Origin of the sequence: Streptomyces sp. NPDC049040 (genome assembly GCF_043197715.1) — a bacterium.
Lineage (GTDB): Bacteria > Actinomycetota > Actinomycetes > Streptomycetales > Streptomycetaceae > Actinacidiphila.
Genome location: NZ_JBICTO010000003.1, coordinates 69,829 through 126,642, shown reverse-complemented (window position 1 = coordinate 126,642; position 56,814 = coordinate 69,829). Strand labels below are relative to the sequence as shown.

50 protein-coding genes (1 of these 50 only partly in view) are annotated in these 56,814 nt (G+C 73.2%); 33 read left to right on the top strand and 17 right to left on the bottom strand.

Going from position 1 to position 56,814, the window contains the following annotated elements:
• The 5 genes from ACGFMP_RS09880 to acs all read left to right on the top strand — a co-directional run.
• A protein-coding gene (locus ACGFMP_RS09880) for a LytR/AlgR family response regulator transcription factor (RefSeq protein WP_393671516.1) crosses the window boundary here: on the top strand, positions 1-162 show its end. The gene continues 597 nt to the left of window position 1, outside the view; only the last 162 of its 759 coding nucleotides appear in the window; its start codon lies off the left edge, out of view; its stop codon occupies positions 160-162.
• Positions 163-263: 101 nt separating this feature from the next.
• Positions 264-785 (top strand): hypothetical protein, encoded by a 522-nt coding sequence (locus ACGFMP_RS09875; RefSeq protein WP_393671514.1) that lies wholly within the window; start codon positions 264-266, stop codon positions 783-785.
• A complete protein-coding gene (locus tag ACGFMP_RS09870; RefSeq protein WP_393671513.1) occupies positions 782-2,542 on the top strand; it encodes a cation acetate symporter in 1,761 nt (586 codons plus the stop codon). Before ACGFMP_RS09875 ends, ACGFMP_RS09870 begins: the two co-directional genes overlap by 4 nt.
• 146 nt (positions 2,543-2,688) lie before the next feature.
• Positions 2,689-3,321, top strand: a complete 633-nt coding sequence (locus ACGFMP_RS09865; protein WP_393671512.1) for an acetate uptake transporter — start codon at positions 2,689-2,691, stop codon at positions 3,319-3,321.
• Positions 3,318-5,273, top strand: coding sequence for an acetate--CoA ligase (gene acs, locus ACGFMP_RS09860; RefSeq protein ID WP_393671511.1), 1,956 nt, complete (start codon positions 3,318-3,320; stop codon positions 5,271-5,273). The genes ACGFMP_RS09865 and acs overlap by 4 nt, the downstream gene beginning before the upstream one ends.
• Before the next feature lie 143 nt (positions 5,274-5,416).
• On the opposite strand, the gene ACGFMP_RS09855 is transcribed toward acs, so the two are convergent.
• Complete coding sequence (locus tag ACGFMP_RS09855; protein WP_393671510.1) at positions 5,417-6,643, bottom strand: cellulose-binding domain-containing protein; 1,227 nt, start codon at positions 6,641-6,643, stop codon at positions 5,417-5,419.
• 88 nt (positions 6,644-6,731) lie between these two features.
• Entirely contained in the window at positions 6,732-7,646 is a 915-nt protein-coding gene (locus tag ACGFMP_RS09850; protein ID WP_393671509.1) for a helix-turn-helix transcriptional regulator, read from the bottom strand.
• Between the two features lie 211 nt (positions 7,647-7,857).
• On the opposite strand from ACGFMP_RS09850, the gene ACGFMP_RS09845 reads away from it, so the two are divergent.
• Positions 7,858-8,817: an SDR family NAD(P)-dependent oxidoreductase gene (locus ACGFMP_RS09845; RefSeq protein WP_393671508.1), complete on the top strand. Its 960-nt coding sequence runs from the start codon at positions 7,858-7,860 to the stop codon at positions 8,815-8,817.
• A gap of 76 nt (positions 8,818-8,893) precedes the next feature.
• Here ACGFMP_RS09845 and ACGFMP_RS09840 read toward each other — a convergent pair whose 3' ends face one another.
• The 4 genes from ACGFMP_RS09840 to ACGFMP_RS09825 form a co-directional block, all read right to left on the bottom strand.
• Positions 8,894-9,811 (bottom strand): carbohydrate ABC transporter permease, encoded by a 918-nt coding sequence (locus ACGFMP_RS09840; RefSeq protein WP_393671506.1) that lies wholly within the window; start codon positions 9,809-9,811, stop codon positions 8,894-8,896.
• Complete coding sequence (locus ACGFMP_RS09835) at positions 9,808-10,821, bottom strand: carbohydrate ABC transporter permease (RefSeq protein WP_393671505.1); 1,014 nt, start codon at positions 10,819-10,821, stop codon at positions 9,808-9,810. The genes ACGFMP_RS09840 and ACGFMP_RS09835 overlap by 4 nt, the downstream gene beginning before the upstream one ends.
• Complete coding sequence (locus tag ACGFMP_RS09830) at positions 10,818-12,170, bottom strand: ABC transporter substrate-binding protein (RefSeq protein WP_393672124.1); 1,353 nt, start codon at positions 12,168-12,170, stop codon at positions 10,818-10,820. The genes ACGFMP_RS09835 and ACGFMP_RS09830 overlap by 4 nt, the downstream gene beginning before the upstream one ends.
• Before the next feature lie 405 nt (positions 12,171-12,575).
• A complete protein-coding gene (locus tag ACGFMP_RS09825) occupies positions 12,576-13,043 on the bottom strand; it encodes a hypothetical protein (RefSeq protein WP_393671504.1) in 468 nt (155 codons plus the stop codon).
• Between the two features lie 482 nt (positions 13,044-13,525).
• Between ACGFMP_RS09825 and ACGFMP_RS09820 the strand changes: the two genes are divergently transcribed.
• A complete protein-coding gene (locus ACGFMP_RS09820; RefSeq protein ID WP_393671503.1) occupies positions 13,526-14,527 on the top strand; it encodes a beta-ketoacyl-ACP synthase III in 1,002 nt (333 codons plus the stop codon).
• A gap of 77 nt (positions 14,528-14,604) precedes the next feature.
• On the opposite strand, the gene ACGFMP_RS09815 is transcribed toward ACGFMP_RS09820, so the two are convergent.
• The 3 genes from ACGFMP_RS09815 to ACGFMP_RS09805 form a co-directional block, all read right to left on the bottom strand.
• Positions 14,605-14,892, bottom strand: coding sequence for a hypothetical protein (locus tag ACGFMP_RS09815; protein ID WP_393671502.1), 288 nt, complete (start codon positions 14,890-14,892; stop codon positions 14,605-14,607).
• Between the two features lie 148 nt (positions 14,893-15,040).
• Positions 15,041-16,045, bottom strand: a complete 1,005-nt coding sequence (locus tag ACGFMP_RS09810) for a phosphotransferase family protein (protein WP_393671501.1) — start codon at positions 16,043-16,045, stop codon at positions 15,041-15,043.
• Positions 16,046-16,072: 27 nt separating this feature from the next.
• Positions 16,073-16,858, bottom strand: a complete 786-nt coding sequence (locus tag ACGFMP_RS09805) for a hypothetical protein (protein ID WP_393671499.1) — start codon at positions 16,856-16,858, stop codon at positions 16,073-16,075.
• Between the two features lie 248 nt (positions 16,859-17,106).
• Here ACGFMP_RS09805 and ACGFMP_RS09800 point away from each other — a divergent pair, with 248 nt between their 5' ends.
• Complete coding sequence (locus ACGFMP_RS09800) at positions 17,107-18,363, top strand: phosphodiester glycosidase family protein (RefSeq protein ID WP_393671498.1); 1,257 nt, start codon at positions 17,107-17,109, stop codon at positions 18,361-18,363.
• Positions 18,364-18,476: 113 nt separating this feature from the next.
• On the opposite strand, the gene ACGFMP_RS09795 is transcribed toward ACGFMP_RS09800, so the two are convergent.
• Positions 18,477-19,364, bottom strand: a complete 888-nt coding sequence (locus ACGFMP_RS09795; RefSeq protein ID WP_393671497.1) for a LysR family transcriptional regulator — start codon at positions 19,362-19,364, stop codon at positions 18,477-18,479.
• Positions 19,365-19,463: 99 nt separating this feature from the next.
• Between ACGFMP_RS09795 and ACGFMP_RS09790 the strand changes: the two genes are divergently transcribed.
• The 5 genes from ACGFMP_RS09790 (at position 19,464) to ACGFMP_RS09770 (ending at position 23,296) form a co-directional block, all read left to right on the top strand.
• Positions 19,464-19,973, top strand: coding sequence for a nuclear transport factor 2 family protein (locus tag ACGFMP_RS09790; protein WP_393671496.1), 510 nt, complete (start codon positions 19,464-19,466; stop codon positions 19,971-19,973).
• An 83-nt stretch (positions 19,974-20,056) separates the two neighbouring features.
• Positions 20,057-20,806 carry an SDR family NAD(P)-dependent oxidoreductase gene (locus tag ACGFMP_RS09785; RefSeq protein WP_393671495.1) on the top strand — a complete coding sequence of 250 codons (750 nt, stop codon included), beginning with the start codon at positions 20,057-20,059 and terminating at the stop codon, positions 20,804-20,806.
• Between the two features lie 60 nt (positions 20,807-20,866).
• The gene (locus ACGFMP_RS09780; RefSeq protein WP_393671494.1) at positions 20,867-21,283 is read left to right on the top strand and encodes an RNA-binding S4 domain-containing protein; all 417 of its coding nucleotides are present in this window, start codon (positions 20,867-20,869) and stop codon (positions 21,281-21,283) included.
• Positions 21,284-21,286: 3 nt separating this feature from the next.
• Complete coding sequence (sigJ, locus tag ACGFMP_RS09775; protein ID WP_393671493.1) at positions 21,287-22,240, top strand: RNA polymerase sigma factor SigJ; 954 nt, start codon at positions 21,287-21,289, stop codon at positions 22,238-22,240.
• 204 nt (positions 22,241-22,444) lie between these two features.
• Entirely contained in the window at positions 22,445-23,296 is an 852-nt protein-coding gene (locus ACGFMP_RS09770; protein WP_393671492.1) for a putative RNA methyltransferase, read from the top strand.
• A gap of 76 nt (positions 23,297-23,372) precedes the next feature.
• Here ACGFMP_RS09770 and ACGFMP_RS09765 read toward each other — a convergent pair whose 3' ends face one another.
• Positions 23,373-23,762: a VOC family protein gene (locus ACGFMP_RS09765; protein WP_393671491.1), complete on the bottom strand. Its 390-nt coding sequence runs from the start codon at positions 23,760-23,762 to the stop codon at positions 23,373-23,375.
• Positions 23,763-23,851: 89 nt separating this feature from the next.
• Here ACGFMP_RS09765 and ACGFMP_RS09760 point away from each other — a divergent pair, with 89 nt between their 5' ends.
• The 3 genes from ACGFMP_RS09760 to ACGFMP_RS09750 all read left to right on the top strand — a co-directional run bounded on the left by ACGFMP_RS09760 (position 23,852) and on the right by ACGFMP_RS09750 (position 25,995).
• On the top strand, positions 23,852-24,286 hold the full coding sequence (locus ACGFMP_RS09760) for a MarR family winged helix-turn-helix transcriptional regulator (RefSeq protein ID WP_393671490.1): 435 nt from the start codon (positions 23,852-23,854) through the stop codon (positions 24,284-24,286).
• A 132-nt stretch (positions 24,287-24,418) separates the two neighbouring features.
• A complete protein-coding gene (locus tag ACGFMP_RS09755) occupies positions 24,419-25,285 on the top strand; it encodes a metallophosphoesterase family protein (protein ID WP_393671489.1) in 867 nt (288 codons plus the stop codon).
• The gene (locus tag ACGFMP_RS09750; RefSeq protein ID WP_393671488.1) at positions 25,282-25,995 is read left to right on the top strand and encodes a 4'-phosphopantetheinyl transferase; all 714 of its coding nucleotides are present in this window, start codon (positions 25,282-25,284) and stop codon (positions 25,993-25,995) included. Before ACGFMP_RS09755 ends, ACGFMP_RS09750 begins: the two co-directional genes overlap by 4 nt.
• Before the next feature lie 176 nt (positions 25,996-26,171).
• On the opposite strand, the gene ACGFMP_RS09745 is transcribed toward ACGFMP_RS09750, so the two are convergent.
• From ACGFMP_RS09745 to ACGFMP_RS09735, 3 genes are all read right to left on the bottom strand, one after another.
• Entirely contained in the window at positions 26,172-27,026 is an 855-nt protein-coding gene (locus ACGFMP_RS09745) for an SMP-30/gluconolactonase/LRE family protein (RefSeq protein WP_393671487.1), read from the bottom strand.
• Between the two features lie 80 nt (positions 27,027-27,106).
• On the bottom strand, positions 27,107-28,159 hold the full coding sequence (locus ACGFMP_RS09740) for a LacI family DNA-binding transcriptional regulator (RefSeq protein ID WP_393671486.1): 1,053 nt from the start codon (positions 28,157-28,159) through the stop codon (positions 27,107-27,109).
• 131 nt (positions 28,160-28,290) lie between these two features.
• On the bottom strand, positions 28,291-31,371 hold the full coding sequence (locus ACGFMP_RS09735) for a discoidin domain-containing protein (RefSeq protein WP_393671485.1): 3,081 nt from the start codon (positions 31,369-31,371) through the stop codon (positions 28,291-28,293).
• Positions 31,372-31,790: 419 nt separating this feature from the next.
• On the opposite strand from ACGFMP_RS09735, the gene ACGFMP_RS09730 reads away from it, so the two are divergent.
• The 17 genes from ACGFMP_RS09730 to ACGFMP_RS09650 all read left to right on the top strand — a co-directional run bounded on the left by ACGFMP_RS09730 (position 31,791) and on the right by ACGFMP_RS09650 (position 54,448).
• Positions 31,791-34,409: a glycoside hydrolase family 3 C-terminal domain-containing protein gene (locus ACGFMP_RS09730; protein ID WP_393671484.1), complete on the top strand. Its 2,619-nt coding sequence runs from the start codon at positions 31,791-31,793 to the stop codon at positions 34,407-34,409.
• 424 nt (positions 34,410-34,833) lie between these two features.
• Complete coding sequence (locus ACGFMP_RS09725; protein ID WP_393671483.1) at positions 34,834-35,343, top strand: hypothetical protein; 510 nt, start codon at positions 34,834-34,836, stop codon at positions 35,341-35,343.
• Positions 35,313-36,731 carry a hypothetical protein gene (locus ACGFMP_RS09720; protein WP_393671482.1) on the top strand — a complete coding sequence of 473 codons (1,419 nt, stop codon included), beginning with the start codon at positions 35,313-35,315 and terminating at the stop codon, positions 36,729-36,731. The genes ACGFMP_RS09725 and ACGFMP_RS09720 overlap by 31 nt, the downstream gene beginning before the upstream one ends.
• Complete coding sequence (locus tag ACGFMP_RS09715) at positions 36,728-38,383, top strand: VWA domain-containing protein (protein WP_393671481.1); 1,656 nt, start codon at positions 36,728-36,730, stop codon at positions 38,381-38,383. Before ACGFMP_RS09720 ends, ACGFMP_RS09715 begins: the two co-directional genes overlap by 4 nt.
• 12 nt (positions 38,384-38,395) lie before the next feature.
• The gene (locus ACGFMP_RS09710) at positions 38,396-39,517 is read left to right on the top strand and encodes an AAA family ATPase (RefSeq protein WP_393671480.1); all 1,122 of its coding nucleotides are present in this window, start codon (positions 38,396-38,398) and stop codon (positions 39,515-39,517) included.
• Positions 39,518-39,522: 5 nt separating this feature from the next.
• The gene (locus ACGFMP_RS09705; protein WP_393671479.1) at positions 39,523-42,366 is read left to right on the top strand and encodes a hypothetical protein; all 2,844 of its coding nucleotides are present in this window, start codon (positions 39,523-39,525) and stop codon (positions 42,364-42,366) included.
• 272 nt (positions 42,367-42,638) lie between these two features.
• Positions 42,639-43,793: an ROK family protein gene (locus ACGFMP_RS09700; protein ID WP_393671478.1), complete on the top strand. Its 1,155-nt coding sequence runs from the start codon at positions 42,639-42,641 to the stop codon at positions 43,791-43,793.
• 180 nt (positions 43,794-43,973) lie between these two features.
• Positions 43,974-44,513 (top strand): GNAT family N-acetyltransferase, encoded by a 540-nt coding sequence (locus ACGFMP_RS09695; RefSeq protein WP_393671477.1) that lies wholly within the window; start codon positions 43,974-43,976, stop codon positions 44,511-44,513.
• A 478-nt stretch (positions 44,514-44,991) separates the two neighbouring features.
• On the top strand, positions 44,992-46,428 hold the full coding sequence (locus ACGFMP_RS09690; protein ID WP_393671475.1) for an aldehyde dehydrogenase family protein: 1,437 nt from the start codon (positions 44,992-44,994) through the stop codon (positions 46,426-46,428).
• Between the two features lie 10 nt (positions 46,429-46,438).
• Entirely contained in the window at positions 46,439-47,773 is a 1,335-nt protein-coding gene (locus tag ACGFMP_RS09685; protein WP_393671473.1) for an ABC transporter substrate-binding protein, read from the top strand.
• On the top strand, positions 47,773-48,669 hold the full coding sequence (locus tag ACGFMP_RS09680; protein WP_393671472.1) for a carbohydrate ABC transporter permease: 897 nt from the start codon (positions 47,773-47,775) through the stop codon (positions 48,667-48,669). Before ACGFMP_RS09685 ends, ACGFMP_RS09680 begins: the two co-directional genes overlap by 1 nt.
• Before the next feature lie 2 nt (positions 48,670-48,671).
• Positions 48,672-49,565: a carbohydrate ABC transporter permease gene (locus ACGFMP_RS09675; protein ID WP_393672122.1), complete on the top strand. Its 894-nt coding sequence runs from the start codon at positions 48,672-48,674 to the stop codon at positions 49,563-49,565.
• 200 nt (positions 49,566-49,765) lie between these two features.
• Positions 49,766-50,965, top strand: a complete 1,200-nt coding sequence (locus ACGFMP_RS09670) for a glycoside hydrolase family 6 protein (RefSeq protein WP_393671471.1) — start codon at positions 49,766-49,768, stop codon at positions 50,963-50,965.
• A gap of 365 nt (positions 50,966-51,330) precedes the next feature.
• Positions 51,331-52,005 (top strand): RNA polymerase sigma factor, encoded by a 675-nt coding sequence (locus tag ACGFMP_RS09665; RefSeq protein WP_393672121.1) that lies wholly within the window; start codon positions 51,331-51,333, stop codon positions 52,003-52,005.
• A gap of 1 nt (position 52,006) precedes the next feature.
• Positions 52,007-52,750 carry a hypothetical protein gene (locus tag ACGFMP_RS09660; RefSeq protein WP_393671469.1) on the top strand — a complete coding sequence of 248 codons (744 nt, stop codon included), beginning with the start codon at positions 52,007-52,009 and terminating at the stop codon, positions 52,748-52,750.
• Between the two features lie 58 nt (positions 52,751-52,808).
• Complete coding sequence (locus tag ACGFMP_RS09655; RefSeq protein ID WP_393671468.1) at positions 52,809-53,411, top strand: hypothetical protein; 603 nt, start codon at positions 52,809-52,811, stop codon at positions 53,409-53,411.
• An 86-nt stretch (positions 53,412-53,497) separates the two neighbouring features.
• Positions 53,498-54,448 carry a carbohydrate kinase family protein gene (locus ACGFMP_RS09650; protein ID WP_393671467.1) on the top strand — a complete coding sequence of 317 codons (951 nt, stop codon included), beginning with the start codon at positions 53,498-53,500 and terminating at the stop codon, positions 54,446-54,448.
• Positions 54,449-54,494: 46 nt separating this feature from the next.
• Here ACGFMP_RS09650 and ACGFMP_RS09645 read toward each other — a convergent pair whose 3' ends face one another.
• The 3 genes from ACGFMP_RS09645 to ACGFMP_RS09635 form a co-directional block, all read right to left on the bottom strand.
• Complete coding sequence (locus tag ACGFMP_RS09645; protein WP_393671465.1) at positions 54,495-55,304, bottom strand: DUF6227 family protein; 810 nt, start codon at positions 55,302-55,304, stop codon at positions 54,495-54,497.
• 131 nt (positions 55,305-55,435) lie between these two features.
• Positions 55,436-56,104, bottom strand: a complete 669-nt coding sequence (locus tag ACGFMP_RS09640) for a ThuA domain-containing protein (RefSeq protein ID WP_393671464.1) — start codon at positions 56,102-56,104, stop codon at positions 55,436-55,438.
• A gap of 33 nt (positions 56,105-56,137) precedes the next feature.
• Positions 56,138-56,332, bottom strand: a complete 195-nt coding sequence (locus ACGFMP_RS09635; protein ID WP_393671463.1) for a hypothetical protein — start codon at positions 56,330-56,332, stop codon at positions 56,138-56,140.
• Positions 56,333-56,814 lie beyond the last annotated feature (482 nt).

Below are 56,814 nucleotides of genomic sequence, written 5' to 3'. Positions count from 1 at the left end.
TTCCTGGTCTCGCTGCGGCACGTCGAGGAGCTGCGCTCCGACGCCGGGCACTGGACCGTCACCGTGGCGGGCAGCGAACTCCCGGTGAGCCGCCGCCACACCAGGGAACTGCGCGACGTCCTGGTGCGCTGGGCCCCCGCACCCGGCCCCGGCCCGTCATGACCGACCGGCAAGGCCCCGGCCGCCCCGGGAGGCAGCAGCCCGGCCCCCCGTCCGGCGCCGAGCCGCCCGGCGGGCCGCCGTCCGGCGCCGGCCTGCCGCCGGTGTCGCCGCAGAAGCCCCGGCAGCCAGCCGGGCAGCCGGCGAAGCCCAAGCAGGCGGCCAGGCCCAGGCAGTCGCCGTGGCCGCGGCAGCCGTCCGCACCGGCCCCCGCGCAGCCCGCGGCCCGCCGGGTCGCCGTCTCGGCCCCGCGCCGCCACCGCACCGGCGGCTACTCCGCCAGGGCGGGCGCCGCCGACCTGCACGCGCAGCCGCAGCTCGGCCAGCTCTACGTGCGCTCCCTGGTCCGCAACCAGCTGCGGCTCGCGCTCGGCGTGCTCGCGGTGCTCGCCGCGGTGCTCGGCGGGCTGCCCGCGGCCTTCGCGCTGCTGCCCGGCCTGCGCACAGCCGAGGTGTCCGGCATCCGGCTGCCGTGGCTGCTGCTCGGCGTGGTCGCCTACCCGCTGCTGGTGGGCGCTGCCTGCTTCCACGTCCGGCACGCCGAGCGGGTCGAGCGCGACTTCACCGACCTGCTCGGCGGCCCCGACGCACCGCCGCCGCCCGCACCACCGCGCGCCGCCCGGTGAACCCCGGCCTCGGCCTCGCGGCGCTCACCGTGGTCCTGGTCGCCACGGTGGCCTTCGGCGTCTACGGGCTGCGGCTCTCCCGGGCCACCTCGGACTTCTACGTCGCCTCCCGCGAGGTCTCACCGCTGTGGAACGCCTCCGCGATCGGCGGGGAGTACCTGTCGGCGGCCTCCTTCCTCGGCGTCGCGGGCCTGGTGATGGCCTACGGCGTGGACATGCTGGCGTACCCGGTGGGCTACACCGCCGGCTACCTGGTGCTGCTCCTGCTGGTCGCCGCCCCGCTGCGGCGCTCCGGCGCCTACACGCTGCCGGACTTCGCCGAGGAGCGCCTCGGGTCCCTCGCGGTCCGCCGGGTGGCCGGCGTCCTGGTCGCGGTCATCGCCTGGCTCTACCTGGTGCCCCAGCTCCAGGGCGCGGGCCTGACACTCCAGACGGTGACCGGAGCCCCCCGCTGGGCCGGCGCCGTCGTCGTCGCGGTGGTCGTGGTCGGGGTCGCCGCGGCCGGCGGCATGCGCAGCGTCACCCTCGTCCAGGGCTTCCAATTCTGGCTGAAACTCACCGCCATCGCGGTGCCCGCGCTCTTCCTGGTCATGGCCTGGCGCTCGGCCGGCGCGCCCGCGCTCACCGGCCCCGACATCCCCCGCTTCGGCCACACCACGGTGGTGAGGCTCCAGGACCCGGTGAGATTCGACGTCACCGCGCCGGTGACCGTACGGGTCAGCGGCCGGCTCGACGGGACGGCGTACACGGCGGCCGGTGTGCGCCTCGGCGACGGCGGGCACACTGCGGCGGCCGGCACCGAACTGACCTTCCCCGGCGGCGCCGCGGTCCCGCACCGCGACGGCCTCGCGCCCTCCACCGGCGCCGACTGGGCCAACCCGCTGTCCGGCGCGGGCGGCAGGTCCCACCCGCTGTACGCGCTGTACTCGATCCTGCTCGCCACCCTGCTGGGCACCATGGGGCTGCCGCACGTCCTGGTCCGCTTCTACACCAACCCCGACGGGCGGGCCGCCCGCCGCACCACGGTGCTCGTCCTGGTGCTGCTCAGCGCCTTCTACCTGCTGCCCACCGTCTACGGTGCGCTGGGCCGGGTGCTGGCACCGCAGTTGCTGCTGACCGGGCAGACCGACACGGCGGTGCTCGTGCTGCCGCAGCTGACCCAGGCGGGCGAGGGCGGCCGGCTGCTCGCCGCGCTCGCCACCGCGGGCGCCTTCGCCGCCTTCGTGTCCACCGCGTCGGGCCTGACCGTGTCGGTGGCCGGCGTGGTCTCGCAGGACCTGCTGCGCGGCTCGACCCGCGGATTCCGCTGGGCGTCGCTGGTCGCCGGGATACCGCCGCTGGTCATGGCCACCGCGACCAGCGGGCTGCCGGTGGCCGACGCGATCGGGCTGGCCTTCGCGGTGGCCGCGTCGTCCTTCTGCCCGCTGCTGGTGCTCGGCATCTGGTGGCGCGGGCTGACCGACCTGGGCGCGCTGCTCGGCCTGGTCGCCGGCGGCGGCCTGGCCGCGGTCGCGGTGGTGCTCACCAGTGTCAGGGGGCCGGGGCGCGGCTGGAGTGCGGCACTGCTCGAACAGCCCGCGGCCTGGACCGTCCCCATCGCCTTCGCCGTGATGATCACGGTGTCGCTGCTGACCAGGCACCGCCTGGCCCCGGCCGCGGTGGACCGGGTGATGCTGCGGATGCACCTGCCCGAGGAGGTCGGTTCCGGCGGCCCCTCGCTGCCAGCGGTCCGCCCGCCGACCGCTGGGCGCAGCTGACGTACCGTCCGCCGTGCCGACCGCACCGCTCGGCGACTCCCCGTGACGGCCGCCTCGTCACGCGCTGTGCACGGACCTAGCGTGTGCCGCGACCGCAGATGGTCTCCCCACCGCCCTGCCATCCTCAACGAGGAGGGAAACCGCAGATGAGCACTCCTGCGCCCGCGCCCGCCATCGCCGACCCCGGCCCGCTCGGCCTGGCCGGCTTCGCCGCCACCACCTTCGTCCTGAGCTCCTTCAACGCGGACCTGATAGACGGCAGCCTGCTGCCGGTGGTCCTGCCGCTCGCGCTGTTCTACGGCGGCCTGGTCCAACTGCTCGCGGGCATGTGGGAGTTCAGGAAGGGCAACACCTTCGGGGCGACCGCCTTCTGCTCCTACGGCGCGTTCTGGCTGTCCTACGCCGCCTACGTGAAGTTCGTCGCCGCCGACCTGCCGGCCGACACCGCACATCAGGCGACCGGGCTCTTCCTGCTGATCTGGGCGATCTTCACCGTCTACATGACCGTCGCCGCGCTGCGCACCAACGGGGCGCTGCTGGCCGTCTTCGTCGCGCTGTCCGCGACCTTCGTCGTGCTGACCATCGCCGAGTTCGCCGAGTCGACGGGCATCACCAAGGTCGGCGGCTGGCTCGGCCTGGTCACCGCGCTGCTCGCCTGGTACGCCTCCTTCGCCGTGGTCACCAACAGCACCTGGAAGCGCGGCGTCCTGCCGCTCTTCCCCGACGTGGCGTCGGCGGGGGGCGAGCGGGGCGGTCCGGTCGAGGTCGCCCACTCATGAGCGACCAGACACTGTCCAACCTGCTCAGGGAGGAAAGACGCTTCCCGCCGCCGGCCGAACTGGCGGAGCAGGCCAACGTCACCGCGGCGGCCTACGACGAGGCCGCCGCCGACAGCGAGGCCTTCTGGGCCGCGCAGGCGGCCCGGCTGGACTGGTCGCAGCCGTGGACGCAGGTCCTGGACTGGAGCCGGCCGCCCTTCGCCCGCTGGTTCGTCGGCGGCACCCTGAACGTGGCCGACAACTGCGTCGACCGCCACGTCAGGGCCGGGCGCGGCGACCGGGTCGCCTTCCACTGGGAGGGCGAGCCCGGCGACACCCGCACCCTGACCTACGCCGACCTCAAGGACGAGGTGAGCCGGGCGGCCAACGCGCTGCTCTCGCTCGGCGTGCGGGCCGGCGACCGGGTCGCGATCTACCTGCCGATGGTCCCCGAGACCGTGGTGGCGATGCTGGCCTGCGCCCGTATCGGCGCACCGCACACGGTGGTCTTCGGCGGGTTCTCGGCCGAGGCGCTGCGCGGCCGGATCCTGGACTGCGACGCGCGGGTCGTCATCACCGCGGACGGCGGCTACCGCAAGGGCGCGGCCTCCGCGCTGAAGCCCGCCGTGGACGAGGCGCTTGAGCAGTGCCCCGACGTCCGCAGCGTGCTGGTGGTCCGCCGCACCGGGCAGGACGTCGGCTGGACCGAGGGCCGCGACGTGTGGTGGCACGATCTGGTCGGCGCCCAGTCGGCGGAGCACACCCCCGAGGCGTTCGACAGCGAGCACCCGCTCTACATCATGTACACCTCGGGGACCACCGCCCGGCCCAAGGGCATCCTGCACACCACCGGCGGCTACCTGACCCAGGTGGCCTGGTCGCACTGGGCGGTCTTCGACGTCAAGCCCGAGCGGGACGTCTACTGGACCGCCGCCGACATCGGGTGGGTCACCGGGCACTCCTACATCGTCTACGGCCCGCTGGCCAACGGGGTGACCTCGGTGCTCTACGAGGGCACCCCCGACACCCCGCACCAGGGCCGCTGGTGGGAGATCGTGCAGAAGTACAAGGTGACCATCCTCTACTGCGCGCCGACCGCGATCCGCACCTTCATGAAGTGGGGCGACGCGATCCCGGGCGGCTACGACCTGACGTCGCTGCGGCTGCTGGGGTCGGTGGGCGAGCCCATCAACCCCGAGGCGTGGATGTGGTATCGGCGTGCCATCGGCGGCGACCGCACCCCTGTGGTCGACACCTGGTGGCAGACCGAGACCGGCGCGCAGATGATCAGCCCGCTGCCCGGCGTCAGCACCTGCAAGCCGGGATCCGCGCTGCGCCCGCTGCCCGGGATCTCCGCCGACGTGGTGGACGACGCCGGGCAGCCGGTGCCCGACGGCTCGGGCGGGTACCTGGTGCTGACCCGGCCGTGGCCCGCGATGCTGCGCACCATCTGGGGCGACGAGCAGCGCTACCTGGACACGTACTGGTCGCGCTTCCCCGGCCGCTACTTCGCCGGTGACGGTGCCAAGAAGGACGACGACGGCGACATCTGGCTGCTGGGCCGGGTGGACGACGTGATGAACGTGTCCGGGCACCGGATCTCCACCACCGAGGTCGAGTCGGCGCTGGTGTCCCATCCGCTGGTCGCCGAGGCGGCGGTCGTCGGCGCCGCCGACGCCACCACGGGGCAGGGCATCGTCGCCTTCGTGATCCTGCGGGGCGACGCGGCCGCCAAGGGCGCGGACGAGGACCCGGCACAGGAACTGCGGGCCCATGTGGCCAAGGAGATCGGCCCGATCGCCCGGCCGCGGCAGATCCTGGTGGTCGCGGAGCTGCCCAAGACCCGCTCGGGCAAGATCATGCGCCGGCTGCTGCGGGACATCGCGGAGAACCGGGAGCTCGGCGACGTCACGACGCTGACGGACTCCTCGGTGATGGACGCGATCCGCGAGCGGCTGCCGGAAGGCTCCTGAGCCGGCGCCCCGCCCGGGACCTTCCCCTCCCGGGTCCTTTCCCCGGGTGGACCCGCCCCCTGAGCGAGGTCCACCAGGGGGGAGCGGGCGGCCGGTCTGCCACCGACGGCAGACCGGCCGCCCACGTGCGCGGAACCGCGGGCTCAGCAGCCGATCGGCGCTGAGCCGACCGCCACGTCGTCGAACCACAGCGTGTCGTCACCGGTGCCGTAGCTCTCCCAGCCCAGCCGCAGCGCGGTCGGCCGCGGCGGCGTCGTGCGTGACAGCCACTGCCCGTCGATGTCACGGGTCGGCACGCCGTCCACCCGCAGCCCCGGTACGTCCTGGCTGCCGAGCCAGGTCTGCAGGGAGGGCGCGGTGGTGTCGATGGCGAACCGCAGGCACTGCCAGCTGCCGGTGGGCAGCGGCACGCTCTGCGCGACGCCCGTGGGGCTCTGCTCCGGCAGCGTCGCGTCGTCGCTCTCGCGGTTCCACTGGAGGGCCCCGTTCTGGCCGCCGATCCGCAGCGCGCGGCCGGCCTGCGAGGAGTCCGGCATCGACACGAAGGCGACGTGCGCGGTCGGCAGCGCGGTGGTGTGCCGCATCCACATCCGTACGTACATCACCGGGCCGAGCGTGGACAGGTCCCGGGTGTCCGCCACGAAGGCGTGGTTGCAGTAGCCGGCGTGGCCGTCCACCCGCAGCGACCTGGCGCCGCTGTGCGCGACCGCCGTGTCGACGGTGACCGTCCCGGTGCCCGAGCAGTCCGGCGCGGTCGTCTGCCACTGCCCGGACGGGGTGGAGCCGGTCTGGTCCTCGAAGTCCGAGCAGATCACCGCACCCGAGCAGCCGGTGGGAGACGAGGTGGGCGGTGTGGTCGGGGGGGTGGTCGGGGGAGTGGTGACGGGGGTGGTCGGGGGTGTCGTCGGCGGGGTGGTGGTGGGAGTGGTCGGCGGCGTGGTGGAGGGTGTGCCCCCGTTGCACGCGGTGCCGTTGAGGGTGAAGGCGGTGGGTGTCGGGTCCGCGGCGCTCCAGGTGCCCTGGACGCCGAAGCCGGTGGTGCCGTTGGTGGCGATCGCCGCGTTGTAGGCGAGGCTGGCGGCCGTCACGCCGGTCCCGCTCTGGGTGACGGTGGCGTTCCAGCCCGAGGTGATGTGCTGGTCGCCGCCGTACGTCCAGGCGAGCTGCCAGCCGTTGAGGGCGGGGCCGAGGTTGGTGACGTCGATCTGGGCGGTGAATCCGCCGGACCACTGGTTGACGGTGTACTTCACCGAGCAGCCGGCCGCCGCTCCGTGGGCGGGCAGTGCCACCAGGGCGGGCAGCAGGAGTGCTGCCGCCACCACCGGCCACAACCATGGTCTGACGATTAACCGCCGCGTGGATGCGCGCACGGGGACCTCCTGGGCATGTGGGGGGAGTGCCGCTCCCGAACAAGGGTGTGGGAGCGCTCCCACACTATGGAAGCGCACCCAACGGCTGTCAATGCCCCTCGCGTGCCCCCGCCGCGGACTCGGCCACCATCCCGGCCAGCAGCCGCAGCCCGTGCTCCGACGGCGAACCCGGCTCCGCGGTGTGCAGCCCCAGCGTCTGGCCGCTGTCGCCGGCCGGCGTCAGCGCCTCGTACTCCAGCACCAGGTCGCCGACCACCGGGTGGTGGTAGTGCTTGCTGCCGTACGTCCTGCGCTGCACATCGTGATCCGCCCACCAGCGGCGGAAGTCCCGGTCGCGCAGCGACAGCTCGCCGATCAGCTCGGCCAGCAGCGGGTCGTGCGGATGGCGGCCCGCGTAGAGGTGCAGAGCCGCCACCGTGCCGCGGGCCGACGACGGCCAGTCCACGTAGAACTCCCTGGCGCCCTCGTCGAGGAACACGAACCTGGCCATGTTCCGCTCCCGGTGGGGCAGCGCCTCGAAGTCGGTGAACAGCGCCCTGCCCATCGCGTTCGAGGCCAGCACGTCCAGGCGGTGGCCGATCACCAGCCCCGGCGTCGCGGGCATCGTCTCCAGCACCCGGCGCAGCCCCGGCCGCACCCGCTGCGGCGGCAGCGGCCTGGGCCGGCCGCGGGCGGGCCTCGCCACCGCGAACAGGTGGCCGCGCTCGGTGTCGTCCAGTCGCAGCGCGCGGGCGATCGCGTCCAGCACCTGCTCCGAGACGTTCACGCCGCGACCCCGCTCCAGCCGCACGTAGTAGTCCACGCTCACCCCGGCCAGCCGGGCCACCTCCTCGCGGCGCAGGCCCGGCACCCGCCGGGTGCCGGGCTCCGCGGCCAGCCCGGCCTCGCTCGGGCTGAGCCGGGCGCGGCGCGACCGCAGGAAGTCCCGCAGATCGGTGTTGGGCGAACCGGCCGCCACCCGGTCGGCGGTGTACGGCGCGGCCCCCGGTGCGTGGTCGCTCATGGTGACCAGCGTACGACCGGCACGCCTCCCCTGAAGGGCCGCAGAGGGGCACTGCCGGACCCCCGGTCGGGTGTACCCCCGGCGGAACCGGGCCACCGCCGGCAGCCGCGTACCCGGGCTGTCGGTGGTTCGCTGGGAGGAGCGCCACCCGTGGCGACACCGCGCACAGCGGCGCCGCACCCCCGGCGCATGCTCACAGAGAGGCAGCACCATGACCGAGTCCACCCCCGCCGCCGGACGCATCACCACGCCCTTCTCCGCCACCTCCACCGCCGCGGAGGTGATCGCGGGCACGGACCTGACCGGGCGCAGGGCCGTGGTGACGGGCGGCGCCTCCGGCATCGGGATCGAGACCGCGCGGGCGCTGGCGGGCGCGGGCGCCGAGGTGACCCTCGCGGTACGCGACACCGCCGCGGGCGAGCGGGTCGCCGCCGACATCACCGGCACCACGGGAAGGCCGGTGCCGGTCGTCCCGCTCGACCTGGCCGACCAGGCCTCGATCGCCGCCTTCACCGGGGCCTGGCAGGGCCCGCTGCACCTGCTGATCAACAACGCCGGGGTGATGCTGACCCCCGAGGCGCGTACCCGCGAGGGCTGGGAGCTCCAGTTCGCCACCAACCACCTGGGCCACTTCGCCCTGACCACGGGGCTGTACCCGGCGCTGGCCGCGGCGGGCGGCGCCCGGGTGGTGGCGCTCACCTCGATCGCGCACCTGCGCGCGCCGGTGGACTTCGACGACATCCACTTCGAGCGGCGGGAGTACGACCCGGCGCTCGCCTACGCGCAGTCCAAGACCGCCAACGTGCTCTTCGCCGTCGAGGCCGACCGCCGCTGGAGCGCCGAGGGGGTGGCCGTGAACGCGGTGCACCCCGGCGCGGTCCTGGAGACCGGCCTGTCCCGGCACATGGACCCCGCGGAGCTGGCGCAGGCCGTCGAGCACGGCGGCTACACCTTCAAGACCCGCGAGCAGGGCGCCGCGACCTCGGTGCTCGCCGCGGTCTCGCCGCTGCTCGACGGGGTCCCCGGCGGGCGCTACTTCGAGGACTGCAACGAGGCGGTGCTGCACACCGCGGGCATGGCCGGCGGTGTCGCCGCGCACGCCCTCGACCCCGCGGCGGCGCAGCGGCTGTGGCAGGTCTCGCTGGACAGCGTGGCGGCCGCCCGCGGCTGACGGGCCGTCGCCCGTACGGACGGGGCCGGCGGCGCTGCATGCGCCGCCGGCCCCGTCCTTCGTCGTGTCCCGCCGCTCAGCCCTTGCTCGAGCCCAGCGAGAGACCGGCGATGAACTGCTTCTGGAGCAGGATGTAGACGACCAGGGTCGGAACCGCCGCGATCATCGCCGCCGCGGCGATCAGGTTCTGGTTGCTGACGAACTGGCCCTGGAGGTTGGCGAGCGCCGACGTCACCGGCCGCTTGTCGCCCGACGACATCAGGGTGATGGCCCAGAAGAAGTCGTTGTAGATCCAGGTGGTCAGCAGCGTGGCCAGGGCCGCGAGCGCCGGTCGGCACAGCGGGATGGTCAGCCGCCAGAAGCGGGTCCACAGCGACGCCCCGTCGACGAGCGCGGCCTCGTACATCTCCTCGGGTACCGACTTCATGTAGTTGCTCAGCACGAAGACGCAGAAGCCCAGCTGGAAAGCCACGTTGATGGCGATCAGGCCGAAGATCGAGTTGTACATCAGACCGCTGTCGCTGACGAAGTGCGGCAGGGTGATCTTGAGGTACAACCGGTACAGCGGGGTGATGATGACCTGCTGCGGAAGCAGGTTGCCCGCCGTGAACAGGATCAGCAGCGCGACGTTGAACTTGACGTTCACCCGGGTCAGCACGAAGGCCACACCGGACGCCAGCGCCAGCACGATGATCACCGCGGGCACCGTGATCAGGACCGAGTTCCAGAAGAAGTGCAGCATGTCCGACTGCGTCCACGCGTCGCTGAAGTTCTTCAGCGTCAGATGGTGCGGCATCGAGACGTAGCCGTACTTCCGGGTGTCGCTGTACGGCCTGATCGCCACGTACAGCGCGAACGCGATCGGCAGCAGCCACAGCACGGACGCGACGATCAGGAAGACCTGGGAGGCCACCTGCCCCCACGGCCGGGTCCTCCTGGGGCCGGGTGCGGGCGGCTGCGCCGTCCCCGGCCTGGTGAGGGCTTCGGTCGTCATGAGGATTCCTCCCGGCGGAACGTCTGGTAGAGGAACACCGAGATCGGCACCAGAGAGATGATCAGAAGTACCACGCCCAGCGCGGAGCCGAAGCCGACCCGCTGGGTCTCACCGACGATGTTCGAGGTGACCAGCACCGACAGCAGTTCCAGGCCGTTGATGCCCTTGTTGGTGATGTAGACCAGGTCGAAGGCGCGAAGCGACTCGATGACGGTGACCACCATGACGACGATGTTGATCGGCCGCATCACGGGGAAGATCACCCGCCAGAAGGTCTGCCAGGCGTTCGCGCCGTCCACGGTCGCCGCCTCGCGCAGCGTCGGGTCGACGGCCTTGAGGCCGGCCAGGTAGAGCACCATCACGTAGCCGGACTGCCGCCAGGTCGCCTCGACCAGCACCGACCACAGGTTCAGATGGGGATTGCCGAGCCAGTCGATGGCATTGCTGTCGCCGTTTCGCCCGATGACGGTGTTGATCAGACCGAAGTTCTGGGAGTACATGAACTCCCAGATGATGCCGACCAGCGCCAGCGAGAGCATGACCGGCAGGAAGAGGATGCTCTGGTACATCCGGCTGCCGCGGATGCCGCGGTCGATCACCACCGCGAAGAGCATGCCGAGCGGGGTGGCGATCAGTACGAAGACCGCGAGCCAGATGAGGTTGTGCCGGACCGCGGGCCAGAACTCGGGGTAGATCGTGGCGGCCTGGTGGTAGTTCTGGACGCCGTACCAGCAGCCGTTGTTCAGGATCGACGGGACATTGGGCTTGCAGGTCTGGGTGTGCAGGCTGCCGACGCCGTTCCACTTGGTGAACGACAGCAGGACGGTCCCGATCGCCGGGAACCACACGAAAGCCAGATCGAGCAGCAGCGGTATGCCCAGCAGCACCGCGACCACGATGCGGTCGCGGAGGCTGAGCTTGCGCACACCGCGACGGCGGCGCCGGGCCGGGGCCGTGACGGCCCCGTCCTGCGCCGCTGCCGCGGTGTCCACATGGGACGTCGAGCTCATGAGGTATAGATCGCCTTCGCCTGCTTCTCCGCGCTCTGCTGGAGCGAGGCGATGTTGCCGGTGGACGGGTCGTCGATGAACTTCTGCAGGATCGAGATCATCGCGGTGGCCATGGCCGGGTCCGAGTCACGGTCCATGAACTGCGCGACCGCCTTGCACTTGCCGATCTCGGCGACCGACTTCTTCTGGATCGCGTTGTACGTCGGCACCTGCAGGCCGTTGGCCAGGCCGACGTCCCACTGGTCGGTCTTGAGGTACTCGGCCTCGGCGGCGCCGCTGCCGATGTACTCCAGGATCGCCTTGGCCGCGTCGGAGTTCTTGGCCTTCTTGCTCAGCATGAAGCCGTCGGTGGGGGCGTCCATGTAGTCCTGGCCCCACTTGGGGTTGACCGTGGGGAAGGTGAAGAAGTCCAGGTCGTCCAGGTTCGCCTTGTCGGTGACGTACTGCGCGGCGACCTGGTTGGTGCCCTGGAACATCATGCCGGCCTGCTTGGACTCCAGCGTCTTGGCCGCGTCCTGCCAGATCCGCCCGTTGGCGCCGGTCTGCATGTAGGGCAGCAGCTCGGCCCAGTGCTGGAAGACCGTGGCGACACCCTGGTCGGTCCAGGGGATCTTGTGGCTCATCAGCTGCATGTGGTAGTCGTACCCGTTGATCCGCATGTTGAGGATGTCGAAGGTCCCCAGCGCGGGCCAGCCGTCCTTGTCGCCGAAGGCGATCGGGATCAGGCCGTCGGTCTTCATCTGCTTGGCCAGCGCCACGTACTCGTCCCAGGTGGTCGGGACGGTGTAGTGGTGCTTGGCGAACTCGCTCTTGTTGTAGAAGACCACCCACGGGTAGTTGTACAGCGGCACCAGGTACTGGTGGCCGTCGAGGCCGGTGGACAGCTTCTTGGCGGCGGGACCGAAGTTGCCGCCGATCTTCTCCCACACGTCGTCGAGCGGCTGGGCCAGGCCCTGCGCGGCGAAGTACTGCATGCGGTAGCCGGCGAACCAGGTGAACAGGTCGTCCGGGGTGCCCTGCAGGTAGCTGGTGATGTTCTGCTGGAAGGTGTTGTGGTCGACCGTGTTGATCGTCACCTTCACCTTCGACGACGCGGTGGCCGCGGTGGTGAGCGCGGCGAACGCGGTCTTCGCCGCCGGGTCGGAGTAGTTCGACCCGAAGGTGACCGTGCTGCCTGCCACCGAGCCGGTGGAACCCGAGCCGCCGGACTTCTTGTCCGACGAGTCCGAGTCGCTGCTGCACGCCGTCAGCAGACCGCCGGCTGCCGCGAGCCCCGCGGCACCGGCCACGCCCCTGAGCAGATTCCTCCGCGTCGGGGACGGGCTGCTGCCCGCGTCGGTTCCCGACATCTCGACGTCCGACATGGTGCCTCCATGTGTGTGTGGGCGCTTATAGGGGACTTGTGGGAAAGCTGAAGGCGAAATGCTGACGGAGCGGAGGCTCTGACGGGTCTTGTAGCGCCGAGCCGTTTCCAACAGAAGTCACCAAGATGAAACGCCATCGCAACTGCAGGGTAGTTCTACGCCACATGCAGGGGGCCGTCAACGCCCTGATCCTGATGCGTTGCCGGACCGTGATGTCGAGTCGGTGTTGAAACATGTTCGCTTCGGTTGGCATCGGCTGGCGTCGCGCACAGCGGCCGCCGTACGCCCCGCAGCGGGCCTACGGCGGCCGCTCGACACCACGGGCGCCACTGGGGCGCAACGAGTGCTGTGATGCGGCCAGGTGCGGACGTACCGGCCTCTTCCGCGGGGTCAGTCGATGAGCAGATCAGCCGTTCGTCCGGCGAGGGCGACCCCGTCCCGGCTGAGCGTGACCGTCAGCCGGAGCCGGTCGGCCGTGCAGCCGGCGAGGACCAGGTAGCCGGTCGTGACCGAGACCCTCTCATGCGGTGCGAAGGTGACCGGCCGCGGCAGCGGGTCGACCGCCGGGCAGCCGGCCGGGATGCCGGACGAGGTGTCCGACAGGAAGCGGCCGGACCAGGTCGTGCCGAGCGTCAGGGCCCGGCCGGTGCAGTTGGTCGCGGTGAGGGTGGCCGCCGAGGTGCCGCCGGGCGCGACCGACGGCGGGTCGAAGGCGAGGCCGTCGATCCTGACGACGGAAGCCGCGGTGGCGCAGGGCGTGGAGGGAGCGGCCGCCGCGGCGGGTCCTGCGGCCGACACCGCCGTGCCGGCGGCGAGGGCGGCAGCGGCCGTCACGAGGGCGGGAAGTCTGCGAAGCACATCGGGTCCTTTCCGTACGCCGGGCGTGCGGGGCCGCCCGGATCCGAGCATGACCGCACCAACGTGGCCCGGGGGAGCGGTGTTGGCAACGACCGCAACCGCGCCGCCCGCGCGCACAGACCCGAACCGGCCGTCCTGCCCCTCGGTCACCGCCGGCCCGCGGCCGCCGGTCACCGATTCCCGTCGGCAGAACACCCGTGCCCCATACAATAGGCAACGGGCCGACCGCTGGTCAGAGGGGTACACGACAAGCGGCCGGCCCCTCGGGGTCCCGCGGTCCGCACCGCGCGAAGCCGCGGCGCCACGCTGCGGCCAGGCCGGTCGACACGGGCCGGCCGCGGCGGCGTACCGTCGAATCCCGGCCGCCTCCCGGCAACTTCCGGCAGGAGCCCGGCAACCGGCAGCATCCGCTGCGGATCGGAGAGATCATGCCCCGGTACCGTGGTTCGGTCCCGTCCCGGCCGCTGGCCTGAAAGGCTCCCATGAAAGCTGAGATCGCCGTGTCCGCAGGTGCGCGGCACACCCGGATCCTCGGGGTCGGCGCATACCGCCCGCGCCGGGTCGTCGACAACGCCGAGGTGTGCCGGCACATCGACTCCACGGACGAGTGGATCCGGTCCAGGACCGGCATCGTCACCCGCCGGTGGGCAGGACCCGACGAGACCCTGGCCGTCATGGCGGAACAGGCCGCCAGCAAGGCGATCGCGGCGGCCGGGCTCACCCCTGACGCCATCACCTGCGTGATCGCCGCGACCTTCACGCATCTCAAGCAGACCCCCGCGGTCGCCACCGAGATCGGCCACCGCATCGGCGCCACCGGGGCGGCAGGCTTCGACATCTCGGCGGGCTGCGCCGGCTTCGTGCACGGCGTCACGCTCGCCTCCGACGCGGTACGCGCCCGCGGCGGCCACGTGCTGGTCGTCGGCGTCGAGCGGATGTCCGACATCCTCGACCTGACCGACCGCTCCACCGCGTTCATCTTCGGCGACGGAGCGGGCGCGGTCGTCGTCGGCCCCTCCGACACGCCGGGGATCGGCCCGGTCGTCTGGGGCGCCGACGGCTCCCAGGCCGACGCCATCACCCAGAGCGTGCCGTGGGACGCCTTGCGGGACGCCCCCGACCAGCCCTTCCCCGCACTGCGGCAGGACGGGCAGCGGGTCTTCCGCTGGGCGGTCTACGAGATGTCCAAGGTCGCCGTCCAGGCGCTGGAGGCGGCCGGCATCCCGGCGGACGACCTCGACGCCTTCATCCCGCACCAGGCCAACGAGCGGATCATCGACTCCATGACCCGCTCCATGGGCCTGCCGGCCCGGGTCGCGGTCGCCAAGGACATCGTCACCACCGGCAACACCTCGGGAGCGTCCATCCCGCTGGCGATGGAGTCGCTGCTCGCGTCGGGCCGGGTGGTCACCGGCGACACCGCCCTGCTGCTCGGCTACGGCTCGGGGCTGTCGTACGCCGCGCTCGTCGCGACACTGCCCTGACCGCCCTCCGTGGGGCCCGGCGCCGTGGCCCCGGGCCCCACGGAGGGCGGTTGCGCTGCGCGGACCCCTGACGGCCGTCAGCCGCCGCGTGCCGTCGCGGCGAGGAATCCGTCCGCCGCCCGGTGCACCTCTTCGGTGCCGGAGCCGGAACCGGCCGCCCGTCGCAGGTGGACCCGCGGTCCTGACGGCCGGGCGACCGCGTGGTCGACGTCGAGGTCGGCAGGGGGTCCACCGGCCGGCCTCGCCCGCTCCGGGATCTCCGGCCGCACGCGCGAGCCCGCCGGGCACCGCTCCTGCTCCGGCTGGGCGAACACCGGCTCCACCCCGGCCCGTTCGGCCACCTCCCGCATCCCCTGCCCGCTCACCGGGTCGTCCCGCAGCCGGCGCGGCGCGTCGGGTCCTGCGACCAGGTCCGCCCGCGGATCCCGGTCGAGGCGATGTGCGCGAACTGCGTCCGCCGCACCACGGTGACCCTGGGCATGCCGGAGTGCCGGGCGCGGCAGGTGGCGGGCGTCAGCCGCCGGCGGTGACCGTGTCGAGCGCGGCGGTGAGCCGCGGCGCGGTGAAGTCCCGCACCCAGGCGAGGTGTTCACCCTCGGTCCGGCGCGGCACGACCTCGGTCAGCATGATCAGGTACAGGTAGCTGCGGTAGAGGGCCAGCCGGACCCTGGCGGCGGCGTCGAAGAACGTCGTCCCGCCCGCCGACCCGTAGCCGGCGAGGAAGGCGGGGTCGTCCTCCGCGTCGCCGAGCAGCAGCGACAGCGACGCGAAGTCCGCCAGCGGGTCGCCCCAGAACATCCGCTCGCCGTCGATAAGCCCGCCGATCGTCCGCGCCCCCTGCGGGCCGTCCAGCAGGATGTTGCCCGGCCACAGGTCGAAGTGGACGAGCGCGGGCTCGGCCACCTCATCGAGCGCGGCGGCGCCCTCCGCGAGGGCGGCCCGTATCGCCCCGGCAGGGCGCGGCAGCCAGGACCCGAAGGCGGCCGCGTCGTCCAGTACGGCGCCGGTCATCGCCGCGAAAGCCGGTGCCCAGCGGTCGCCCATCGGCGCCACGCTCTGCGCCGGATAGCCGAACGCGGGCCCGCGCACGGCGTGCAACCGCCCCACCAGGACGCCCAACTCCTCCCGCAGCCGGTCGCGTTCGCCCGCCGCCATGGCCGCGGCGGAATCCGCCCAGGAGACCCCGGGCACACGCGTCATCAGCAGGAAGGGCGCCGCCTCCGCGCTCTCGGACCACTCGGCGTGCACCACGCGCGGCGCCGGCACCCCCGCGTCGCCCGCCGACCGGTGGAACAGCGCCTCGCCGTGCAGCAGTTCTGCCTCGTAGCGCAGCCGCGGGTTGCCGGCGGGCGGCGGGACCTTCAGGACCAGCTCGGTGCCGTCGGCGAGGTCGACACGGTGCAGCGCGTTGTACGTCCCGCCGGTCAGCACCGCCCGGGAGACGACCTGCCCCGGCCCGATCCCGGCCCGTGCCAGCAGCCCGTCCACCGTCTCGTCGCCCACCGTGTGCACCGCCATCGGCCCTCCCCATGTCCGGAGGGCACCCTACGCGGTCAGCACGCCCCAGCCGAGGGCGCCGGCGGCGGCCGCCGCGTACAGCCACGCCCCCGCCAGCACCGCACGCCGCTGGCGGGCCGCCGTCCAGCCCGTGCGCGACACCGCCCAGGCCAGCGCGGGCAGCACGAGCACCGCGTGCAGGGTCACCCCGTGCAGCGGCTTGAGCATCCCCGTCGAGTGATACGCGGCCTGCTGGTGGCCGGTCCTGGTGTCGACGACCCCGCGGGCGATCATCACGGCCCCCGACAGCAGCCCGACGGCCAGCAGCGCGAACCCCGCCCGCAGCGCCGCCGGCATCCCCGCGGGGCCGCCGGGCTCGGACCGGAAGGCGGCCACCGCGAAGGTGCCGAGCACCCCCACGAGGATCGCGCCGCCCACCGCGAGCGACATCGCCACCGCGGTGTCCGCGGGCGTCTCCATGTCGAAGTGCGACGGCACCCCGCGCCACGCCTGGACGGTGATCCCCGCGACCTCCAGCACGCAGTCGGCGCTGAACAGGGCCAGCAGCGCCGCCCGGGTGCGCCCCGCCATCCGCACGTAGGACGTCACCCAGGCGACCGCGATCAGCGTGAGGCCGAAGGACACCCCGAAGGTGAAGGGCTTGCGCCAGGACACCGGGCCGTCCCACGGGCCGCCGTCCACGAAGAAGACCCCCAGGTGGAAGAGCCCGGAAGCGATGAGTGCGGCGCCGGTTGCGCAGGCCAGCCGCTCCACGGGCCTCGCCGCGCGGGCGGCCGTCGCGGCGGCGGCGGCCGCCTGGCTCGTGACGGACATCGACGGGCTCCCGACTCCTCGTCGCCCGGGCACCGTGCCCGGGCGGGACGCGCCCAAACTAGGCCGCGCGCGGCGGGCCGCGCGTCGTCGCCGGGGAGGCCGCGGGACTGCGCCCGGCGCAGTACGTACACCCGCGAGGGTGCCGCGGCTGCGGCGGCCGGGTGCTTCCCGCCCGCGGGGCGATTGGCCAGCGCGCCGGTGGGACAGACAGATCACCGGAAGATCCGGAGATCGCGGAAGGACCGGATATGAGCCAGCAGACCACCGAGCCGCGGCCCGACGACGGCACCGCGGACCCCGCAGGCGACACCGGCCGGCCCCGCAGGACCCGCCGGCGGCTCCTGCCGTGGAAGCACCGCCGCGACCTCGCCCCCGCGCAGCTGCGCCGCCGCAAGCTGGTCGTCCGCGGTGTCACCGGCGTCTGCGCGGTCTGCGTCGGCACCATCGGCTGGTCGGTCGGCCAGGCGCTGACCTACCCGGGCAAGGACAGCACCGCGGCCCGCCTGGCCGAATGGGCCAGGGACCACGAACTCGGCTTCGTGGTCGACAAGCTGGAGGACGTGCAGTATTCGATGGACCCGCCGAAGGTCGGCGGGTCGCTGCCCGCCGACGCGCTGGCCAGGATGAAGGCCACCCAGGGCGCCGTGCCCACCCCCGCGCACGTCTCCGCCCGGCCGCTGGTCCCGCTGCGCGCCCCGATGGCGTCCGTCGTCTCCCCGGCACTGCCCGGCGAGGGCGTCTACCGCGCCCTCGCCGCCGCCCACGGCCAGCCGATCGTCCAGGGCACCTACGTACGCCCCGACGGGGCGCACACCTCCTACGAGGCCGCGGTCGCCTGGATCAGCGGCAAGTACGCCAGCTTCCGGCTGCACCCCGGCTTCCGCGAGCCCGGCGGCACCTTCGATGTGCCGCCCACCATCCCCGAAGGGCAGCGCACCGGACTGGTCGCCACCTGGAACGGCGGCTTCCGCATCACCGACGGCGGCTCCCGCGGCGGCTTCTACCTCGACGGCCGCACCGCGGGCGAACTCCGCGACGGCGCCGCTTCCGAGGTCTTCCACCGCGACGGCTCGATCCGCATCGGCGTCTGGGGCCGCGACGTCCGCATGACGCCCGACGTCACCGGGGTCCGCCAGTGCCTCGAGCTCATGGTCGACGACGGCCGGGTCGTCCCCGACATCGGCGACGACTCCAAGTGGGGTGTCAGCGACCAGAGCCGGATGTTCGTCCCGCGCTCCGGCGTCGGGATCACCGCGCAGGGCGACGTCATCATGGTCGTCGGCCAGGCGCTGTCCGCGCAGACGCTGGCGGAGCTCATGCAGCGGGCAGGCGCGGTGCGGGCGATGCCGCTGGACATGAACAGGGCGTGGCCGTCCTTCATGTCCTACGACGGCACCCGCACCCCGGCGAACCCCGTCCCGACGAACATCCTCGACTTCGAGGACCCGCCGGACCGCTACTACACCCAGGCCACCCGCGACTTCGTCGCCGTCTACGCCCGCTGAGCCGCCTGCCGGCGGCCGTACGCCACTGCCCGGGGCCCCCGGCTCCCGGGGCCTTACCCCGCCGCCCTCATGAGGTCGCGGCGGCCATACGGGGCGGTCGTACGGGGGAGCGCTCAGACCGGTCCGGCCGGGCGCACGGCGTCGGTGAACGCGCGGACCCGGGCGTTCGCCCGGGACGCCCGCCACACCGGCCCCCACTCCAGCGGGGGCGTGTCGTGGAACGGCACGAACACCACGTCCGGCCGCGCGTGGAAACGCGCCGCGTGCGCGCCGACGGGGAAGACCCCGAGCCCGGCGCCCACCAGGGTCAGGATCTCCTGGAACGTGGCGGCGGACCGCCCGACCGGGATCGGCCGCCCCGCGGGCGTCAGGCGGGGCGAGCCCGGCTCGCGCCAGTGGTCGGGCAGCGAGCAGGGAGCCCGCAGCAGCTCCGTGCGGGCCAGGTCCTCCACCGAGACCGCCGTGCGCTGCGCGAACGCGTGGCCGGCCGGCACCGCGAGCAGCCGCGGCTCCGACAGCAGCACCGGGCCGTTGGCCAGATCGGGGCCGGACAGCGGCAGGCAGGCGATGAGCACGTCGAGCCGGTCGGCCCGCAGCCGGTCGAGCGCCTCGCCCATCTGCACCTCGTGGATGCGCACCTCGCACTCGGGATGCCGGGCGGTGAAGCGGTCGGTGGCCTGCACCAGCAGCTGCCCGGCGGCCGCGCCGACGAAGCCCACCCGCAGCTCGCCCGTCACCCCGCGCCCGGCGGCGACCGCCGTCGCCAGCGCGGCCTCCAGGCGCTCGAAGGCCGGCCGCATGTCGTCGTGCAGGCGGCTGCCGATCGGCGTGAGGGAGACACTGCGGCTGGTGCGCTCGAAAAGCGGCGCGCCGACCCGCCGCTCCAGCTTCCCGATCACCTGGCTGACCCGCGCGGTGGTGACCCGCAGCCGCACCGCGGTACGCCCGAAGTGCAGTTCCTCGGCCAGCACAAGGAACGCCTCGATCTCGTACCGCTCCACCGCGGGCCTCCCGTCGTACCGTGCTCGTTAAATCCTACTTAACGACCGCTGCGCGGAACGCTCTTGATCCACTCCGCTCCCGGCGCGCAGGGTGAGGGCATGTACCTCACCGATGACCACGCCCTTGCCGCCCGCAGCCCGCAGGACGCGCTGCGCGAGCTGCGCGACCGCACCGAGATCACCGACGCGCTGCTCCGCTTCGGCCTCGGCCAGGACCTCCGCGACCGCGAGCTGTTCGCCTCGGCCTTCGCCGAGGACGCGGAAGTGGACTTCTCGCCCGCCGCCGTGCGCTGGGGCGCCGACAGCCCGCCGATGAGCGGCAGGGACACCATCGTGGACACGATCCTGGCGCTGTTCGCCGACCGGGTGGACACCAGCCACGTGGTGACCAACCCGCGGATCGCGGTCGCCGCCGACCGCCGCACCGCGCGGCTCACCGCGATCGTCGAGGCGCAGCACCTGCTCACCGCCGACCACTCCCGGCACGCGCTGCTGAACAACCGCTACGCGGTCGGCCTGGTCCCGGACGGCGAACGCTGGGTGATGCGGACCGTCAGGATCGAGAACGTCTGGTTCACCGGCGACCCGAAGGTGATCTTCGGCGGTTGACGCGGGAGTTGCGGGCGCCTAGCGTCATACCCGTATGTGACCGGGATTCACATGGCGGAACGAATAACCAGGGGAGTGGGACCGTGGCAGAACAGCGTCGCATCGTCGTCTCGGGCGGCGGCACCGGCATCGGCAAGGCCACCGCGGCGGCCTTCGCCGCCGACGGCGAGCACGTCACGATCATCGGCCGCCGCGAGGACGTCCTGCGCGCCGCGGCCGAGGAGCTGAACGACACCTACGGCAAGGGCCTGGTCGACCACGTCGCCGCCGACCTCGCCGACCCCCGCCAGGTACGGGACGCGGCCGCCCGCATCACCGCGGGCGGCGGCGTCGACGTCCTGGTCACCAACGCCGGCGGCAACGTCGCCGCAGGGCACGACGGCACCCTCGAAGGCATCGCCGACGGCTACCTGCGCAACTTCCACGCCAATGTGCTGACCGCCGTGCTGCTCACCGAGGCGCTGCTGCCCCACATCCGCAGGCCCGGCGGCCGCATCGTGCACATGTCGTCCATCGCCGCCCTACGCGGGCCCGGCTCCTACGGCGGCTCCAAGGCCGCCGTGCACGCCTACACCTTCGAACTGGCCCAGCGGGTCGGCGCGGACGGCATCACCGTCAACGCGGTGGCGCCCGGCTTCGTCGGTGACACCGAGTTCTTCGGCGACCGCGCCACCCCCGAGTTCATCGCCTCCCGGGTCGCCCAGTCCCTCACCGGGCAGCCGGGCCGCCCCGCCGAGATCGCCGCCGCGGTGCAGTACCTCGCGGCGCCCGCCGCCTCCTACACCACAGGCCAGATCCTGCATGTCAACGGCGGAGCCGCACTGGGCCGCTGACCCGCGGGCGGCACGGAAACCGCCTGTGCCGCCGCCACCGGCCGGGTTAGGCTCGGAGACATGGCAGCTGCTGCACAGGAAGGGCACGCGGGCAGCGTGCGGGTCGACAGCTGGATCTGGTGCGTACGGCTCACCAAGACCCGGTCGCTCGCCGCCGCCGCGTGCCGCGCGGGCCACGTGCGGGTCAACGGGGAGCGGGTCAAGCCCGCCCAGGCGGTCAGGCCGGGCGACGAGGTGCGGCTGCACCACGCTGGACGCGAGCGGATCGTCGTGGTGTCCAAGGTGCTGAACAAAAGGGTCGGCGCGGCCGTCGCCGCGGACTGCTTCGTCGACAACAGCCCGCCCCCGCCGCCGCGCGAGGAGGTCCTCGCCCTCGGCCTGCGCGACCGGGGCACCGGCCGCCCCACCAAGCGCGACCGGCGCGAGCTGGAGAGGCTGCGGCTGCACGGCTCCGCCCGTCCCGGTGGAGGAGCCTGACCCGTGGCCGCCGCCACCCCCGACGCGCCGGAAACCCTCTTCGAACCGCACCGGCCGCTGCTCCTCGGCCTCGCCTACCGGCTGCTCGGCAGCATGTGGGACGCCGAGGACGTCGTCCAGGAGGCGTATCTGCGCTGGACCCGCGCCGACCGCGGCCAGGTCCGCGAGCCGCGCGCGTTCCTGGTCACCGTCGTCTCCCGGCTCGCCCTCGACCAGCTCCGCTCGGCCCGCGTCACCCGCGAGGCGTACGTCGGCCCGTGGCTGCCGGAACCCGTCGACACCGCGCAGCTCGGCCCGCAGGACACCGTGGAACTGCGCGACACCCTCTCGTACGCCACCTTGCACCTGATGGAGCAGCTCACCCCGCCCGAGCGGGCCGCCTTCGTGCTCCGCGAGGCCTTCGAGATGCCCTACGACGACATCGCCGCCATCGTCGGCGGCACCGTCGCCAACAGCCGCCAGCTGCACCACCGGGCCGCGACCCGGCTGGCCGCAGCCCACGGCGACCGCTTCAGCCCCACCGGCGAGGACCACGCCCGGCTGCTCACCCGCTTCCTCGACGCCGCCCGCGGCGGCGACCTCGACGCGCTGACCGGCATGCTCAGCGAGGACGTCGTCGCCTGGAACGACGGCGGCGGCCGCACCCGCGCCGCCCTGCACCCCGTCACCGGCCGGGACCGCGTCATCGCCTTCGTCGTCGGCCTGACCACCCGCTACCCCTTCGAACAGGCCCGGCTCACCGAGCTCAACGGCCAACCCGCACTACGGCTGACCGTCGACGGCCACGACCAGGTCACCCTGCTCGACATCAGGTCCGGCGTCGTCCACGGCGTCTTCGCCGTACTCAACCCCGACAAGCTGACCCGCCTCCCGCACCCGCCGGCGGCCGGGCCCGCGCCCGACGGGGTCCACTCGGGCCCGGGCACGCAGGCATGCGGGGCTACGCCCTGCTCGTAGACTCATGACGTGGCATTCATGAGCACCCCGCACTGCTGCTTCCTGTGATCGGAAGGCGCTGAGGGCGACGCCGGACGGCGTCGCCCTCCCTGGTGTGCCTGCCGCGTGAACCACATCTCGACGCTGCCCGTTCCCTCCTGAGGCAGTGACACTCCGATCGCGCAGGCACGAATCCCTCCCCTTCCGCCCTGCCAGGAGTGCCCCGTGCCCGTGCCGCTTCCCCCTGCCCTCGATCGCTGTCTCGACCTGCTGCGCTGCCCGACCTGCCGTACCCGCCGCCTGCACCGCGACCACGGTGTACTGCGCTGCCCGGCGGCCCATACCTTCGACATCGCCCGCCACGGCTATGCCGGCCTGCTCGCGGGAACCCGCGCCACCAGCGGGGACGACGCCGCCATGGTCGGGGCCCGGAACCGATTCCTCGCCACCGGTGCTTACGCGCCCATCCGCGATGCCGGGGCCCGCCTGGCGGCCGACGCGGTGTCCGGGCATGGCACGGTGGTGGACGCGGGGTGCGGCACGGGCTACTACCTGGCCGGCGTACTCGATCAGCTGCCCGGCGCCCGCGGCCTGGGCCTTGACACATCGGTGCGCGCACTGCGCTCCGCGGCCCGTGCCCACGACCGGGCAGCCGCGGTGGCCTGGGACGTCTTCCGTCCCTTCCCGCTGGCCGGCGGGGCGGCCGATGTCGTGCTGGACGTGTTCGCACCACGCAACCCGGCCGAATTCCACCGCGTGCTGCGCCCGACGGGCCTGCTGATCGTCATCCGGCCCACCGGGCGGCACCTGGCCGAACTGCGGGAACTGGCGCCCGCGATGGTCACGGTGGACCCGGCCAAGGAGCAGCGCCTGCACCGGGCGCTCAGCCCCTTCTTCGAGGCCGCGGCCACCGAACAGGTGGAGTACTCCGCTTCCTTGACCAGGCCGGGTGCCCTGGACCTGATGGGGATGACGCCCAGTGCACGCCACATGGGTCGTGCGGACCCCGGCGAAGGCGGCGTCCCGCCCGGTCAGGTCACCGTCTCCGTGCTGGCCACCGCATACCGGCCCCGGTGATCCCGGTGATCCCGGTGATCCCGGTGATCCCGGTGATCCCCGGGGGCCGAGGCGACCGGTAGTCCCACCGCGGGCGTCAGTACGACTGGAGCTCCCAGAGGTTGCCGTCCGGGTCCCTGACGTGGGCGGTGCGCATCGTCGGTCCCCACTCCGGCCGGGCGGCGGGCTCGGCGACCGGCTGCCCGCCGTGTCGCAGGCACAGCGCGTAGCCCGCGGCCACGTCCGCCACCCGGCTCACCAGCATCCCCCGGTCACCGGCTGCCGGCGTGCCCCCGGTCAGGGCGGTCACGGCGTCGCGCGCGATCAGTGCCAGGGCGCCCTGGGCGCCGACGTCCCAGCTCGCGTACGGGCCCTGCGCCGTACCGCGGGCGAGCCTGGCGCCGACCAACTCCGGCAGCACCGCGTCGTAGAAGCGGAAAGCGGCGGCGAAGTCGTCGGCCAGCAGGCGGGGGTGGAGTGCGTCCATCGGGGGGCTCACCGTCTTCGATTCTGGTGGATGGCCGGCGCCAATCAATGGGTGCAGACCTATGATTGGGTCAACCCTACAATAGGCCCATGGACGAGACGACGACCCCGCCCACCCTCACCGCACTCACCACGTACCTGCTGTCCAGGACCGGCAAGACCGCCCGCGGCCGGCTCGCCGCGGAACTCGCGGAAGACGGCCTGCGGCTCTGGCACATGGCGGTGCTCGCCGCCCTCGCCGACTTCGGCCCGCACTCCCAGCGGGACCTCGCCGACCGGCTCACCATCGACCCCAGCGACATCGTGAAGATCCTCGACGACCTCACCGCGGCCGGCCACGTCACCCGCACCCGCGACCCCGCCGACCGCCGCCGCGTCCAGGTCCGCCTCACCCCCGCGGGACGCACCGCCCTGGACGGACTCCTCACCCGGGCCGAAGCCGTACAGGCCGACCTGCTCGCCCCCCTCGAACCGGCGGAACGCGCCACCCTGCACGACCTGCTCAGCCGCATCTTCACCCCGTGACACCATGACGCCGGGAGCCCATGGCCCCGGCGGTCCCCATCCCCCGAAGATCGGCGGGGGGTTGGCCGCCGTGCGACCGTCTGGGACAATCGGTGCCGTGCAGTTGCCGACACCACGACGGGCGGAGTGGCCATGACCGGCCCTGACGGGGCGCACCTGCTGGCCATCAGCGACCTGCACGTCGGATACCAGGCCAACCGGGAAATCGTCGAAGGCCTCAGGCCGGAACACGACGACGACTGGCTGCTCGTGGCCGGCGACGTCGCCGAGCGCTCCACCGACATCAGCTGGGCATTGGGCACCCTCAAGGAGCACTTCTCCACCGTCATCTGGCTGCCAGGCAACCACGAACTGTGGACACCCCCCGACGACCCCCTCAGGCTCCGCGGCGAAGCCCGCTACCGCCACCTGGTCGACGAGGCCCGCAGGCTCGGCGTGATCACCCCGGAGGACCCCTACCCGCTGTGGGAAGGCCCGCGAGGCCCGGTCGCGGTCGTCCCGATGTTCCTCCTCTACGACTACACCTGGCGCGACGGCACACCCGGCGCCCGCACCAAGGAGGAAGCGCTCTCCCAGGCCCGCGCGGCAGGCGTCGTCTGCACCGACGAGATCTTCCTGCACCCCGACCCGCTGCCGGGCCGCGACGACTGGTGCCGCGCCCGGGTCGCCGAGACCGCCCGCCGCCTCGAAGCAATCGACCCCGCCCTGCCCACCGTGCTCGCCAACCACTGGCCGCTGCACCGCGAACCCACCGCGGTCCTGCACCACCCCGAATTCGCCCTGTGGTGCGGCACGGAACTCACCGAGCAGTGGCACACCCGCTTCCGCGCCACCGACGTCGTCTACGGCCACCTCCACATCCCCCGCATCATCGACCGCGACGGGGTCCGCTTCACCGAGGTCTCCCTCGGCTACCCCCGTGAATGGGGCGCCCGCCCCACGGGCCCCGCGGGACCCCGCCGCATCCTGTCCGGCCGGCCGGGGGCGGCCCACCGGTGATCGAACACCTGCTGCCGCCCGGCGTGGCCTCCCGCGCCGCCTACGGCGACGAACTCGACCACGTGCCTGTGCTGCCCGAGGAGACCGCCGCCGTCGCCCGGGCCGTCCCCAAGCGGAAGCACGAGTACGCCGCCGGCCGAGCCTGCGCTCGCGCCGCCCTCGGGCAGCTCGGCATCCCGCCGGGGCCGATCCCGCGTGACAGCCGGCGAGGCGCCCCGCAGTGGCCGGCCGGAGTCGTCGGCAGCATCACCCACTGCGACGGCTACCGTGCCGCGGCCGTCGCCCGTACCGCCGACATCCTCACCCTCGGCATCGACGCGGAACCCCACGACCGGCTGCCCGAGGGCGTCTTCGACGCCATTGTCGCCACCGACGCCGAGCGGGCCGCGCTCGCCGCCGTCACCCAGAGCGCTCCCGGCGTCCACTGGGACCGGCTGCTCTTCAGCGCCAAGGAGACGGTCTACAAGGCCTGGTACCCCTTCCACCACCGGATGCTCGGCTTCCACGAGGCCGAACTGCTCTTCACCGCCGACCCGGACGTGCCAGGCACCGGCACGCCGGATCGCGGCGGCTACACCGCCCGGGTGCTCGTCCCCGGACCGCTGCTCGCCGAGGGCAAGGGGCCCGAGGTGTTCACCGGCCGCTGGATCGTCCGCGACGGCCTGCTGGCCACGGCCATCGCCGTACCCGCCGACACCGCGGCGGGCTGATCGGCGTCAGGGGCCTGCCGGCACCGCCCACACCGCCGCGGGCTGACCGGCGTCAGGGGCCTGCTCGTACCCGCCGGCAGCGCGCGGGCTGACCCGCCTCAGGGGCCGGCCGTCACCACGGGGCGTCCGGGGTCCGACGCGCCCGGTCTCGGGCCGGGGCCGACCGGCGCTCGGCGTCAGGGACAGCCGACGCCCGGCGCGGGGGCGGCCACCGTCAGCAACTGCCCCGTACGCGGCCCGCCGACCGCCTTCTCCACCCCCTCCCACCGCGTCGCGACCAGGAAAAGCGTCCTGCCGTCCGCACCGCCCAGCGCGCACGCGAAGCAGCCCCGGTCCAGCTCCACCACCGCCAGCACCTCGCCGCCCTCCCGCACCCGCACGCACCGCCGGTTCGGCACATCCGCGTACCAGACCGCACCCTCCGCATCCAGGCAGATGCCGTCGGGGCAGCCGTCCCCGAGGTCGGCCCACACCCTGCGGTTCGACAGGCCGCCGTCGATGCCGATGTCGAAAGCGGTGAGGCGGTTGCCGTACGACTCGGCGATGATCAGCGTCGAGTCGTCGGGCGTCACCAGCATCCCGTTGGGGAAGGCGATGCCGTCCGCGACCTGCCGCGCCCCGCCGTCAGGGGTGGCCAGCGCGATCACCCCCGGCTTGAAGTCCTCGCCGGCCATCAGGTCGAAGCCGCCACCGTTGACCCAGACCCGGCCGCGGCCGTCCGCCACGATCTCGTTCCACCCGTGCGCCACCGCGCCCAAATCCGCGTACGGCACCAGCGAACCGTCCGCCGACCTGCGCAGCACCCGGTCCTCGCGCGACGACACCACCAGCAGCCCGCCGCCGTCCGGCAGCCAGGCGATGCACATCGGGAACGTCGGGAAGTCCGGGCGCAGCACCACCTCGCTGCCGCCGTCCGCCCCGACCGCGACCACCTCGCCCGCACCCCAGTCGGCGAACCACAACCGGTCGCCATACCAGCGGGGCGACTCCCCGAAGGCGATGCCGTCCAGCAGGACGCGCGGCTTGTCCATGGCGGAACTCCCTGACCCGGCCGACCGCCGGCCGTCAGGGGTGCAGACCGCCCGGGGCGGTGAAAATCATCGGCCGCCGCTCACGCGGAGTCGCGCTCCACCAGCGTCGTCTTGAAGATCACCGAGCGGGTGCCCTGCGACGGGTCGTCGATCAGCGCCATCAGCAGCTTCGCCATCTCCGCTGCCATGTCCTCCACCGGCTGCCTGATCGTCGTCAGCAGCGGCCGGGACGCCAGCGCCGCGCTGCTGTCGTCGAAACCGATCACCGCCACGTCGTCCGGCACCCGGCGCCCCTGGTCCCGCAGCACCAGCAGCGCGCCCTGCGCCATCAGGTCGTTGGCGACGAAGACCCCATCGGTGTCGGGAAAGCGCTCCAGCAGCTCGCGCATCGCCCGCTCGCCGCCGACCTGGGTGAAACTGCCCTCGACGCTGGGCACATACGCGTGCCCGTGCTCGGCCATCGCCTCGCGGAAACCCGCCAACCGGTCCTGCCCGGCCGGCGAGTCGAACGGCCCGGCGATCGTGGTGATCCGCCGGCACCCGCGGGCCAGCAGCCGCTCGGCGGCCAGCTTCGCACCCGCCTGCTGCGCCACGTCGACATAGCTGATCGGGAAGGGCATCGGCGGCCGTGCGAACAGCACCGTCGGCAGCCCCGCCTCGGTCAGCAGGAACGGCAGCGAATCGCCGGGCGCTATCGACACCAGCGCCACCCCGTCGATGTGCTCCTGCCGCAGATTGGCCACCAGGGTGTGCCGGGCGTCCTCGGAGTCCGCGAGCATCAGCACCGGGTGCACCCCGCGCGGGCGCAGCACGGTCAGCAGACCGCCGACCACCCGGCCGAAGAACGGGTCGCTGAACACCTGGCCGAGGAAGGGGTCGTCGGCGGTGCGGTGGGCGGGCACGGAGAACACCAGCGCCACCGAGTCGGTGCGCCGGGTCACCAGCGTCCTGGCCGCCCGGTTGGGCACGTAGCCGGTGGCCACCACCGCCTCCTGGACCACCCGCTGGATCTCCGGGTCCACATTCCGCGTTCCGTTGACCACCCGCGACACCGTCGCCCGTGACACCCCGGCGGACCGTGCGACGTCTTCCAGGGTGGGCTGGCGTGGCCCCGCCGGACGGCTGCTCGTCATGCGTGCAGTTATACCATGACCGGGAGAGCGCTCTCCGGCTCCCGGTGCAGGCCACAGCGCGGATGAGGCGGGGTACGGCAGCCCCCCACAGGCCTGCCGCACCCCGCCCCGGTCTCATCCGGGCCGGCCGTTCACGCGTAGACCCCGAACTCGTACAGCGAGTCGCCGTACGCCGTCCCGCGCTGCCCGATCGTCACCCGCACGTAGCGCCCGGAGCCGCTGACGTCGAAGGTGTCGACACCGCCCGTCCCGGCGGTCGTGGAGTAGGCGTTCGTCCAGTTGGTGCCGTCGTTGGACAACTGCACCTGGTACGACTTGCCGTACGCCGACTCCCACGCCAGCTGGATGTGCTTGACCGCGGTGGTGGCCCCCAGGTCGACCTGGATCCACTGCGGATCGCTCCAGTCACTCGCCCACCGGGTGCCCATGTTCCCGTCCGTCGCCATGCCGGGCGTGCACGGGCAGCCGCCCGTCGGGTCGCTCTGGTAGGACGACGCCGTGGTCGGCTTGCCGAGCGCCACATTGGTGCCGCCCACCTGCGGGGGGACCACCCGGAAGGACTTGGTCTCGATCCCGACGTTGCCGTGCCCGTCGAAGGCGTAGACGTAGACCTTCCAGACCCCGAGCGTCTTCGGCGCGGTCACCGTGAACTGGCCGTTCCCGGTCTGCGTGAAGTCCACCTGGTGCAGCCCGGTGCCGTTGTCCACGTACTTCGAGGAGTACATCAACTGGTACCTGAGCGGATCGCCGTTCGGATCGCTCGCCGTCGCCGACACCGCGAACTGGCCGCCGGCCGGCACCGACCCGCTGTTCGCGACCGTCATCGAGCTGATCACCGGCGGGGTGTTCGCCTGCGGCGTGCCCCCGTAGTCCTTGGCCACCGAGTAGTACGCCAGCCGCTTCCAGCCGCTGGGCCGGACGTTGAACCACACGCCGCCGAAGTCGTTCTCGTCGCCGTAGTGGAACATCGTCGCCCCGAGACCGACCCCGGTGTGCCCGACGATGCAGTTCCACGCGGACACGTACGCGTCCCGCTTCTGCGCGTCCGTCGGCTCCGTCGGCACCCCGTTGGCGTCGTTCGGCACCTCCCACTCGCCGGCCTCACCGGACTCCGTCACGATGTAGGGCTTGTTGTAGCCGCCGTTGATCCAGTCCTGGCGCACATTGCACACCGCGCCGTAGGAGTTCACCGCGTAGAGGTCGAGCGACGGGGTGTACTGCTTGTAGTACGGCCACGCACCGGTCCAGGCGTCGGTCGACGTCACCGGGTGGTTCGGGTCGATCGCGTGGATCGCCTGGACCACCTGCTCCACGTACTTCGCGTAGGCGATCCGCTGCTGCTCGACCGCCGCACCCGTGTAGTGGTCCTGGGTCGTCAGGATGACCTCGTTGCCGACGTCCCACATCAGCACGCCGGGATGGTTCTTGTAGGTGGTCACCCAGTTCTTGATGTCGTTGAGCGTGTTCGTCTTGTACGCCGTGTCGTTGACGTAGTCCGCCCCCTGGTTGAGCCAGAAGCCGTTGACGACCTTCAGCCCGTAGGCGGCCGCCGAGTCGAGCAGCGGCTTGCTGCTCGCGTCGGTGCCCCAGGTGCGCAGCGTGTTGACGCCCATCGACTTCAGGTCGCGCATGTGGGAGTCGGCCGTGGTGTTGGCCGGTCCCCACGTCATGCCCCTGACCTGGTACGGCTTTCCGTCCACCGTCAGCTGCCAGTTGCCCTGGCTGCCGGTGACGTGCACGTTGCTCAGCGTGGTCGGCACCGGCGGGTCGGTCAGCGGGGCGGGCGCGCTGCCGGTGGTCTGCGAGACGGTCACCTTGTCGAGGCTCAGCGTGCCGCCCGACGAGGTGTCGGCGGCAGGCGAGGTGCAGCCGCAGACCGCGTTCGGGTACGAACCGCCGATCCGCAGGCTGAAGTCGACGTAGACCCCGTGGTGCACCGCCGCGTTCCAGGTGGACACCCCGACCTGGGACTCGTTGACCTGCCAGATCTGGTTGCCGTCGAGGTACCAGCGGATCTGCTCGTCCGAGGTGGTGCGGTCGATGATCTCCGAGTAGGTGTGGTAGCCGCTCTGGCAGTCGGCGCAGGTCGCCAGCCCACTGGTCAGGCCGTTGTACTCGGAGCAGTTGCCGCCGGGCGCGGTCCCGCAGTGCAGGGTCGCCGACAACTGGTTGCGGCCGTTGACGTCTTCCATGATGTCGCTCTCGCCCACGGCGGGCCAGGAGCCGAGGTTGCCGCGGTAGGCGGCGCCCATCGCGCGGAAGGACGGCCAGTAGCCGAGCGTCTTGGCGACGGACGGCTGCTTGAGGGTCGCGGAGATCTGCAGCCGGCCGCCGGCCGGCGCGGTGAAGTCGGTGCGCTTGGTCTCGATCCGGCCCGACGTCCACGAGGTGCCCGACTTGAGCGCGGTCAGGTTGAGGTGGCCGCTGCCGTCGAGGCCCACGTTGGCGGGGGAGTTGGTGGCCGTCTCGACCTCGCCTGTGCCCCAGTTGGCCGGGCCGCCGGGATAGGCGGTGCCGGTGTCGGTGATCCAGTTGCCCGCGTCGGGCGAGGTGCCCGCGGCGCCGTTGAAGTCGTCGCTCCACACGGTCGTCCAGTCGCCCGGCGGCGGGGTGCCGGTGCTGCCGCCGTCGGCGCCGCCGTTCGCGCCACCGGCGTCACCGCCCGTGGTCCCACCGGTGGTCCCGCCGGTGCCGGGGGTGCCGTAGACCTGGAACTCCCACAGCGAGTAGCCGTAGCCGTTGCTGCGGGCCGTGCCGTTCATCCGCACGTAGCGGCCCGAGCCGCTGACGGTCAGCGTCTGGGTGCCCGCGGTACCGGTGGTCGTGGAGTAGATCTGGGTCCAGTGCGAGGCGTCGTCCGACACCTGGATCTGGTAGGCGGACGCGGGGTTCTCCCAGTTGAGCACCACCTTGCTGACCGTGGAGGTGGTGCCGAGGTCGACCTGCAGCCACTGCGGGTCGGCCCAGGCGCTCGCCCAGCGGGTGGAGGTGGAACCGTCGACCGCGGCGCTCGCGGCATAGCCGGCGCCCTCGGTGGACGAGGCCGTCGCGGGCTTGCCCTGGGAGAGCAGGGTGTCGGCGGCGTGCGCGGGTGTGGTGGGGACGGCGAGCGCGTAGAGCGCGAGACCGACGGCAAGCAGGAGCAGGAAGGCGGCACGCAGCGAGGGAGGAAGGGCTCCCGGTCGCAGGCGTGCCGGGGGTGACGCTCTCATGGCGGACTCCAGCGGTGGGGGGGTGAGGGGGGAGAGCGGCTCCCGGCTGAGGGTCGAGCGGGTGCGAGGAGTGCGGGGGGGAGGAGGAGTGGGAGAGCGCTCTCTCAGTGGCCCGATGGTTGCCGCTGGGTTTCCGGGGTGTCAAGGGATCGGACGTGAACGGTCGTGGTGCGCCGGGCGAGTTGGTGGTGTTGTGGTGGAATGCGTCGCCGGGAAGGGTGCTTTCCGGGCGGTCGGGAGGTGTCGGGGCTTGACATGCGCACCGGCGGCAGGCGAGTGTACGCAGTGTTGGGAGAGCGCTCTCCCGATGGCTGTTCCCGTCCTTACGCGACGCTCGTCACCAGCCCGCCGCTCACCGCGGCCTCCCTGCCGATGGGCCGTCACGCCGCGGGCGGCGCAACGCAGGAGGCCTTGAAGGGATGACCATGATCACCCCCGGGTCCGTGTCCGCCCCGCAGCCCGCCGCCGCGCCCCCGATCAGCGACGCGCAGATCGACGCCCTGCTCGCCCGCCTCGACCTGACCGCCAGGATACGGCTGCTGTCCGGTGCGAGCACCTTCCGCACCCAGCAGGAGATCGCGGTCGGCCTGCGGTCGATGGGCGTCTCCGACGGCCCGGCCGGCGTACGCGGCGAGCGGTGGGACGAGAGGGACACCGCCCTCACACTGCCGTCGGGGACCGCGCTCGCCGCCACCTGGGACGACGACCTGGTCACGGAACTCGGCGGACTGCTCGCCGCGGAGGCCCGCCGCAAGGGGATCCACATCCTGCTCGCCCCCACCCTCAACCTGCACCGCACCCCCACCGCGGGACGGCACTTCGAGTGCTACGCGGAGGACCCGCTGCTGACCGGCCGCACCGGGGCCGCCTACATCCGCGGCGTCCAGGCCGGCGGGGTGGCCGCGACCGCCAAGCACTACGTCGCCAACGACTCGGAGACCGACCGGCTCACCCTCGACGCCCGGGTCGACGAACGCACCCTGCACGAGGTCTACCTGGCCCCCTTCGAGGCCGCGGTGCGCGCCGGGGTGTGGGTGGTGATGTCCGCCTACAACCGGGTCAACGGCACCACGATGTCCGAGAGCCCGCTGCTGGCCGAGCCGTTGGAGGGCTCCTGGGGCTTCGACGGCGTGGTCGTCTCCGACTGGGGCGCGACCCGCAGCACCGAGGCCGCCGCGCTGGCGCCGCAGGACCTGGCCATGCCGGGCCCGCACCCGCTGTGGGGGGAGCCGCTGGCCGCGGCGGTGCGCGAGGGCCGGGTACCGCACGCCGCGATCGAGGCCAAGGTGCGGCGCATCCTGAGGCTGGCCGCCAGGGTCGGCGCCCTGGACGGCGTCCCCGCGCCCCGGCCCGCACCCGCCCCCCGCGACCCGCGGGGCCTGCTGCGCCGCGCCGCCGCGGCCGGCTGCGTGCTGCTCCGCAACGAGGGCGCGCTGCTCCCGCTGACGCCCGCGCCGGCTCCTGCCGGCGCGGCCACCGACTCCGCGCCGGGCGACAGGACCGGGGGGTCGCCCGGCGCGGACACCAGTGGCGCGGCCGGGACCCGGGAGGCGTCGCCGCCGCTGCGGCGGCTTGCGGTCATCGGGCCGAACGCCGCCGCAGCCCGTATACAGGGCGGCGGCAGTGCCGGGGTCTTCCCCGAGGCGGTCGTGTCACCGCTGGAGGGCATCAGGGAAGCGCTCTCCGGGACCGGCACCCAGGTCGTCCACGCCGAGGGCGTGAACCTCGCCACCCGCCCGACCCCGCTGCACCCCGGCAACTCCCATGACCCGCGCACCGGCCAACCAGGGGTGCTGCTCCGCTACCTCGCCGCCGACGGCGCCGAGATCTGCGCGGAGCACCGGCTCAGCGGCCGCATCCTGGAACCCGGCGACGCACCGGAGCTGGCCCGCACCGCGGCAACCGTCGAGGTCAGCGCCCTGGTCACCCCCATGGCGCCGGGGGAGTGGCGGTTCGCCGTGGTGGGGCTCGGCGCCGTCACCCTGCACGCGGACGGCGAGCCGCTGATCGACACCCACGTGGCAGCCGAGTCCGACGACCCCACCTACGTGCACGTCGCGCCCTCCTTCCGCACCGCCACCCGCAAGGTCGCCGTGGGCGAGCCGCTGCACCTGGTCGCCACCCGGGCGCTGGCGCCCGGCCAGGGCCTCGCCGTCGCGCTGGCCGCCGACCCGCCGCGGCCCGAGGAGGACGAGGCGATCGCCGAGGCCGTCGCCTGCGCCAGCGGCGCCGACGCCGCGGTCGTGGTGGTGGGCACCACCGACGAGATCGAGAGCGAGGGCTTCGACCGCACCTCCCTCGCGCTGCCCGGCCGCCAGGACGAACTGGTCGCCGCGGTGGCGGCGGCCAACCCGCGCACCGTGGTGATCGTCAACTCCGGCGGGCCGGTGGAGCTGCCCTGGCGGGAGAGCGCTCCCGCGGTGCTGCTGTGCTGGTTCCCCGGCCAGGAGGCGGGGCACGGCCTGGCCGACGTGCTCTTCGGCCGCACGGAGCCCGGCGGCCGGCTCCCCACCACCTGGGCGGCAGGACTCCACGGCGCCCCGCTGCCCGGGACCACCCCCGACGCCGGGGTACTGGACTACGCCGAGGGCCCCTACCTCGGCCACCGCGCCTGGCGCCGCGCGGGGGCCACGCCCGCCTACTGGTTCGGCCACGGCCTCGGCTACACCACGTGGGCGTACGAGTCGCTGACCGTACGTCAGGTGCTCCCGGCCGACGGGGGATCGGCGGCCGAGGAGGGCGCCCTGGCCCGGGTGACGGTACGCAACACCGGTGACCGGGCCGGGCGCGAGGTCGTCCAGGTGTATCTGACCACAGGCCCCGACGACCACGACGACGGCGGCCCGCGGCTGGCCGGCTACGCGGCCGTCCGCGCGGCGGCGGGTCAGGCGGCGGTGGCCGAGGTCCTGATCGAGCCGCGGGCCTTCCAGCGCTGGTCCCCGCCGGAGGGCGGCTGGGTGCCGCGCCCCGGCCCGTACGTCCTGCACGCCGGCCCGTCCGCCGCCCGGCAACCGCTCTCCGCCCCACTCGACCGCTGACCGGCCGTCACACACTGCCCGCCGCAGTGCCCGCCGCACCGCCCACGGGGCCCTGCGCGGCGCACCCCGGAACCGGCGCCCCCCGTCCCTGACGCGGGGGGCGCCGCCGCGCCGATGGCCCCCGGCGCCCCTTCCCCGGCGACCCCACCGGGGGTCCGGCCCCCGTCCACCGCAGCTGTCCCGCGGGCCTCTTCGCGGGCCTCTTCGCGGGCTTCTGCGCGGCTTCCGGCCGGGCCTCCACATGGCTTCCCCGACGCCTCCCCGACGCCTCCTCGACGCCTTCCCGCGGGCTCCTCGCGGGCCCCGTGAGCAGCTCGCGAGGGGCCCTCCTTCCAAGATCGGCGTTGTCAGTGCCCGCCGCTATGTTCAGTGGTGTCCCGCCGTCGCGGCGTGGAAAACCCCCGGGCGCAGAGGAGATGACGCGTTGTCAGATTGGGAGAGGTCGAGCACCGTGCGGGTGGTCCCACCCGCACACCCGCGCCGGCTCGCCAAGGTCCCGTTCGTCGAACTGGCCGACGGGCGGCTTCAGGGCGTGGTCTCCAGCGGCTCGGACATCGAGCGGGTCTACGTCTCGTCGGTCGCGGCAGGAAGCTTCACCTTCGCCTGCAGCACCAACAACAACCGGCCCTGCGGCGGCGCCCGGGGCTACTTCTGCAACCACATCCGCGCCCTGATCGGCGAGGCCGTGCTGCAGTACGGCGCCGAGCGGGTCGGCCGCTACATGCGGGTCGAAGCGGCCGAGTCGGGGTACGAGCCGAGCGCGACGCTGCTGCTCACCCAGATGAGCGCGGCCCGCCCCGCGCAGGGCGACAGCGCCGCCGCCGCACCCGTCTTCAGCCGCTTCCTGCGCCACCTGGCCTACCTCGAACTCGCCCCGACCACCGCTCCGCTGCCGGAGATGCAGTGGTTCCCGCCGACCAGGGCGGTGGCGTGATGCGTGCCGACCTGCTCACCGCGGGCATCGACGGGCTCGACGAGGCGCTGGCCGCCGTCGACGCCTTCGACCAGGCACTCGTCGGGGGCCTGCTGCGCCCGCAGCCCGCCCAGGCCGCAGGGCTGGCCGGGCTCGCCGAGGCCGTCGCGGGCACTCCGCTGGCCGCCAGGGCCGCCGAGGCGGCCGAGAAGGCGGCGGTGGGCGCCGCGGGCGAGGACCACTTCGTGGCCCTGGCCGCCGCCCGCACCGCGCTGCTCGGCTCGGTCCACGACGCCCTGGCCGGCCGCGCCCAGGAGGCGACCGGCCGGCCCGCCGGCGAGTGGACCGCTCAGCCGGGTGACCAGCCCAAGCAGCTGAACGTAGTGGCCGCCGCCCGCTCCTGGCTGTGCGACCTGGCGCGCCGCGGATGGCGGGGCATCGACCACGACGTCGTCTCCGGCTCCGCTCAGGTCGTCTCCGCGATGCTTCCCGACCCGTCCCTGCGCCGCCTCGCTGCACTGCTCGACGGGTTCGCCGCCGAGCTCGCCGCGTCCTGCCCGGGTGCAGCTCTCGACCGGGTGCCCGCCCGCCGCTGGGCCGACCTGTGGTCCCGCGGGATGCTGCTGACGCTGCCCGGGGCGGCAGGGGTGCCCGCGGCGGGCAGGGCCACCGGACGGCTGCTGCCCCTCGGCGTCGACCTGCACGAGCACGCGACCGCCGTGCAGGCCCAGGTGCACGCTGTGTTCGAACCCGCCGACGGGGCCACCGCGCTGGTGGTGCGGGCGAGCGTGTCCGCGCCGAAGCCCGACACGGTCGTCGGAGCCGGCCTGTGGCAGCTGCTCCGTCCGCACATGTCACTGCTGGCGGCAGTCAGCCAGGGCCGTTCGATGGATCTGGTCGGCATGCCGCTGACCGCGGAGGGCGACCTGCTCTGGAGTGACGAGTACGCCCGCCAGGGCGAGCCGGCCGACGCGTTCAGCACCGCCCGGGTGGCGCTGCCCACCGCCGCGGAAGCTGCGGCCGCACCGCTGGACCGGCACCCGGCGCGTATCGCCGTCCCCGTCTTCATCGAGGGCTACACCGCACAACAGGGCGACGAGGGGCTGACATTCACCGTCGCGGGGCAGCCGCTGGCTGTCGACACCGACCGCATCCCGGCGGCGGGACCGCTCACCCCCGAGGCCGTCACCGCGTCGGTGGCCTGCATCGGGCTGCTGCGCTGGGACGGCGGGGTGTTCGGCGTCCAGCCGCTCGCCGTCGAGACCACCGTGAGGAAGAAGCCGGTCGCCGTGCAGGCCGGGGCGTGGGCGGGCGGCACCGCGGACAAGGCCGGGATGAAGGCGGAGAAGGCCGCCACCGACGCGGCGGCCGTCCTGCGGGAGCGCGCCGGAAGGCTGTTGCGGAAATGACCGGACCCCACGCGCAGGAGAATCCGGCCGCCTCCCACGACAGCCGCCGGCAGGTCGTCTACTGGCGGCTGCTCGCCCGCCTCTTCGACCAGGACGAGCAGGCGGCGCTGGAGTCGGCGAGCCTCGCCGTCGTCGAGGACATCGGCCTGCCGCCGGCGCTGCTCGACCCGCAGGCCTCCGTCGACTCCATCGTGCAGCGCCACCCGGAACTGGCCGCGGAATTCGACGGCCTGATGGTGCCCGAAGCCGAAGCCGAAGCCGAAGCCGAAGCCGGAGCCGAAGCCGAAGCCGAAGCCCAGGCCGGAGCCGAAGCCGAAGCCCAGGCCGGAGCCGAAGCCGAAGCCCAGGCCGGAGCGGGAGCCCAACCCGAAGCCGGAGCCCAAGCCGGACCCCAAGCCGAAGCCGCGTCCGGTTCCGGGTCCGCGTCCGTGCCCGGCCCGGCAGCGGAGGGCGGCGCGGGCGGGGACGCAGGCAGCGGAAGGGACCGCGCCGCCGAGGTGCGGCGTGCCGCCCTGGTGTCCAAGGTGTTGCTCAACGTCTTCGCCACCGGCAGCGGCAATGTCACCGCAGACCAGCTCTCCCGCTGGCAGGCCGACGCAGGGTGGCTGGAAAGGGCGCTCGGCTGCCGTCCTGGCGACCTGCGCGGCGGCCGACGCGCCGGCGGCGGCGCGGGCGGCACCGCGGGCGGCCCGGGTGGCCGCGGCGTCAGCCCGTACGGCACCGGTGGCGGCAGGCCGGGCCCGGACCTGGGCCGGCTGATCCCGGAGATCGGACCGGAACTCGGCGCCATCGAAGCCGACCTCGTCAAGCGGATGCAGCTGCGCGAGGTCCTCGCCGACCCCCGGCTCGCCGCTCGGCTGACCCCGAGCATGTCGCTGATCGAGCAACTGCTGCGCGACAAGAACAACCTGTCGGGTGTGGCGCTGGCCAATGCCAAGTCGCTGATCCGCCGCTTCGTCGACGAGGTGGCCGAAGTGCTCCGCACCCAGGTGGAGAAGGCGACCGTGGGTGCGATCGACCGGTCGATCCCGCCCAAGCGCGTCTACCGCAACCTCGACCTGGACCGCACGATCTGGAAGAACCTCACCAACTGGAGTCCCGAGGAGGAGCGGCTCTACGTCGACCGGCTCTACTACCGCCACACCGCGCGCCGGACGACACCGCAGCGGCTGATCGTGGTCGTCGACCAGTCCGGCTCGATGGTCGACTCGATGGTCAACTGCACCATCCTGGCCTCGATCTTCGCCGGCCTGCCCAAGGTCGACGTGCACCTGATCGCCTACGACACGCAGGCACTCGACCTCACGCCCTGGGTGCACGACCCGTTCGAGACCCTGCTGCGCACCAACCTCGGCGGCGGCACCGACGGCACCGTCGCCATGGCGCTGGCCCAGCCGAAGATCGCAGAGCCGCGCAACACCGTCGTGGTGTGGATCTCCGACTTCTACGAATGGCGGGCTGAACCGCTGTTCGAGAGCATGGCCGCCGTCCACCGCTCCGGCGCCCGGTTCATACCCGTCGGGTCGGTGACCAGCGCCGGCCGCGGCAGCGTGAACCCGTGGTTCCGGGAGCGCTTCAAGGACCTCGGCACACCCGTGCTCTCCGGCCACATCCGCAAGCTCGTCCATGAACTCAAGACCTTCCTCACCTAGAAAGGCCCCGCCATGTCCGACCTGTTGCGCGCCCCCGCCGAGATCAAGTACGCCGAGGAGCTGGACTGGCTGGAGTCGGTGGACGACGGTCCCAAGCCCTTCACCTGGCGGCTCTCGCCGAAGATGGTCCGGCTGTTCGTGCTGGGCTCCGAGCGCTCCGACGGCCTCGACCGGCAGATCGCCCCGAAATGGTTCGGCGACCGCAGCTTCGTCGAGCGCTCCATCGTCACGCTGGCCTCCGATCGCGGGCTGCTGCTGATCGGCGACCCCGGCACGGGCAAGAGCTGGCTGGCGGAACTCCTGTCCGCCGCGATATGCCGCAACTCCACACTCGTCGTCCAGGGCACCGCCGGTACCACAGAGGACCACATCAAATACTCATGGAACGTGTCCATGGTGATCGCCAAGGGGCAGTCGCGGGAGTCGATGATCCCCTCGCCGATCATGACCGCGATGGAGGCCGGCGCCATCGGCCGGTTCGAGGAGCTGACCCGCTCCACCAGCGACGTCCAGGACGCGCTGATCTCGATCCTGTCGGAGAAGTACATCTCGGTGCCGGAACTGGACAACGACAACAGCGACAACATCGTCTTCGCCAAGCCCGGGTTCTCCGTCATCGCCACCGCCAACAGCCGCGACCGGGGCGTCAACGACCTGTCGTCCGCCCTCAAACGCCGCTTCAACTTCGTCCGCATCCCGGTGGTGACGAACAAGAAGAGCGAGGCGGAGATCGTCCGCTTCCGCACCGAGGAGCTGCTGCGCCGGCACCGGATCGAGCTGGACGTACCGCCCACCCTGCTCGACGTGCTGCTCCAGAGCTTCGCCGACCTGCGCGCCTCCGCCGCCGCTGCCGGCAGCGACGACGAGAAGCTGGAGTCCGCGCTGTCCACCGCCGAGCAGATCGGCGTCCTGGAGGACGCAATCCTGCACAGCAACTTCTTCGGCGACCAGGCGCTGACCGCCCGTACCCTCGCCTCCTCGCTCGTCGGGTCGCTGGCCCGCCGCGAGCCTGAGGACCTGGCGATACTCAACAAGTATCTGCACGGCGTCGTGGAGCCGCGCAGCAAGGAAGCGGGCGGCTCCTGGCCTGAGTTCCTCGAAGGCGGCCGCGACGCGATCGCCACCCTGTCGTGACCCCCGTGACCCCCGCCTTGCAGGCGCGGTCGGCGCCGGAGGACAGGCGGCAGCCGACGTCCTTCGACGCGCTGCGCTCGCAACTGCACGAGGCCGCGGCCGAGTTCGCCGACGGTCCCGACGCGCTCGAAGGCATACTCCTCGGCATCGTCGACGACGTCGACCGCGCCGTCCGCGAACCGCTGGAGATCTTCCCCGTCTGCCACCACTCGCCCGCCTCGGCCGTGGCGATGGCGCGGCGGCTGCGCGAGAAGCAGCCGAAGACGGTCTACCTGGAGCTGTGCGAGGACATGGCGCCGCTGCTCACCGAGCTGCGCAACTGCCGCCTGCCGGTGGCGGTGCAGGCCTTCGCCGCCGAGATCGACGGCTTCCCGCCGGAGTGGGCGCCGCTGTCGGTCGTCGCACCGCTCACCGAGGCCTCCGCCGAATACCAGGCGATCGCCTACGCGCTGGAGACCCCGGGCGTCGAACTCGTCCTGGTCGACCGGTCCTGCGACCACGTCTTCCAGTGGCAGGCCGGCGGCACCCCGCCCGCGGGCCCCGCCGGCGCCGACACGCCCGGCGGCGCGCCGGCGGAGGAGGAGGCCGCGCTGCACGGCGACGCGGTCGGCGTGGAGATCGGCGACCTGCGGCCGCGCTTCGCCGAGCTGGAGGAGCACCTGCTGCACCACGGCCGGGTGCGCCACTGGTCGGAGTGGTGGCACCAGTATGTCGAGCTCCCGCTCGGCGACAGCGACCACGACACCTACCGGCAGGTGATGCTGCTGATCGGCAGCCTCTTCCGGCGGCTGGCGCCGGGCGACCCGCAGCGGGTCGCCGTCGACGAGGACCGCGAGCGCCACATGTGGACCAGGATGCGCGAACACCTCGCCGCGTCCGGCGCCGACCCCGCGGACTGCCTCTACGTGTGCGGCGCCTTCCACGCCGCCAGCAGGGTCGCGGAGTTCGGCGTCCACGGCACCGACACCTTCGAGATCGGCCCCCGCAGCGCGAGCACCTGGCAGTACGGCCTCATCCCGTCGAGCCACGCGGCGATCGAGGCGCAGTTCGGCCTCGCCGCCGGCTCGGTGTCGATCGCCGCGACCCAGTGGGCCAAGAACCTCAAGCGCACCCGGGTCAAGCCCTTCAGGCTCGCCGGGCAGGCGGGGACGGTGAAGGCGCGGAAGACCGGCGGGACACCGGCGCCGGCCGCCGCGGGCGCCGCGACCGGTGGGGACCCGGCCGACCGGCTCACCGGCTTCCTCCAGCGGCCGCCGGTCCTCGACCGGCTGGACGAGGCGGAGTTGCTGGGCTGGTCGGTCGACATCGTGCGGGCCGCGCGCCGCAGCGGCTACCTCGCCTCCACCGCCGACGCCATCGCCGTCTTCGAGACGTCGATCCTGCTGGCCGGCATGCGCGACCGGGCCAGGCCCACGCCGTACGACTTCCAGGACGCGGCGATCACCTGCATCGAGAAGGACGCGGTGCCCGGCAGGCGCGATGTGCGCCGCCTGGTGGAGATCATGATGGGCGGCGACCGGATCGGGCAGGTCGGCTACGACGCGCTGCCGCCGCTGGCCCGCGACGTGCACGACCGGCTGGCGCCGCTCGGCCTGAGACTCCAGCAGCGCGGCGTGCAGCGGGCCCTGCTCGACATGGTCGCCCGGCCGGAACTCACCGGCTGCTCCGACGTGCTGTGGATGCTGCGGCGGCTGATGCCGCACGGCACCGCGCGGCCGATCATGGGCGAGCGGCGGCTCGGCGAACGTCCCATCCAGGAGTCCTGGGACGTCGCGCTCGGCACCCACCAGCGCGCCCTGATCGAGCTGGGCTACGAGGGCGTCAGCATCGAGCAGGTGCTGGAACAGCGCCTGCGGCGGGCGGCGTACGACCCGCAGGCGACCACGGCCACGGCGCTCCAGGCCGTCGAGGAGGCGACGCTGTATCTGCACAGCCGCCGGCTCGCCGACGAACTGGGCACCCGCGCCCTGGAGATCCTGGCGACCGAGCGAAGCGTCGACGGCGCCCCCGAGGTGCTGCGCAGGGTACGGCGGCTGCTGGCCTACCACCGCACCGCCGAGCCGGAGCTGCCGGCCTGGATCGAGTCCTTCGTCACCACCGGCTACGCGCACTACTGCACCCTGCTGCCCACCGCGTTCACCGACGAGGACGCGACGGCGGGGCAGGTCGCCGCGATGCTGGGCTTCCTGTTCGGCATGGAGAGCCTGGCGCTGTCGCTCGGCTGCGACCGCACCCAGCTCGAGCTGGCATTCGGGCAGTCGCACCCGCAGGAGCCGTCAAAGGTGGCGCTGCTGTGGGCGGCCCGGGTGCAGCTCGGGCAGCTGACCCGGGCCGACCTGCGAGCGCGCTGCGACGAGCTGCTGGGCAACCCCCTGGTGGTGCCCGCCTACCCGCGCTATCTCAGCGGCTTTCTGCACGCGCTCGAACCCGTGCCGCAGCTGGTGGACTTCGTCGTGGAGCTGGTCTCCAGCGCGTTCGCCCGGCTGCCCGACCCGGTGCTGCTGCCCTGGCTGCCGACGCTGATCGGCGCCCTGCGGGCCGGCGGAGCGGAGACGGCACCGCTGCTGATCCGGGAGGCGGGGCGGATCTTCCCCGGGCGGCTCGCGGAGCTCGACGCGTGGGTGCCGCCATGGCAGGCGGGCCAGGGGGCGGCCGCCGGGCCGCCCCGGGCAGGTGCGGGCAGTGGACGGGCCGCGCTGCTGGCCGCGCACCCGGCGGCCTGCGACGCGCTCGCCGCACTGCTGGGTTGCGAGGGGGGCTGGGCGGCAGGCTCAGGCGACCGGGGCGCGGTGCTGGCCGGCCGCCACCAGGACACCGCGAAGGCACTGGAGGCACTGCTGACCGGCTGATGGCGCAGGCGGGGCCGGGCCGGCCCCGCAATTCTGGGAGAGCGCTCCCCGAAGGGCGGCGGGAAGGCCGCGATCTGGCACTATGTGCCATGTCGCCCGCGATTTCCGGGGGGTGCCGTGCAGGCGAGCGGCACCCCGGGTCCGACCGGCCGGGTCCCGCGGCAGGACCGGCGGACCCGCGGACCGCGGGGACCGAGAGCATGAGGGGGAGCCCGGTGACGCGCGAGGTGGGCCGGACGACGAGGGACCTTCGGCGGCACAATCGCACCTCCGTGCTGACCAGGCTCTACCTGCACGGCGCCGCCAGCCGGTTCGACCTGATGAAGGCCACAGGGCTGAGCTCGGCGACGGTGAGCAACGTCGTCACCGACCTGGTCGCCGACGGCCTGGTCGCCGAGGCGGGCCTGCTGGACTCCGACGGGGGCCGCCCGCGCACGCTGCTCCAGGTGCGGCCCGGATACGCGCAGGTGGTCGGGGTCGACATCGGTGAGACGCACGTCCAGGTCGGCCTCTTCGACTGGACCCTCGACACGGTCGCCACCGCCACCTACCCCATGGACGAGGGCCGCCCCGAGCCTGCGGTGCTCGCCGAGCTGGTGCGGGCCGGCATCGAGGAGGTCACCGCGAAGGCGGGCGCGGACCCGGCCTCGCTGCTCGGCGTCGGCGTCGGAGTGCCCGGTGCCGTCCTGCCCGACGGGCTGGTGCACGCGCCCACCCTCGGCTGGTCCGACGTCCCCTTCGACATGCTGCTGCGTCCGCACGTCCCCGCACCCCTGCACCTGGACAACTGCGCCCGCACCCTCGGCCAGGCCGAGATGTGGCGGGGCGCGGGGCGCGGCGCGCAGCGGGCCATCGTCGGCCTGCTCGCCGTCGGCGTCGGCGCCGCGGTCGCCACCGGCTCACCCGGCGGGGTGACCAGCACCACCAGCGAATGGGGCCACACCGTCGTGGAGGCCGGGGGAGCGCTCTGCCGCTGCGGTTCGCACGGCTGCCTTGAGGCGTACGTCGGCGCGGACGCGATCCTGGAGCGCTACGGGCGCCTCGCCGGCCTGCCCGAGCAGTCCGGCGCCCGGCGTGGGGCCGGCGGCGGCGCCGACACCGAGGCACGGCTGGCCGCCCTCGTCGCCGAGGCCGACCGGCCAGGGCCCGCGGCCGACACCGTGCGCAGCACCGCGGAATACCTCGGCATCGGGATCGCGAACCTGATCAATCTCCTCGGCCCCGACCGGGTCATCCTGTCCGGCTGGGTCAGCGCGGCGATGGGCCCGGCAATGCTGCCCGCGGTCCGCGACGCCACGAGCCGGCACACCCTGGACTACCTGGCCGAGCACACCGTGCTCGAACTGGGCCGCCTGGGCCCGGAAGAGGTCGCCCTCGGTGCGGCCACCCTCCCGGTGCACGAACTCCTGACAGCCGGGGGCCGCTGAGCGCCGCTGCCCGGCCGGGACTTGTGGCGGGACTGCCCCCAGGTTCCGTGGCCACCCCGCAGCGGGCCGGATCCAGCCGTGGGCGGTCGGGGCCGCGCGTCCGTCCGGCAGGGGGCAGCGACCTGACGCACGGCGGAAAAGAGATTGCCTGCGGTCCGCAGTCCATGTTGGCTGGTCAGCATGGCTGAACTGCGTACCGATCGCCTCGTACTGCGCCGGTGGCGCACATCCGACCTCGAGCCGTGGGCGGCGATGAACGCCGATCCCGAGGTGCGAGAGCACCTGGGCGACCTGCTCACCCGCGAACAGAGCGATGCCTCCGTGGCGCGGTTCCAGGCCGAGTTCGACCAGCGGGGTTACGGGTGGTGGGCGGTCGAGGTGGAGGCGACAGGCGAGTTCGTCGGCTTCGCGGGCCTGGACGAGGTGGACGACTACATGCCGTTCACCGGGGTGGAGATCGGCTGGCGGCTCGCCCGCTCGGCCTGGGGCAAGGGCTACGCCACCGAGGCTGCGCTGACCGTCCTGGCCCACGGCTTCGACACCCTCGGGCTTCCCGAGATCCTCGCCGTCACCACGGCGACCAACCTCCGTTCGCAGGCGGTGATGAGCCGGATCGGCATGACCCGGGACCCGGCAGAGGACTTCGACGACCCCACCGAGCCCGAAGGGCCGCTGCGTCCGAACGTGCTCTACCGCATCGCCCGAGGTACGAGGATCTGACGTGCTTCGCTGAGCTGAGGCCGCGAGTTGAGGCCGCGAGTTGAGGCGGCGAGCTGAGGCCGTGAGCCGATCCCGTGAGCTGAGGCCGTTCGAGCAAGCCGCGGTGGCAGGTCGCGGGGTGCCGCACGGGTGACCGGCGGGAGCCCGGCCGGCTCCCGCGGTGGGACGGATGCCGGGCGGCCCGCACCTGCCTCGCGATTCCGGGCATCCGGTTCCCGCCGCCCGAGGCAGGCAGCATCGTCGCCCGCCGGAGCCGCACCGAACGGGCGCTGTTTGGCGCCCGTTCGGTTGCGGCTTCCCGCTCTCTCGGCGACCTGACGCCCCGTCGACGGCAGGCTGCCGAGGGCTTCCGTGACCGCGGGAGGCGGTTCCGGGAAATTTCTTCGTCACGACCGTTGACCCCCCATCGGCTGCTACTTAGTTTAAGTCCTGGAAAAAGCGGCGATCCGCCGTCACCCTCCCGCACCCTGGAGCCCGTATGCCCTCCCGACCCGGCGACGGCCGGCTGTACATCGACGGAGCCTTCGTGCCCGCCGCCTCCGGACGTACCGGGGTGGTGGAGGAGAAGGCCACCGGCAAGCCGATCGGCAGTTACGCGCTCGGCGGCGCCGCCGACATCGACCGGGCCGTCGCCGCCGCCCGGGCCGCGCAGCCAGGTTGGGGAGCGCTCTCCGCACCCGAGCGGGCCGGATACCTGCGCCGCTTCTGCGGATATCTGGAGGCGCACTACGACGAGTTGGTCGAGCAGAGCATGCGCGAGACCGGCGGGGTGCGGGCCAAGGCGGAGGACGAGGTCGGCACCAGCATCCGGCAGCTCGCGCTGTCCGCCGTCCAGGTCGGCGAGAACGCGGGCGACATCCTGCCGCCCTACAAGGCGGGCAAGCTGTCGCTCTCGCGAGCGGTGCCGCTGGGCGTGCTGGGCCTCATCACCCCCTGGAACTACCCGATGAACCTGGCCATGCGGGCCCTCGCACCCGGGCTGGCCTTCGGCAACACGGTGGTGCTCAAGCCCGCCGAGCTGACCCCGGTGATCGGCGGGCAGGTGCTGGCCGCCGCCGCGGACCACGCGGGGCTGCCGCCCGGCGTCCTCAACGTGGTGACCGGGGACGGCCCTGACGCCGGCTGGCCGCTGGCCCGCCACCAGGGTCTGGACATGCTGGACTTCACCGGCTCCCGCGAGGTGGGCTTGGCCATCGACCGTGCCGCGGCGGGCGAGTTGCGCGACATCCGGCTCGAACTCGGCGGCAGCAACGCCTTCGTGGTGCTCGACGACGCCGACATCGAGCTCGCCGCGAACTGCGCCATGATCGCCTCGCTCGAGTTCCAGGGCCAGACCTGCATCAGCGCCAGCCGCCACATCGTGCAGCGCGCGGTCGCCGACGCCTACCTCGACGCCCTGACCCGGCGCGCCGCGGCCCTCACCGTCGGCGACCCCTTCGAACCCGGGACGGCACTGGGCCCGTTGATCAGTGCCGCGCAGCGCGACCGGGTGCACCGCACGATCGTCGAACCGTCGCTGGCGATGGGTGCCCGGCTGGTGACCGGCGGGACCTACGACGGGCTGTTCTACCGGCCCACGGTGCTCGCCGCCGTCACCCCCGAGATGCCCGCCTTCCGGGAGGAGGTCTTCGGCCCGGTCATCCCGGTCACCGTCGTGGACACCGAGGCCGAGGCCGTCGCGCTCACCAACGGCCTGCCCATGCTGATGAACTCCGTCTTCACCCGGGACCTGGTGCGCGGGCTCTCCGTCGCGGAGCAGCTGCAGGCGGGCGAGGTGCACGTCAACGACGCGCACGCCAGGCACGGCGCCGAGAACCAGATGCCGGGCTTCACCCGCCGCCAGTGGATCGGACTTCAGCGCACCCCCCTGGATTTCCCCGACTGGGCCACCGTGCCCGCCATGAAAGAGAGCTGAGGACAACCCCATGAGCGTGCTTCCGAGAAGACGGCGCGGTGCCGCCGCCGTCGCGCTGCTGGCAGCGGGTCTGCTGGTCACCACCGCGGCCTGCGGGGGCGGGAATTCCGACCCGAAGTCCGACGCGTCCGCCTCCGGGGGGAGCAAGGGCAAGGTCACGCTGACCTTCTGGGACTGGGACCCCAATATCGACAAGGTGGTGGCGAAGTGGAACAGCGGCCACCCCGGCATCCAGGTCAAGCTCTCCAACCCGGCAGGCGGCGACCAGCTGGTGGCGAAGATGATCACCGCCCATGAGGCGAAGAACGGCCCCGACATCGCGAAGGTCGAATACCAGTCGCTGCCCGCGCTGGTGTCCAAGGGCGTCGTCGCGGACATCACCGACTACACCAAGGACACCGTACGGAAGTACGACGACGCCACCTTGAAGAGCACCGTCTTCCAGGGCAAGGTCTACGGCGTTCCGCAGGACGTGGCCCCGCTGATGCTCTTCTACCGCCAGGACCTGTTCGCCAAGTACGGCCTGAGCGTGCCCAGGACCTGGGACGAGTTCGCCGCCGAGGCGAAGGCGGTACGGGCCAAGGCCCCCAAGTCCTACCTGACCAACTTCGACGCGGCCGACCCCGGCTGGTTCACCGGCCTCGCCCAGCAGGCCGGCGCCCAGTGGTGGTCCACCAGCGGCGACACCTGGAAGGTCGACATCGCCGACGCGCCCACCAAGAAGGTGGCAGGCTACTGGCAGGGCCTGGTCGACGACGGCAGCATCGCCAAGAACCCCTCGTTCTCCCCGCAGTGGAACAAGCAGATGAACGACGGCACCCTGCTCGCCTGGATCTCCGGCGCCTGGGCGCCCGCCCAGCTCGGCGGCATCGCGCCCGCCACCAAGGGCAAGTGGTCGGTCGCGGCGCTGCCGGCCTGGACCCCGGGCGACCCCGCCACCGGCATCTGGGGCGGCTCGGCCACCACCGTGACCGCGGACTCCAAGCACCCTGCGGAAGCAGCGCAGTTCGCGTCCTGGCTGAACACCGACGACGCGGCGGTGACCGAGCAGGTCAAGCAGATCAACGTCTACCCGGCCGTCACCTCGGGCCGTTCACTGCCGGTGCTCCAGGCCGCGCCCGGGTTCTTCCCCAACCAGCCGGACTTCTACGCCGAGGTGAAGAAGGTCGCCCCCGCGGCCCGCAGCTTCCCGATGTGGGGCCCCGACGTGACCGTCACCTTCACCGGCTACACCGACGGCTTCGGCAAGGCACTCCAGTCCGGCGGCTCCTTCACCGCCGCGCTCGACCACATGCAGAGCGCGACCGTCGCGGACATGAAGAAGCTCGGATTCACGGTCGGCTGATGGCGCGCACCACACCCGCCGCGCGCAGGACCGGCGGATTCCCGTACCTGCTGGTCCTGCCCGCCGTGCTGCTCTTCGCCGCCTTCGTGGTGGCCCCCGGCGGCTACGCGCTGCTGCTCAGCTTCCAGCGCCGGAAGGTCAACGGCGGCCTGCTCGGCGGCGGCACCCACACCGTCTTCGCCGGCCTGGCCAACTACCGCGACGTGCTGGGCGATTCCGAGCTGTGGTCGGGGGTGCTGCGGATGCTGGCGCTGGGCGCCTTCACCGTGCCCGCCACGGTCCTGCTCGCGACCGTCTTTGCGGTGCTGCTCGACCTGGAGCGGACCCGCCTCAAGCGGTTCACCCGGCTGGCGATCTTCCTCCCCTACGCGGTCCCAGGGGTGATCGCCTCACTGATGTGGGGCTTCCTCTACCTGCCCGCCACCAGCCCGATCGGCGGCGACCGGGTGGACTTCTTCGGCCAGGTCGCCGTGTACTTCTCGGTCGGCAACGTCGCGGTGTGGGGGGCGGTCGGCTTCAACATGATCGTCATCTACACCGCGCTGCGCGCGCTGCCCGCCGAGCTGTTCGAGTCCGCCCGCCTCGACGGCGCCTCGGAGTGGCAGATCGTGCGGCGCATCAAGGTGCCGATGGTGCTGCCCGCCGTGGTGATGTGCACGCTGTTCACGGTGCTCGCCGCGCTCCAGGTCTTCAACGAGCCCAACACCCTCAAGCCGCTGTCCAACGCGGTGTCGTCCACCTGGGTGCCGCTGATGAAGATCTACGACGACGCCTTCGGCAACTCCGACATCCACTCGGCCGCCGCCACCTCCGTCGTGCTGACCGCGGCCGCCCTCGCGGTGTCCTTCGCCACCGCCCGCCTCATCCAGTCCCGGTTCCAGCAGGAGGCCGCATGACCATGGCCGGGGCCTCGGCCCCGCCCCGGGACCGCAGCGCCCCGCGGCCCGCCGTCCGGCGACCGCGGCGGATCGCGGTGCTGCCCACCGCCGCACTGGTGCTCGGCGCGGTCTACTGCGTCGTGCCGACGCTGTGGATCCTGATCGCGGCCACCAAGTCCCGCACCAAGCTCTTCTCCACCGACACCTACACCCCCTCCTTCGACCTCGGCATCGTCCACAACATCCGGGACCTGTCCGACTACCAGGGCGGCATCTTCTGGCGCTGGATGCTCAACAGCTTCTTCTACGCCGCCGTCGGCGGGCTGCTCGCGTCGTTCGTGTCGGCCGCGACCGGCTACGCGCTGGCCAAATACGCCTTCCGCGGCCGGAGCGCGCTGTTCAACACCATCCTGGCCGGGGTGCTGCTGCCGCAGATCGTGCTCGCGGTGCCGCAGTACCTGCTGCTGTCCAAGGCCGGCATGACGGACAGCCTGATCGGAGTGCTGCTGCCGCAGTTGTTCAACCCTTACGGCATCTACCTGTGCAAGATCTACGCCCAGTCCGCCGTCCCCGACTCGCTTCTCGAAGCCGGCCGGATCGACGGGGCAGGGGAGGGGCGGCTGTTCTTCTCGGTGGGCCTGCGACTGATGGGACCCGGACTCGTGACGGTGTTCCTGCTCCAGTTCATCGCGATCTGGAACAACTTCCTGCTGCCCTACGTGATGCTCACCTCCGACGACAAATTCCCGCTCACCGTGGGCCTGTACAGCCTGCTGCGGCACGGAGCCGCCGAGGCGTCGCTGTACTCGCTGGTGATCACCGGGACCCTGCTGTCGGTGCTGCCGGTGATCGCCCTCTTCCTCTCGCTCCAGCGCTTCTGGCGCATCGACCTGGTGACGGGGGCCCTCAAGTAGGGGACCGCGACTCGCGCCTGTGTCCGGCCCCGAACCTGTGCGGGCTTCGAGAAGTCTTCATTTCTTGAAGCCCGCACAGGGGATTGACTGCGGTCGGGTGCGAGGAGTTAATTCCTTCAGCATGTGGGAGCGCTCCCACCTCCCGTGGAGAGCGCACCCCCGAACGGCCCCCGTGCCCGCTTCCCAAGGAGCCCACCCGCATGACCGCACGCGTCCGCGCACGTACCCGTACGCTCACCGTCGCCGCGGCCACCGCCGCCCTTGCCGCCGTCACGGCCGCCGTGCCCGCGCACGCCACGGCACCCGGCCACCACGCGGCCGCCCCCACCACGCTTTTCACCCCGCCGGCCAATCCGGACGCGAACGCGCAGATCCTGGACCTCCTCAAGCACTGGCAGGTCAAGGACGCCGCCGGGCTGCTCGCCATGACCCTGACCCCGCAGGCGGTCTGGTTCGACGGCGGCACCAGCCCGGCCGACACCCGCAAGGCCGTCGACAAGACCGTCGGCGACGCCGGCCGCCGGCACGCGCTGCCGGTGCTCGCGCTCTACAACATCCCCGGCCGCGACTGCGCCCAGTACTCGGCGGGCGGCGCCGCCGACAGCGCCGAGTACCAGGCCTGGATCGACGCGGTGAAGGCCGGCATCGGCAACCGCCCCGCCGACGTCGTCCTCGAACCCGACTCGCTCGCCCTGGTGCCCTCCGACTGCGGCATGGACGACGCGCAGGGCACCATGACCGCCCAGCGCTACGCCCAGATCCACTACGCGGTGGACGCCCTCGAGCCGCTCGCGGGCACCAAGGTCTACCTCGACGCGGGCCACAGCGGCTGGCACAGCATCAACGACATCGTGCCGCGGCTGATCGCCGGCGGCGTCGGCGACGCCACCGGCTTCTACCTCAACATCTCCAACTACCGCTCGGACAGCGAGATCGCCTGGTACGGCAAGCTCGTCTCGTCCTGCCTCGCCTACGTCTCCGCAGGCGGCGCCGCGACCGCCTGCCCCAACCAGTACTGGCCGGTCAACGACGCCCAGGCCTGGCTGGACGCCAACGTGCACACCGCGCCCTCCGCGATGAAGCACTTCATCGCCGACACCAGCCGCAACGGCCAGGGCCCCTGGACCCCGCCGGCCGGCGTCTACAGCGACGCCCAGGACTGGTGCAACCCGCCCGGACGCGGCCTCGGCGCCCGCCCCACCCTGAAGACCGGCGACCCGCTCCAGGACGCCAGGCTCTGGGTGAAGATCCCCGGCGAGTCCGACGGCCAGTGCACCCGCGGCACCGCAGGCCCCGCCGACCCCGAGCGCGGCTACCAGGACCCCGCGGCGGGCAAGTGGTTCCCGCAGCAGGCGCTCGAACTGGTCCACAACGCCGACCCGTCGCTGCTCCCGCACTGACCCGTCGGGCCGCGAAGCACCACAGGAAGCACCACAGGACCGCCCCGACGCAACCCCTTCCGGCCCCGTCCGCACCCCGCGCCGCAGCACCGGCACCGGGGTGCGGGTGGGGCCGGTGTGACGTTTTCCGGGCCCCGCGCGCTGTGAGAGGCAGGACCGTGCGCCCGAGGGCGGCGCGCGGTCCGCCAACGAGCGGGAAGGGGGGCCGGCATGGCGCGACGGGCGGACCGCCCGACCCCCGGCGCACCCGCGGGCCGCGGACCCGCGACCGGCCGGAGCCCGGTGTGACACCTGTCGCGGTCCCGGCGCTGTACCTGTCGGGACGGCCACCCCGCGGGGTCCACCGCCCGGGGGGCATGGGCACGATGCGCGGTGCCGCGACGTACGAAGAGGAAGCGGTGGTCAGTGCCGGTGGCCGACGGCGGGCGCGGGCGGACGACGGGTCACTCGGCCGCGCCGTGACGCGCGCCCGCGACGGCGACGAGGCAGCCTTCGGCCTCGTCTACCGCGAGGTCCAGCCCATGCTGCTCGGTTACGTGCGCGGGCTCGTCGGCGACGACGCCGACGACGTGGCCGCCGAGGCCTGGCACGACATCGTCCGCGATCTCGGCGCCTTCCACGGCGACGGCTCCGCCTTCCGCGGCTGGGCCGCGACCATCGCCCGGCACCGCGCGCTCGACCACCTGCGCAGGATCGGATCCCGCCCGCGCACCACCGCCCTCGACGGCGTCGCCGCGGAGCCGGCCGCCGCGCCCGACTGCGCGGGCGTCGCGCTGGAGAACCTGTCCACCGCGCGCGCTCTGGCGATGATCGCGGCCCTTCCGCCGGACCAGGCTGAAGCGGTGTTGCTGCGGGTGGTCATCGGGCTGAGCGGGCCTGCGGCGGCCGAGGTGCTCGGCAAGCGCCCCGGCGCGGTCAGGACCGCCGCGCACCGCGGCCTTCGCCGGCTCGCTCAGCAACTCGCCCATGCCCGAGGGGCCGAGGATCCGGAAACGGCGGCACCGGACGCACCGGGCCACGACGACGACCGGGAGGCGTGAGGTGCGCGGCGGCAGCGAGCCGGGAACGAAGCGGAAGCCGACGGATGTCGAGCGGCTGGTGGGGAAAGCGGCGGCGGGCGATGAGAGCGACCCGCGGTGGAGCGCTCTCCTGCGGGTGCTGACCGCCGCGGCCCGCGGCGCCGCCGTCGACCCCGAGCAGGAGCAGGCCGCGGTCATCGCCTTCAGGGCCGCCGCGTCCGCCCGTTCGGACCGTTCGGACCGGCCCGCCCGCGGCAGGCGGGCGCGGCGGCGACGCCGCCCGGCAGGCTCCGCCCGGGTGCTGGCCGGCGGACTGGCCGCGGTCTTCGCGATCTGCGGCGTCGCGGTCGCCGCGGGCTCGGGCATGCTGCCGCCCCGCGGCCACACCGCCCACAGCGCCGCGCCGCCCGACCTCGCCGCCCGCACCGCGGCTCCCGCGCCGACCGGCGCCCCAACGGACACCGCCCGACCGGCACCGATCGCGCCGGACCGCGCGACGCCCCCGCCGCCGGCGGCCACCGCGACGGCCACCGCGACCGGTGCGCCCCCACCCCGGCCCGGACACACCAGGGCCGCGGGGCCCCGCGCACTGAAGCCGGCCGCCGTCAGGGCGCTGTGCCGGGTCTACGCGGCGGCGGTGAGGAAAGGCCGCGCACCCGCCCCGCAGTTGACGGCCCGGCTGCAATGGGAGGCCGGTGGACGGCAGCGGATCACCGCCTACTGCCACGCGCTGCTGTCCGCGGCATCAGGAACGGCAACGAAATGACCATGGTCCGGCGTGGAGGCCCGGCAGCCGCCGCCGTCCATCGGGCAGAGTGGACGGCATGCTGCCAGAGGTCCCGTCGCCGAACGACCCGCATGTGCGCCACATGCGGGTGATGTTCCTCGCCGTCATCACCGGAAGCCTCCTCTTCCTCATCCCGTGGATCGCCTACCTGTCGGTGAGCCTGCCGACGCACCGGACGGTCGGCAACTGGCGCTACGCCTGGGTCGGTTTCGACGCGGCGCTGATCGTCGCGCTGGGCGTCACCGCGCTGTGCGCCTGGCGGCGGCTGCAGATCTTCATCCCATGGGCCGTGGCGACCGCCACCCTGCTGTGCTGCGACGCGTGGTTCGACATCGTGCTGGACTGGAACAGCGACGACCTGGCCGGTGCGATCGTCACCGCGGTCCTGGCCGAACTGCCGCTCGCCGCACTGCTGCTGTACGCCGCGAGGAACGTGATCCGGCTGACGGTCGCCCTCGCCTGGCGCCGGGCCGGCCGCAGCGGTCCGGTACCGCCGCTGTCCCGGCTGTCACTGATCGTGCTGGCCGACCACGAGGAGCACGGGCGGGCGGGGGAGCCGGACAAGGAGGGCCTGCGCCGGCACGCCGGCGGCGAACGGGCACGAGGGACCGGCGACGGCGGCGATCACCGCCGGCCGTGATCTGGTGCGGGACGGCGCCCGCTCGGTAAGATCTTGCTGCAATTTGCAGCGTGGCCCGCCACGTTGGACCACGACGGGGAGCGCCGATGACCACCGCACCGACCGGGCCCGCCTACGACGTCCTGGTGGTCGGCGGCACCGGGGTCGACACCATCGTCCTGGTGGACGAACTGAGCGTACCGGGCGGCGACTTCCTCGCCGTCCCGCCGATCAGGGACTACGTGGCGCACACCGGGAACGGCGTGGCGCTGGGCTTCCACGCGCTCGGCCTGGCCACGAAGTTCATCGACTTCCTCGGCGACGACGTGCAGGGCCGGATGATCCTCGACCGGTACGCGGCCGCCGGACTCGACTTCAGCCATCTGCCGGCACCGGGGGGCACTCCGCGCAGCGTCAACCTGGTGGACCGCGAGGGCCGCCGCTTCTCCTTCTACGACGGGCGCCACCCGAGCGACCTCAGGCTGCCGAGCGGCTTCTACCTGCCGTATCTCGAACGCGCCCGGCATGTGCACATCTCCCGGTCGTCCCACGCGGAAGCGGTCTTCGCCGACGCCCGGCGGCTCGGCCGCACCATCTCCACCGACCTGCACGCCTGGGACGGCGTGGACGGTTCGGCGCATCCCTGGGCCTTCGGCGCCGACCTGGTCTTCCTCAGCGCGGCCGGTGTCGGAGAGCGCATTCCCGCGGTCATGCGGCAGATCCTGGAACACGGCAGGGCGGAGCTGGTGGTGGCCACCGACGGGGCTGCGGGCTGCCATGTCATGGAGCGCGGTGACAGCGCCCCGCGGCACTTCGCCGCCGTCGCACCGGAACGCCCCGTGGTGGACAGCAACGGGGCGGGCGACGCCTTCCTCACCGCCTTCCTGCACCGCCGTTTCTCCGGCGCCGCGTTGGAGGACTGCGTGCTGGCCGGCTCGGTTTCCGGCGCCTACGCCTGCGGCAGCCCCGGCACCCACGAGGAGTTGATCAGCGCGGCCGCGCTCGCGGCTGCCGTCGAACGCGTGGGGTACCCGGGCACCGGCGCGGCCGTAGGCTGAACGGCCCGCGTCGGCCCGCGTCGGCCCGCGCTGGGCCGCCGACCCGTCAACCCGCCTCGATCCGCCGGATCGCGGTGTCGAGGGCGGCGTCCTGCGACGCGTAGACCTCGCACACCGGGTCGCCGCTCGGCGTACGGGTGTGGTCGATCTCCCACAGGCTCAGCTCGCTGCCGTCCAGCAGCAGGAAGGCGTGCTCGTACAGCGACCACGACACGAGGCGGCCCGCGACCTGCGTGCTCCTGCGGGTGACGATGTTGATGTCGTGCGCGATGGCCGAGCACAGCCGGGTCCCGACCTCGCCGCCCGGCGCACCGGCGTTGGCCGCCCTGCGCAGCAGCCGTCTGGCGTGCTCGGCCGAGTCGCCCTCCGCGTAGGCCCGCCGGAGAGCGTTCTCCGGGCCTGCCGCCGGCAGTGTGTCCTGCTCCCCTTTGCCCGCCTGCTGCCGCGGCAAGCCGTCGGCGACGCCGTACGGCATCTCCCGTGGTCCCGTGGAACCGCCGAAAGCGGTGTCGACCTCCCACTCGGCGAGAGTCAGCTCCTCCTGCTCGGTGAAGACCGAGCGGTGCGGCGCCGCGTCAGGGCCCGTGTCGTGCTCCAGCTCCCACACCACCCGCACTCCGCCGTCCGGCAGCAGGAAGCTGTGCCGGAAGGTCCGCCGGTTCATCCGCCGCGGCGGACCCTTGGTGTGACGGCACGACTGGAGACCGCAGTGGTGCATCAACGCACTTCGTACCGCTGCCAGTTCACGTGCCGCAGCGGCACCGTTGTCCGCCCTGTCGAGCAGCCGGGCCAGCTGGTCTGCCGGCGGACCGCCCGAGCGCTCGGGTTCTGCCGCGTCCGCGCCGTCCACGTCCATACGGTCCTCCCGGCCTCCGCCGTACCCAACCCCGCCCGGCGACTCAGGGTAGTAGGGTCGTCGCCGATTGCGCCCGGGAACGACGACAATTCCGGGCGTGCGGCCGATTTTCGCGCCCCCCGGCGGCTGGATCAGCCGGGCGCACGCCCCGCGCACCACAGCAGCGCGCCCCGCAGATGCGCCCGGAAGTCCGGGTCGGCGTAGGCCGATTCGGCGTGCCCGAGCGCGGTGTAAAGGGACCGTCCCGCGCCCACCGGCCGGCACCAGGCGAGGGGATGGTCGGCGCCCATCGTCCCGCCCTCGTAATTCCGTTCGTCCACCGACGCCAGGACCCGCACCCCGGGGCCGCGCGGGTTCGACGCGAAGTCGTACCACTCGTCGGTCCACTTCCACTCGCGCGGCAGGTGCGCGGTCGCCGGATGGCCGCGGTCCTCCACCGTCACGGCGGCGGCCTGCACGGCGGGATGCCCGGTGAACCGCGCCCCCGTCAACTCGCCGTACCAGGGCCAGTCGTATTCCGCGCAGGTCGCGGCGTGCACCCCGAGGAAACCGCCGCCGCCGGTGACGTACTCCCGCAGCGCGCGCCGCGCCGCGTCGTCCAGCACCTCACCGGTGGGGGAGAGGAAGACCACCGCGGCGCAGCGTCCGGCCGCCAGGCGGGCCAGCTCCCGCGGATCCTCGGTGTGCCGCACCGAAAGCCCCTCGGGAGCGGCCAGTTCGGCCAGCGCGGCTGCCCCGGCGTCGATCGAGTCGTGCCGGTAGCCCGCGGTCGCGCTGAACACGACGACGTTCTCGGCCATGGCGGTCCGCCTCCTCGTACCTCGCGCCGCGCGTCAGCCCGCGGTGGGCCGGCCGGCGCCGTCCGTGTCCCCGGCGGGGCCGGGGAAGGGTGCGCCGCAGCGGGCGCAGTGCACGGCCCGCATGTCCTCGCGCATGGCGCCGCACGCGTCGCAGACCCGGTCGAGCCAGCACACCGGGTCACCGCCCTCGGTGCGCTCCTCGCGCTCCTCCTGACGGCCTTCGCTCATGGTGCTCCCGCCTCCTGTCCGGGTCGAACCGCCCGACCCGCCGCCGACCCGCCGCCGACCCGCCGCCGGGCCGGTGCCGGGGCGTCCCGGCGGTTCCTCGCGCGGTACGGCCGCCACTCCGTGGGAGAGCGCTCCCGCAGCCTACGCCCGGGCCTGCGCGCCGTGCCCGCTGGCCGGCGCGTTCTGCTCCGGCGCGACCGAGCCGTCGGCCCCCGGCCGGGAATGCGGTGCCCGAGGGCGTCCGGATCCGCCACCCAAGGGGACGGCGGCACCGGGCCGGTGTCCAGGCGCGGGTGTTTCACCGACCGCGCCGTGGCAAGGCCCCTCCCTTCCCCAGCGGCAGAGGCGGACCCTGCGGTCGAAGCGGTCTCCGCGGCAGAGGCGGACCCTGCGGTCGAAGCGGTCTCCGCGGCAGAGGCGGACCCTGCGGTCGAAGCGGTCTCCGCGGCAGAGGCGGACCCTGCGGTCGAAGCGGTCTCCGC

Bases quoted from the DNA above. Each gene is read 5' to 3' on its own strand.
- ACGFMP_RS09810 (WP_393671501.1), bottom strand. From the start codon at position 16,045: ATGGCGGTGCACACGGTGGGCGACGAGACGGTGGACGGGCTGCTGGCA.
- ACGFMP_RS09790 (WP_393671496.1), top strand. From the start codon at position 19,464: ATGTACCTCACCGATGACCACGCCCTTGCCGCCCGCAGCCCGCAGGAC.
- ACGFMP_RS09865 (WP_393671512.1), top strand. From the start codon at position 2,689: ATGAGCACTCCTGCGCCCGCGCCCGCCATCGCCGACCCCGGCCCGCTC.
- ACGFMP_RS09780 (WP_393671494.1), top strand. From the start codon at position 20,867: ATGGCAGCTGCTGCACAGGAAGGGCACGCGGGCAGCGTGCGGGTCGAC.
- ACGFMP_RS09850 (WP_393671509.1), bottom strand. From the start codon at position 7,646: ATGAGCGACCACGCACCGGGGGCCGCGCCGTACACCGCCGACCGGGTG.
- ACGFMP_RS09685 (WP_393671473.1), top strand. From the start codon at position 46,439: ATGAGCGTGCTTCCGAGAAGACGGCGCGGTGCCGCCGCCGTCGCGCTG.
- ACGFMP_RS09640 (WP_393671464.1), bottom strand. From the start codon at position 56,104: ATGGCCGAGAACGTCGTCGTGTTCAGCGCGACCGCGGGCTACCGGCAC.
- ACGFMP_RS09835 (WP_393671505.1), bottom strand. From the start codon at position 10,821: ATGAGCTCGACGTCCCATGTGGACACCGCGGCAGCGGCGCAGGACGGG.
- ACGFMP_RS09820 (WP_393671503.1), top strand. From the start codon at position 13,526: ATGAAAGCTGAGATCGCCGTGTCCGCAGGTGCGCGGCACACCCGGATC.
- ACGFMP_RS09645 (WP_393671465.1), bottom strand. From the start codon at position 55,304: ATGGACGTGGACGGCGCGGACGCGGCAGAACCCGAGCGCTCGGGCGGT.
- ACGFMP_RS09715 (WP_393671481.1), top strand. From the start codon at position 36,728: ATGACCGGACCCCACGCGCAGGAGAATCCGGCCGCCTCCCACGACAGC.
- ACGFMP_RS09650 (WP_393671467.1), top strand. From the start codon at position 53,498: ATGACCACCGCACCGACCGGGCCCGCCTACGACGTCCTGGTGGTCGGC.
- ACGFMP_RS09670 (WP_393671471.1), top strand. From the start codon at position 49,766: ATGACCGCACGCGTCCGCGCACGTACCCGTACGCTCACCGTCGCCGCG.
- ACGFMP_RS09765 (WP_393671491.1), bottom strand. From the start codon at position 23,762: ATGGACGCACTCCACCCCCGCCTGCTGGCCGACGACTTCGCCGCCGCT.
- ACGFMP_RS09755 (WP_393671489.1), top strand. From the start codon at position 24,419: ATGACCGGCCCTGACGGGGCGCACCTGCTGGCCATCAGCGACCTGCAC.
- ACGFMP_RS09690 (WP_393671475.1), top strand. From the start codon at position 44,992: ATGCCCTCCCGACCCGGCGACGGCCGGCTGTACATCGACGGAGCCTTC.
- ACGFMP_RS09665 (WP_393672121.1), top strand. From the start codon at position 51,331: ATGCGCGGTGCCGCGACGTACGAAGAGGAAGCGGTGGTCAGTGCCGGT.
- ACGFMP_RS09800 (WP_393671498.1), top strand. From the start codon at position 17,107: ATGAGCCAGCAGACCACCGAGCCGCGGCCCGACGACGGCACCGCGGAC.
- ACGFMP_RS09635 (WP_393671463.1), bottom strand. From the start codon at position 56,332: ATGAGCGAAGGCCGTCAGGAGGAGCGCGAGGAGCGCACCGAGGGCGGT.
- ACGFMP_RS09760 (WP_393671490.1), top strand. From the start codon at position 23,852: ATGGACGAGACGACGACCCCGCCCACCCTCACCGCACTCACCACGTAC.
- ACGFMP_RS09735 (WP_393671485.1), bottom strand. From the start codon at position 31,371: ATGAGAGCGTCACCCCCGGCACGCCTGCGACCGGGAGCCCTTCCTCCC.
- ACGFMP_RS09675 (WP_393672122.1), top strand. From the start codon at position 48,672: ATGGCCGGGGCCTCGGCCCCGCCCCGGGACCGCAGCGCCCCGCGGCCC.
- ACGFMP_RS09730 (WP_393671484.1), top strand. From the start codon at position 31,791: ATGACCATGATCACCCCCGGGTCCGTGTCCGCCCCGCAGCCCGCCGCC.
- ACGFMP_RS09840 (WP_393671506.1), bottom strand. From the start codon at position 9,811: ATGACGACCGAAGCCCTCACCAGGCCGGGGACGGCGCAGCCGCCCGCA.
- ACGFMP_RS09805 (WP_393671499.1), bottom strand. From the start codon at position 16,858: ATGTCCGTCACGAGCCAGGCGGCCGCCGCCGCCGCGACGGCCGCCCGC.
- acs (WP_393671511.1), top strand. From the start codon at position 3,318: ATGAGCGACCAGACACTGTCCAACCTGCTCAGGGAGGAAAGACGCTTC.
- ACGFMP_RS09695 (WP_393671477.1), top strand. From the start codon at position 43,974: ATGGCTGAACTGCGTACCGATCGCCTCGTACTGCGCCGGTGGCGCACA.
- ACGFMP_RS09680 (WP_393671472.1), top strand. From the start codon at position 47,773: ATGGCGCGCACCACACCCGCCGCGCGCAGGACCGGCGGATTCCCGTAC.
- ACGFMP_RS09740 (WP_393671486.1), bottom strand. From the start codon at position 28,159: ATGACGAGCAGCCGTCCGGCGGGGCCACGCCAGCCCACCCTGGAAGAC.
- ACGFMP_RS09655 (WP_393671468.1), top strand. From the start codon at position 52,809: ATGCTGCCAGAGGTCCCGTCGCCGAACGACCCGCATGTGCGCCACATG.
- ACGFMP_RS09710 (WP_393671480.1), top strand. From the start codon at position 38,396: ATGTCCGACCTGTTGCGCGCCCCCGCCGAGATCAAGTACGCCGAGGAG.
- ACGFMP_RS09830 (WP_393672124.1), bottom strand. From the start codon at position 12,170: ATGTCGGGAACCGACGCGGGCAGCAGCCCGTCCCCGACGCGGAGGAAT.
- ACGFMP_RS09845 (WP_393671508.1), top strand. From the start codon at position 7,858: ATGACCGAGTCCACCCCCGCCGCCGGACGCATCACCACGCCCTTCTCC.
- ACGFMP_RS09745 (WP_393671487.1), bottom strand. From the start codon at position 27,026: ATGGACAAGCCGCGCGTCCTGCTGGACGGCATCGCCTTCGGGGAGTCG.